The 53623-nt window shown below is 68.0% G+C and carries 59 protein-coding genes, 2 tRNA genes and 1 other RNA gene (1 of these 62 cut by a window edge); 26 read left to right on the top strand and 36 right to left on the bottom strand.

The annotated features are described in order from the left end of the window. The 7 genes from ACSVC7_RS04430 to ACSVC7_RS04400 form a co-directional block, all read right to left on the bottom strand. Positions 1-124 carry the start of an OmpA/MotB family protein gene (locus tag ACSVC7_RS04430; protein WP_448203213.1) on the bottom strand. Its footprint begins 620 nt before the window's first position, so the window shows 124 of its 744 coding nt (coding positions 1-124); the start codon lies at positions 122-124; the stop codon falls past the left edge of the window. After that, a complete protein-coding gene (locus ACSVC7_RS04425) occupies positions 121-831 on the bottom strand; it encodes a hypothetical protein (RefSeq protein WP_448203212.1) in 711 nt (236 codons plus the stop codon). The genes ACSVC7_RS04430 and ACSVC7_RS04425 overlap by 4 nt, the downstream gene beginning before the upstream one ends. A gap of 3 nt (positions 832-834) precedes the next feature. Then, on the bottom strand, positions 835-1545 hold the full coding sequence (locus tag ACSVC7_RS04420) for a protein phosphatase CheZ (RefSeq protein WP_448203211.1): 711 nt from the start codon (positions 1543-1545) through the stop codon (positions 835-837). 277 nt (positions 1546-1822) lie between these two features. Continuing rightward, a complete protein-coding gene (locus ACSVC7_RS04415) occupies positions 1823-2803 on the bottom strand; it encodes a MotE family protein (protein WP_483508012.1) in 981 nt (326 codons plus the stop codon). Then, on the bottom strand, positions 2800-3438 hold the full coding sequence (locus tag ACSVC7_RS04410) for a DUF6468 domain-containing protein (RefSeq protein ID WP_448203209.1): 639 nt from the start codon (positions 3436-3438) through the stop codon (positions 2800-2802). Before ACSVC7_RS04410 ends, ACSVC7_RS04415 begins: the two co-directional genes overlap by 4 nt. After that, positions 3435-4517 carry a flagellar motor switch protein FliM gene (gene fliM, locus ACSVC7_RS04405; protein ID WP_448203208.1) on the bottom strand — a complete coding sequence of 361 codons (1083 nt, stop codon included), beginning with the start codon at positions 4515-4517 and terminating at the stop codon, positions 3435-3437. Before fliM ends, ACSVC7_RS04410 begins: the two co-directional genes overlap by 4 nt. 21 nt (positions 4518-4538) lie before the next feature. Next, positions 4539-5072, bottom strand: coding sequence for a flagellar basal body-associated FliL family protein (locus tag ACSVC7_RS04400; protein ID WP_448203207.1), 534 nt, complete (start codon positions 5070-5072; stop codon positions 4539-4541). 565 nt (positions 5073-5637) lie between these two features. Between ACSVC7_RS04400 and flgF the strand changes: the two genes are divergently transcribed. The 6 genes from flgF to ACSVC7_RS04370 all read left to right on the top strand — a co-directional run bounded on the left by flgF (position 5638) and on the right by ACSVC7_RS04370 (position 9478). After that, entirely contained in the window at positions 5638-6360 is a 723-nt protein-coding gene (flgF, locus tag ACSVC7_RS04395) for a flagellar basal-body rod protein FlgF (RefSeq protein ID WP_448203206.1), read from the top strand. Positions 6361-6385: 25 nt separating this feature from the next. Next, a complete protein-coding gene (gene flgG / locus ACSVC7_RS04390) occupies positions 6386-7171 on the top strand; it encodes a flagellar basal-body rod protein FlgG (RefSeq protein ID WP_448203205.1) in 786 nt (261 codons plus the stop codon). 43 nt (positions 7172-7214) lie between these two features. Further along, complete coding sequence (gene flgA / locus ACSVC7_RS04385; RefSeq protein ID WP_448203204.1) at positions 7215-7994, top strand: flagellar basal body P-ring formation chaperone FlgA; 780 nt, start codon at positions 7215-7217, stop codon at positions 7992-7994. A 13-nt stretch (positions 7995-8007) separates the two neighbouring features. Next, a complete protein-coding gene (flgH, locus tag ACSVC7_RS04380; RefSeq protein WP_448203203.1) occupies positions 8008-8778 on the top strand; it encodes a flagellar basal body L-ring protein FlgH in 771 nt (256 codons plus the stop codon). 118 nt (positions 8779-8896) lie between these two features. Then, entirely contained in the window at positions 8897-9175 is a 279-nt protein-coding gene (locus tag ACSVC7_RS04375) for a type II toxin-antitoxin system RelE/ParE family toxin (RefSeq protein WP_448203202.1), read from the top strand. A gap of 15 nt (positions 9176-9190) precedes the next feature. Further along, entirely contained in the window at positions 9191-9478 is a 288-nt protein-coding gene (locus ACSVC7_RS04370) for a HigA family addiction module antitoxin (protein ID WP_448203201.1), read from the top strand. Positions 9479-9599: 121 nt separating this feature from the next. Here the strand turns inward: ACSVC7_RS04370 and dksA are convergent, their stop codons facing one another. Continuing rightward, entirely contained in the window at positions 9600-10019 is a 420-nt protein-coding gene (dksA, locus tag ACSVC7_RS04365; RefSeq protein ID WP_448203200.1) for an RNA polymerase-binding protein DksA, read from the bottom strand. A 204-nt stretch (positions 10020-10223) separates the two neighbouring features. Next, positions 10224-10640, bottom strand: coding sequence for a flagellar assembly protein FliX (locus ACSVC7_RS04360; RefSeq protein WP_448203199.1), 417 nt, complete (start codon positions 10638-10640; stop codon positions 10224-10226). 251 nt (positions 10641-10891) lie between these two features. Between ACSVC7_RS04360 and ACSVC7_RS04355 the strand changes: the two genes are divergently transcribed. The 6 genes from ACSVC7_RS04355 (at position 10892) to sciP (ending at position 16583) form a co-directional block, all read left to right on the top strand. Continuing rightward, positions 10892-12025, top strand: coding sequence for a flagellar basal body P-ring protein FlgI (locus ACSVC7_RS04355; protein ID WP_448203198.1), 1134 nt, complete (start codon positions 10892-10894; stop codon positions 12023-12025). Continuing rightward, positions 12025-12423: a rod-binding protein gene (locus tag ACSVC7_RS04350; RefSeq protein WP_448203197.1), complete on the top strand. Its 399-nt coding sequence runs from the start codon at positions 12025-12027 to the stop codon at positions 12421-12423. The genes ACSVC7_RS04355 and ACSVC7_RS04350 overlap by 1 nt, the downstream gene beginning before the upstream one ends. Beyond that, positions 12416-12916: a flagellar basal-body protein gene (locus tag ACSVC7_RS04345; RefSeq protein ID WP_448203196.1), complete on the top strand. Its 501-nt coding sequence runs from the start codon at positions 12416-12418 to the stop codon at positions 12914-12916. The genes ACSVC7_RS04350 and ACSVC7_RS04345 overlap by 8 nt, the downstream gene beginning before the upstream one ends. Positions 12917-13149: 233 nt before the next feature. Further along, positions 13150-15237 (top strand): flagellar hook-length control protein FliK, encoded by a 2088-nt coding sequence (locus ACSVC7_RS04340; RefSeq protein ID WP_448203195.1) that lies wholly within the window; start codon positions 13150-13152, stop codon positions 15235-15237. Between the two features lie 31 nt (positions 15238-15268). After that, positions 15269-16048, top strand: coding sequence for a flagellar hook assembly protein FlgD (locus ACSVC7_RS04335; protein WP_448203194.1), 780 nt, complete (start codon positions 15269-15271; stop codon positions 16046-16048). Positions 16049-16241: 193 nt separating this feature from the next. After that, a complete protein-coding gene (sciP, locus tag ACSVC7_RS04330) occupies positions 16242-16583 on the top strand; it encodes a CtrA inhibitor SciP (RefSeq protein WP_448203511.1) in 342 nt (113 codons plus the stop codon). A 108-nt stretch (positions 16584-16691) separates the two neighbouring features. Here the strand turns inward: sciP and ACSVC7_RS04325 are convergent, their stop codons facing one another. After that, complete coding sequence (locus tag ACSVC7_RS04325) at positions 16692-17291, bottom strand: TetR/AcrR family transcriptional regulator (protein ID WP_448203193.1); 600 nt, start codon at positions 17289-17291, stop codon at positions 16692-16694. 174 nt (positions 17292-17465) lie between these two features. Here ACSVC7_RS04325 and ACSVC7_RS04320 point away from each other — a divergent pair, with 174 nt between their 5' ends. Then, positions 17466-17927 carry a MaoC family dehydratase gene (locus ACSVC7_RS04320; RefSeq protein ID WP_448203192.1) on the top strand — a complete coding sequence of 154 codons (462 nt, stop codon included), beginning with the start codon at positions 17466-17468 and terminating at the stop codon, positions 17925-17927. 75 nt (positions 17928-18002) lie between these two features. On the opposite strand, the gene ACSVC7_RS04315 is transcribed toward ACSVC7_RS04320, so the two are convergent. After that, positions 18003-18078, bottom strand: a tRNA-Lys gene (locus ACSVC7_RS04315). A 40-nt stretch (positions 18079-18118) separates the two neighbouring features. Continuing rightward, positions 18119-18194 (bottom strand) — tRNA-Lys (locus ACSVC7_RS04310). Between the two features lie 215 nt (positions 18195-18409). On the opposite strand from ACSVC7_RS04310, the gene ACSVC7_RS04305 reads away from it, so the two are divergent. Then, positions 18410-19936: a class I SAM-dependent methyltransferase gene (locus ACSVC7_RS04305; protein ID WP_448203191.1), complete on the top strand. Its 1527-nt coding sequence runs from the start codon at positions 18410-18412 to the stop codon at positions 19934-19936. 7 nt (positions 19937-19943) lie between these two features. Here ACSVC7_RS04305 and mrdA read toward each other — a convergent pair whose 3' ends face one another. The 5 genes from mrdA to ACSVC7_RS04280 form a co-directional block, all read right to left on the bottom strand. Further along, entirely contained in the window at positions 19944-21824 is a 1881-nt protein-coding gene (mrdA, locus tag ACSVC7_RS04300; protein ID WP_448203190.1) for a penicillin-binding protein 2, read from the bottom strand. A gap of 16 nt (positions 21825-21840) precedes the next feature. After that, positions 21841-22353 (bottom strand): rod shape-determining protein MreD, encoded by a 513-nt coding sequence (gene mreD / locus ACSVC7_RS04295; RefSeq protein WP_448203189.1) that lies wholly within the window; start codon positions 22351-22353, stop codon positions 21841-21843. Continuing rightward, positions 22350-23219 carry a rod shape-determining protein MreC gene (mreC, locus tag ACSVC7_RS04290; RefSeq protein WP_448203188.1) on the bottom strand — a complete coding sequence of 290 codons (870 nt, stop codon included), beginning with the start codon at positions 23217-23219 and terminating at the stop codon, positions 22350-22352. Before mreC ends, mreD begins: the two co-directional genes overlap by 4 nt. 91 nt (positions 23220-23310) lie before the next feature. Continuing rightward, entirely contained in the window at positions 23311-24351 is a 1041-nt protein-coding gene (locus ACSVC7_RS04285) for a rod shape-determining protein (RefSeq protein WP_014240000.1), read from the bottom strand. A gap of 451 nt (positions 24352-24802) precedes the next feature. Further along, positions 24803-25369, bottom strand: coding sequence for a TIGR00645 family protein (locus ACSVC7_RS04280; RefSeq protein WP_448203187.1), 567 nt, complete (start codon positions 25367-25369; stop codon positions 24803-24805). A gap of 229 nt (positions 25370-25598) precedes the next feature. Between ACSVC7_RS04280 and phoU the strand changes: the two genes are divergently transcribed. Both phoU and hisE read left to right on the top strand, forming a co-directional pair. After that, positions 25599-26303, top strand: coding sequence for a phosphate signaling complex protein PhoU (gene phoU / locus ACSVC7_RS04275; protein WP_448203186.1), 705 nt, complete (start codon positions 25599-25601; stop codon positions 26301-26303). A gap of 139 nt (positions 26304-26442) precedes the next feature. Next, positions 26443-26775, top strand: a complete 333-nt coding sequence (gene hisE, locus ACSVC7_RS04270; RefSeq protein ID WP_448203185.1) for a phosphoribosyl-ATP diphosphatase — start codon at positions 26443-26445, stop codon at positions 26773-26775. Between the two features lie 157 nt (positions 26776-26932). Here hisE and ilvC read toward each other — a convergent pair whose 3' ends face one another. The 6 genes from ilvC to ACSVC7_RS04240 all read right to left on the bottom strand — a co-directional run bounded on the left by ilvC (position 26933) and on the right by ACSVC7_RS04240 (position 33487). Further along, the gene (ilvC, locus tag ACSVC7_RS04265; protein WP_448203184.1) at positions 26933-27952 is read right to left on the bottom strand and encodes a ketol-acid reductoisomerase; all 1020 of its coding nucleotides are present in this window, start codon (positions 27950-27952) and stop codon (positions 26933-26935) included. Positions 27953-28105: 153 nt separating this feature from the next. Beyond that, positions 28106-28612 (bottom strand): acetolactate synthase small subunit, encoded by a 507-nt coding sequence (gene ilvN / locus ACSVC7_RS04260; protein ID WP_448203183.1) that lies wholly within the window; start codon positions 28610-28612, stop codon positions 28106-28108. 86 nt (positions 28613-28698) lie between these two features. Beyond that, positions 28699-30462, bottom strand: a complete 1764-nt coding sequence (locus tag ACSVC7_RS04255; protein ID WP_448203182.1) for an acetolactate synthase 3 large subunit — start codon at positions 30460-30462, stop codon at positions 28699-28701. Between the two features lie 286 nt (positions 30463-30748). Then, the gene (locus ACSVC7_RS04250) at positions 30749-31972 is read right to left on the bottom strand and encodes an aminotransferase-like domain-containing protein (protein ID WP_448203181.1); all 1224 of its coding nucleotides are present in this window, start codon (positions 31970-31972) and stop codon (positions 30749-30751) included. Between the two features lie 12 nt (positions 31973-31984). Beyond that, positions 31985-32950 (bottom strand): tRNA (adenosine(37)-N6)-dimethylallyltransferase MiaA, encoded by a 966-nt coding sequence (gene miaA, locus ACSVC7_RS04245; RefSeq protein WP_448203180.1) that lies wholly within the window; start codon positions 32948-32950, stop codon positions 31985-31987. Between the two features lie 66 nt (positions 32951-33016). Then, positions 33017-33487: a cupredoxin domain-containing protein gene (locus tag ACSVC7_RS04240; RefSeq protein WP_448203179.1), complete on the bottom strand. Its 471-nt coding sequence runs from the start codon at positions 33485-33487 to the stop codon at positions 33017-33019. Positions 33488-33666: 179 nt separating this feature from the next. Here ACSVC7_RS04240 and serB point away from each other — a divergent pair, with 179 nt between their 5' ends. Next, positions 33667-34563 (top strand): phosphoserine phosphatase SerB, encoded by an 897-nt coding sequence (gene serB / locus ACSVC7_RS04235; protein WP_448203178.1) that lies wholly within the window; start codon positions 33667-33669, stop codon positions 34561-34563. 173 nt (positions 34564-34736) lie between these two features. Here serB and ACSVC7_RS04230 read toward each other — a convergent pair whose 3' ends face one another. The 4 genes from ACSVC7_RS04230 to hflK form a co-directional block, all read right to left on the bottom strand. Then, positions 34737-36281 (bottom strand): DegQ family serine endoprotease, encoded by a 1545-nt coding sequence (locus tag ACSVC7_RS04230; protein ID WP_448208739.1) that lies wholly within the window; start codon positions 36279-36281, stop codon positions 34737-34739. Positions 36282-36544: 263 nt separating this feature from the next. Beyond that, complete coding sequence (locus ACSVC7_RS04225; RefSeq protein ID WP_483508006.1) at positions 36545-36760, bottom strand: DUF2065 domain-containing protein; 216 nt, start codon at positions 36758-36760, stop codon at positions 36545-36547. 200 nt (positions 36761-36960) lie between these two features. Further along, positions 36961-37911 carry a protease modulator HflC gene (gene hflC, locus ACSVC7_RS04220; RefSeq protein ID WP_448208493.1) on the bottom strand — a complete coding sequence of 317 codons (951 nt, stop codon included), beginning with the start codon at positions 37909-37911 and terminating at the stop codon, positions 36961-36963. A gap of 13 nt (positions 37912-37924) precedes the next feature. Then, positions 37925-39091, bottom strand: a complete 1167-nt coding sequence (gene hflK, locus ACSVC7_RS04215) for an FtsH protease activity modulator HflK (protein WP_448208494.1) — start codon at positions 39089-39091, stop codon at positions 37925-37927. A gap of 198 nt (positions 39092-39289) precedes the next feature. Between hflK and apbC the strand changes: the two genes are divergently transcribed. Both apbC and ACSVC7_RS04205 read left to right on the top strand, forming a co-directional pair. After that, the gene (gene apbC, locus ACSVC7_RS04210; RefSeq protein ID WP_448208495.1) at positions 39290-40444 is read left to right on the top strand and encodes an iron-sulfur cluster carrier protein ApbC; all 1155 of its coding nucleotides are present in this window, start codon (positions 39290-39292) and stop codon (positions 40442-40444) included. A gap of 158 nt (positions 40445-40602) precedes the next feature. Further along, on the top strand, positions 40603-42423 hold the full coding sequence (locus ACSVC7_RS04205) for a monovalent cation:proton antiporter-2 (CPA2) family protein (RefSeq protein WP_448208496.1): 1821 nt from the start codon (positions 40603-40605) through the stop codon (positions 42421-42423). Positions 42424-42506: 83 nt separating this feature from the next. On the opposite strand, the gene ACSVC7_RS04200 is transcribed toward ACSVC7_RS04205, so the two are convergent. The 3 genes from ACSVC7_RS04200 to ACSVC7_RS04190 all read right to left on the bottom strand — a co-directional run bounded on the left by ACSVC7_RS04200 (position 42507) and on the right by ACSVC7_RS04190 (position 45351). After that, positions 42507-43304, bottom strand: a complete 798-nt coding sequence (locus ACSVC7_RS04200; protein ID WP_448208497.1) for an ABC transporter ATP-binding protein — start codon at positions 43302-43304, stop codon at positions 42507-42509. Next, positions 43301-44197: an ABC transporter permease gene (locus ACSVC7_RS04195; protein ID WP_448208498.1), complete on the bottom strand. Its 897-nt coding sequence runs from the start codon at positions 44195-44197 to the stop codon at positions 43301-43303. Before ACSVC7_RS04195 ends, ACSVC7_RS04200 begins: the two co-directional genes overlap by 4 nt. A 188-nt stretch (positions 44198-44385) precedes the next feature. After that, a complete protein-coding gene (locus ACSVC7_RS04190; RefSeq protein ID WP_448208499.1) occupies positions 44386-45351 on the bottom strand; it encodes an ABC transporter substrate-binding protein in 966 nt (321 codons plus the stop codon). A gap of 80 nt (positions 45352-45431) precedes the next feature. Between ACSVC7_RS04190 and ACSVC7_RS04185 the strand changes: the two genes are divergently transcribed. Together ACSVC7_RS04185 and ACSVC7_RS04180 are read left to right on the top strand one after the other, a co-directional pair. After that, positions 45432-45608 carry a hypothetical protein gene (locus ACSVC7_RS04185; protein WP_448208500.1) on the top strand — a complete coding sequence of 59 codons (177 nt, stop codon included), beginning with the start codon at positions 45432-45434 and terminating at the stop codon, positions 45606-45608. Positions 45609-45653: 45 nt separating this feature from the next. Next, on the top strand, positions 45654-46043 hold the full coding sequence (locus ACSVC7_RS04180; RefSeq protein ID WP_448208501.1) for a DUF983 domain-containing protein: 390 nt from the start codon (positions 45654-45656) through the stop codon (positions 46041-46043). A 9-nt stretch (positions 46044-46052) separates the two neighbouring features. On the opposite strand, the gene ACSVC7_RS04175 is transcribed toward ACSVC7_RS04180, so the two are convergent. Both ACSVC7_RS04175 and thyX read right to left on the bottom strand, forming a co-directional pair. Then, positions 46053-47948 carry an O-linked N-acetylglucosamine transferase, SPINDLY family protein gene (locus ACSVC7_RS04175; protein WP_483508002.1) on the bottom strand — a complete coding sequence of 632 codons (1896 nt, stop codon included), beginning with the start codon at positions 47946-47948 and terminating at the stop codon, positions 46053-46055. Positions 47949-47987: 39 nt separating this feature from the next. Continuing rightward, positions 47988-48926, bottom strand: coding sequence for an FAD-dependent thymidylate synthase (gene thyX, locus ACSVC7_RS04170; protein ID WP_448208503.1), 939 nt, complete (start codon positions 48924-48926; stop codon positions 47988-47990). An 81-nt stretch (positions 48927-49007) separates the two neighbouring features. On the opposite strand from thyX, the gene ssrA reads away from it, so the two are divergent. The 3 genes from ssrA to ACSVC7_RS04155 all read left to right on the top strand — a co-directional run bounded on the left by ssrA (position 49008) and on the right by ACSVC7_RS04155 (position 50336). Beyond that, positions 49008-49384: a transfer-messenger RNA gene (gene ssrA, locus ACSVC7_RS04165) on the top strand. Positions 49385-49431: 47 nt separating this feature from the next. Then, positions 49432-49959 carry an SspB family protein gene (locus ACSVC7_RS04160; protein ID WP_448208504.1) on the top strand — a complete coding sequence of 176 codons (528 nt, stop codon included), beginning with the start codon at positions 49432-49434 and terminating at the stop codon, positions 49957-49959. A gap of 8 nt (positions 49960-49967) precedes the next feature. After that, complete coding sequence (locus ACSVC7_RS04155) at positions 49968-50336, top strand: TfoX/Sxy family protein (protein WP_448208505.1); 369 nt, start codon at positions 49968-49970, stop codon at positions 50334-50336. Positions 50337-50349: 13 nt separating this feature from the next. On the opposite strand, the gene ACSVC7_RS04150 is transcribed toward ACSVC7_RS04155, so the two are convergent. Then, a complete protein-coding gene (locus ACSVC7_RS04150) occupies positions 50350-51057 on the bottom strand; it encodes a COQ9 family protein (protein WP_448208506.1) in 708 nt (235 codons plus the stop codon). 2 nt (positions 51058-51059) lie between these two features. Next, on the bottom strand, positions 51060-51641 hold the full coding sequence (gene def, locus ACSVC7_RS04145; RefSeq protein WP_448208507.1) for a peptide deformylase: 582 nt from the start codon (positions 51639-51641) through the stop codon (positions 51060-51062). A 204-nt stretch (positions 51642-51845) separates the two neighbouring features. Between def and rpsU the strand changes: the two genes are divergently transcribed. Together rpsU and panB are read left to right on the top strand one after the other, a co-directional pair. After that, a complete protein-coding gene (gene rpsU / locus ACSVC7_RS04140) occupies positions 51846-52049 on the top strand; it encodes a 30S ribosomal protein S21 (protein ID WP_012974546.1) in 204 nt (67 codons plus the stop codon). Between the two features lie 170 nt (positions 52050-52219). After that, positions 52220-53044, top strand: a complete 825-nt coding sequence (gene panB / locus ACSVC7_RS04135) for a 3-methyl-2-oxobutanoate hydroxymethyltransferase (protein ID WP_448208508.1) — start codon at positions 52220-52222, stop codon at positions 53042-53044. 72 nt (positions 53045-53116) lie between these two features. Here the strand turns inward: panB and ACSVC7_RS04130 are convergent, their stop codons facing one another. Together ACSVC7_RS04130 and ACSVC7_RS04125 are read right to left on the bottom strand one after the other, a co-directional pair. Continuing rightward, positions 53117-53404 (bottom strand): DUF1330 domain-containing protein, encoded by a 288-nt coding sequence (locus ACSVC7_RS04130; protein WP_448208509.1) that lies wholly within the window; start codon positions 53402-53404, stop codon positions 53117-53119. Positions 53405-53508: 104 nt separating this feature from the next. After that, the coding region (locus ACSVC7_RS04125) for an NAD(P)(+) transhydrogenase (Re/Si-specific) subunit beta (protein ID WP_483508074.1) at positions 53509-53623 on the bottom strand (115 nt) is incomplete at its 5' end.

The raw sequence follows: 53623 nt of genomic DNA, 5'->3' as shown, positions 1-53623 counted from the left end.
AATACATCAGCACGAAGAAGGCGAGCAGCAGCGACATCAGGTCCGTGACGCTGATCAGCCAGATGGTGCGGCCGTGCCCGCCGCTGAGGTCCTCGGCCTTGGGGAGCTTCGGCATCCGGATCATCGGCGCCCTCCCCCAACCGGTCCACCCCCGGCCGGACCGGTGTAGTCGTCCGACGCGCGCAGGCTGAACAGGAATCGGACGGAGCCGGGGTCGCCGCGCTCGATGCCCACCGTCACCGCGTTGGCCGGGGCGCCGTCGGCGACCAGCAGGCGGGCCAGCGCGCCGGCGCGCGCCACCGGGCCGGGCGCCTGGCTGGACGTGCTGGTGATGCCGATCGCCAGCAGGGCGTCCAGTTCGATCCGCTCGCCGGGGCGCGTGTCCAACAGGCTCGCCGCGATGCGGTCGATCAGCCCCTGACGGTCGGGACGAAGCTCGGCGGTGCCGGGGATGAACAGCTCGTCGGCGGGAAGCCGCACCTCAAGCTGGCGGCCAGGCGTGACGCTTTCCACCTTCGCCACGGCGACGGCGGTCGCGAACAGCTTGCCCACGCCCTCCACCCACTGCACGGAAAAGACGGTGCCAGCGCGCGAGGCCACGGGGTCGGTGCGCTCGCGCAGGCGCGGGTCGATGAAGAAGGCGGGAAAGCTGCGCTCCAGCGAGCCCATCACCGCGCGCACGCGGTGAGTGGCCTGAACGGACTGAGCGTTCAGGACGATGAAGAACACAAGAAGCAGCAAGAACAGCGACAGCAGAAGGACGATGCTGCCGTTGTTCGGGTCCGTCCGGCCGCCCGTCGGGGCGAATCTTCCGTGGCCGGGCGCCGCCATGACCTAGTCGAAGCTCGCCAGCAGGCGATCGATCTCGTCCTGGTCCATGGCGCTGCTGGTCATCTGCGGGCCGTGCAGCAGCGCCGCCTCCGGGTCGTCGGCGGGGCGGCTGGTGGCGAAGTTGACCGTCTCGTGCTCGCCGGGCGCATGAGCGGCGGCGGCCGGGCGCGTGTGGTTCTGCCGCACCTCGTCGCCGAAGGCCGCGACGATCATGTCCACCTTCGATTCGATGTGCTTCAGCGTGCGCACCACCTTGGAAATGCGCTGGCCGGTGATGTCCTGGAAGTTGCAGGCCTCGAAGATTTTGGTGACCTGATCGGTCAGCTTCGCGGCGTTCTCCGGATCGACCTGCCCGGCAATGCCGGTGATGGCGTCACAGGCGTCGAAGATGGCGAAGGTCGCCTGCTCCGTCGCGCCCACCACGGCGTCCAGTTCGTCCGTCGCGTTGGGGATGTGCTGGTCGCGGATCTCCTCCGGCTGGAGCGCGGCCAGTTCGCCCTTCGCGTTCTCGATGAAGCGCGCGAGGTCCACCACCTCCTTGTAGAGGCGCAGGTCGGTGGCGGAAATGTCGCCGTCCATGGTGGCGAGGATCGTGCGGACGATGTCCGTCACCTCCTCGCGCGACAGCGGTTGCGCGGCTTCCGCGTGGGCAGCGTCGAGCTGCTGGCGCAGGAGCTTCTGTTCGGCGAGCGAGGAGGATACGGGCGGGGCCATGTGCGATCCGATGTCTTGTCCGGCTGCGTTCTCGTCCGGCTAGGTTCTTGTCCGGCCTGCGTGCGTTGGGTCCGTCGGCACGGTCCACGCACGGCCGGCCGACGCTGGGGTAGCCCAGGGTCGCGCCCTTGCACGGCAGCCGCCGACTCGGAGCTTTGTTAGCCCCTTTTAACCTAGTTTCGGACGGTTAACACGCGGTTAAGCGGCAGGAAACGGCTTGCTTTCCCCCTCTCCCCTTCCCGCCGGACGCGGGTCAGGAGGCGCATGACGATTGCGCTTACTTCGGCGACGAGGGCAGCCCGCGGCGTTCGACCAGGGCGGAGGTGACCTCCTTCGCCTTCACCGGGTCCATGGCGGCCAGGATGGGCGCGGTCTTGGTTTCCTTCATGCGCTCGATCACGCCGAGGAGGACGGACATGTCCAGTTCCTCGAAGATGCGCGCGGCCTCCTTGGGCTTCATCGTCTCGTAGATCTTCACGAGGCTTTCGAGCTGGGCAGCCTGCTTCTCGTCGCCCTGCCGCATCAGCTTCTGGATGTCGGAGCGGACCTTGTCCAGTTCCTGCACCTTCTGGTCGATGCGCTTCTCGGCGGCGGACAGCAGGGCCTCGCGCTGCTCCACCTCCTTGGTGCGGCGCTCGATCTCGGCGCGGCGGTCGGCAAAGTGCTGGAGCAGTTCCTCGTTCTTCACCGGCCCCAGCGCGGGGTTGTCCGGCGGCGGGGACGCGGCGGGAGCCGGCCCGTTGCTGGAGCCGCCCGGCGACGGGGCCTGCGCGACGGGGGATTGTGGCGGGCTGGTCTTCGGCGTGCTCGCCGCGACCTGAGTGGGCGTCGCGGTCGTGGTCCCCTGCCCTTGGGCCATCGTGGCCGGGAAGTCGGGGAAGCGTGCGTCGCGGGTGGCGACCCGCCACACGTCGCCAACGCGCACGCCGAGCATCAGCACCGCGACGAAGATCGTCACCGGCAGCACGCGGAAGCGCAGCCCCTGCATCCGTTCGCGCAGGCGTTCGGACAGCGGACGGCGCGGCACCGCGGGCTTGCGCGCCTTGCCTTTCGCCTTCGCCTTGGACTTGGCCTTCACGGACGGCTTTGCGGCAGCCTGTTGGGCGGCCACCTGAGCCGCTGCCGCCTGGGCCGGGTTGGCCGCGACGGAGGGGCTGGTGCGGACGCCGGTGGGCATAGCGCCGGCCGGACGGATCACGACCTTGGGTTCCTCTTTCGCAGCGGCGGAGGCGCCCCTCGCGGTGGGTGCGTCGCTCATCCGACCCCCTTGCCAGCGTTCTCGATGGCCTGAAGCAGTTCACGTTCGGCGCGGGACAGGCTTTCGCCCTCACGCAGGATGGAGTCGCGCGCGTCCGACGAGGCCGCCGTACGCCGCGCGGGTGGCTCGGCGCTGCGCAGCGAGTCGGCGCGCAGAGGATCCGCGCGCAACGCATCGGCCCGCAACGCATCGGCCCGCAGGAGGGGCGGCGCGTCGTCCTCGTCCTCGATCAGCGGGCGCGAGGCCACCGGCGGGCGGGCGCCAAGCCCGGACCGCGCGGCGGGGCGCGGCGGCGGGGCCGCCGGCTTCGGCCGGTCGCCACCGACCGTACCCAGGCGGTTGGCCATCGCGTCCGCAGCCTCGATCATGAATTCTAGCTCGTCGCGCAGGGTCTGCGCCTTGTTGACGGTGCGCTGGAGATCCTCGCCGGTGTCGTTGGCGGTCTTCTTCAGGCTGCGCACGCCAGTTTCGGCGCGCGCCATCGCCTCGTTGAGACCCTTGATGAGGTCCGCCATCTCACCGCGGCTCTCGCGCAGCTTGATGATCTCGCGGTTGAGGATGATTGCGTAGGCGATGGTCGTCGCCAGCAGGCCGACCAGAACCAGATCGAGGACGAGCGAGAGGGTCGCGCTCATAGCCGCATGACCTCCTGCTTGGGCAGTTCCCGCTCGATCCGCACGGCGATGTGGCCGCCCTTGCGGCCCATGCGGCCCTGGAACATGGAGACGTCGCCGCAGCGCAGCTCGATGGAGCCGTCGGGTGTGGCGTTCAGCAGGATGCGCGTGCCGACGCGCCAGTTGAGCACGTCGTGCAATGTCATCGTAACCTCGTCCAGCACCGCCGAGATGTCCACGTCGGTGACCAGCAGTTCCGACGCGAGGTGGGTTTCCCAGATCGAGTCGCGGCCGAACTTTTCACCCATGAACATCTGGAGCAGCAGCTCGCGGACGGGTTCCAGGGTGGCGTAGGGGATCATCAGCTCCAGCCGGCCGCCGCGATCCTCCATGTCGATGCGCAGCTTGACCAGCACCGCCGCGTTCGCTGGGCGCGCGATGGTCGCGAAGCGCGGGTTCGTCTCCAGCCGGTCGAAGCGGAAGGTGACCGGCGACAGCGGGTCGAAGGCGGCGGACAGGTCCGACAGCACCACATGGACCATGCGCTCAACGAGGTTGCGCTCGATGGTCGTGTAGGGTCGACCCTCGATGCGCATCGCCGCCGTGCCGCGCCGCCCGCCGAGCAGCACGTCCACGATGGAGTAGATCAGCGCGGAGTCCACCACCATCAGGCCGTAGTTGTCCCACTCCTCCGCCTTGAAGACGGAGAGCATGGCCGGCAGCGGGATGGAGTTCAGGTAGTCGCCGAAGCGCACCGACGAGATCTGGTCGAGGCTGACCTCCACGTTGTCGGACGTGAAGTTGCGAAGCGACGTGGACATCATGCGGACGAGGCGGTCGAAGACCACCTCCAGCATGGGGAGGCGTTCGTAGTTGACCAGCGCCGAATTGACCAGCGCCATGATGCCGGAGTTGTCGCCGTCCCCGGCCCCGCCCTGGTCGAAACCGAGCAGGCTGTCGATCTCGTCCTGGTTCAGGACGCGGGTGGAGCCGCCCCCGCCCATGTCGCCCATGTCGCCGACGTCGCCGCTGTCCTCCGCGAGCGCGGCCCATTCGGCGGCGAGCCGTTCCTCTTCGCTGAGTTCGTCGGTGTTGCTCATGCGTCGCCCTCGCCGCCCCGCCTACTGGACCAGCATTTCCTTGAACAGCACGTCCTTCACCTTCGTGGGTTGGGCGGCCGCGGTGATGCGCATCAGCAGTTCCTGACGCAGGCGGTACATGCCGGCCGACCCCTTCAGGTCCTCCAGCCGCAGTTCGCGCAGGTAGACCTGGAAGTTGTCGATGATGCGCGGCAGCACATGCTCGATGGCCGGCACATCCTCCCCCTTCGCGAGCTGGATGGAGATCTTGATCTTCAGGAAGGCCGGGCGCTTGCCGCTGCTGTTCAGGTTCACCAGCATGTCGGGCAGGTCGTAGAACACCGGGGCCGCGTGCGGGTCGGGCTGCGCCGGTTCCGCCGGGTGTTCGGTGTGCTCTTCCGCCTTCTTGCCGAGCAGCGAGTCCAGAAGGCCGCTGAAATACACGCCCGCCCCCGCGCCGACCAGCAGCACGAGCGGGAGAATGACGAACAGGACCAGTTTCTTGCCGCTGAACTTCTTGCGCGGCAGGCCGTCGGTCGAAAGTTCGCCGGCGTCGTCTTCAGCGTGCGCGGTCATGGAATCCTAAGCGCGAGCGGTCGCGGGCATGTTCGCGGGCATGGCTTTGCCTACACTCGACACCCTATCTTTCGGATAGTTAACAAAGCCTTTCGACGCCCCGGCGGGGCCTGTGACCGAACGGCAACCTACGCGCTCCAGCCGCGTCCGGCACGGAAATTGAGTGGGGCTCCGGTGGAGAACTCTGTCCCGAGGGAGGCCCCGCACCCGCAAGCCTGTTCCGACGCCCGTTCCGATTCCCCAAAGCCCGCATCACGCCCGGAATCCGCCCCTGCCCGCGGACGCCGCGCGCCTGCGCCCGCCCTTCGGCGGAGTGCGTTGCCCCGCACCCAGTCGGCGTGCCGGGAACGGGACCGCTTTGCCCGGTTGGACCGGCAGAGCTTTCCGACCCGGCGGCAGTTCTTGCCCGGCAGGCGATTCCGCAACGGCGCCCCATCCATGGTCCACGCCCGGAATCCGTCCGGAGTCCGGCGGGAGTCCGCCTTCCCGGAATTTGGCACAGGCCGTGCAATGCTGTCGGTGCCGGTCGGGAAGGCCCGCCGGCCCGAGATGGAAGAGGTCGCCGATGGAAACCCCGACTTACGTTTCGCTGTCGCGTCAGATGACCCTGCGTCGCCAGTTGGACGTCATTTCGAACAACATCGCGAACATGAACACCACGGGCTTCAAACAGCAGCGCATGCTGTTCACGGAGTTCCTGGAGCGTCCTGGCATGCACGAGCAGGTCAGCTTCGTGCAGGACCGCGCGGTGGTGCGCGACCTCTCGGTCGGCGGCATGACGCAGACCGGCAACCCGCTGGATCTGGCGCTGACCGGCCACGGCTACTTCATGGTCGATACGGCGAACGGCCCCCGCTACACGCGGGCCGGAAACTTCCAGCTGAACGACCAGCGTCAGTTGGTGGACGCCGGCGGCCTGCCGGTCCTGTCCGACGCCCGCCAGCCCATCACCATCCCGGACGGGGCTCGCGACATCAAGGTGACCGGCGACGGCACCATCGCCACCGAGCTTGGCCCGGTCGCCAAGCTGAACATCGTGACCTTCAAGAACGAGCAGCTGATGATCGAGGTCGGCGCCGGCCTCTACGTCACCGACGAGGAGGCGCAGCCGGCCCCCGCCGACACGAAAGTGGCACAGGGAATGCTTGAGGGATCGAACGTGAAGCCGGTGGTGGAGATGACGGCGATGATCGACATCCAGCGCCAGTATCAGAACAACCAGAAGATGATCGACAACGAGCACGAGCGCATCCGCAACGCCATCCAGAAGCTGGGCCGCACGGCCTGACCACTTGACCTAAGGAGTACGGACCATGCGCAGCCTCGCCATCGGCGCCACCGGGATGATCGCCCAGCAGCTCAACGTCGAAACGATCTCGAACAACATCGCCAACTCGACGACCACGGGCTTCAAGAAGCAGCGCGCCGAGTTCCAGGACCTGCTGTACCAGAACTTCCGCCGCATCGGCTCCACCTCGTCGGACGCCGGCACCATCGTGCCGACCGGCGTGCAGGTGGGTGCGGGCGTGCGCGTCGCCGCGGTCGCCCGCGTGCTGGAGCAGGGCAACCTGACCGTCACCGACAACAAGCTCGACCTCGCGGTCAACGGCTCCGGCTACTTCCAGGTGACGCTGCCGAGCGGCGACACCGCCTACACCCGCGCCGGCAACTTCAAGCTGTCGCCGGAGGGCATCATCGTCACCGCCGACGGCTACCCGCTGCAGCCGAACATCACCGTGCCGGCCGAGGCCGTGGATGTCGCCATCAACCCGTCGGGCGAGGTTCTGGTGAAGCTCGACGGGCAGGTGCAGCCGCAGAACGCCGGCCAGATTCAGCTCGCCACCTTCGCCAACGCCGCCGGCCTGGAAGCCATCGGCGACAACCTGTTCCTGCAAACCCCGTCGTCGGGCCAGTCGGTGACCGGCAACCCCGGCGCCCCCGGCTTCGGCCGCGTGACGCAAGGCGCGCTGGAGACGTCCAACGTCAACATCGTGCAGGAGATCACCACCCTGATCTCCGCCCAGCGCGCCTACGAGATGAACTCCAAGATCATCAAGACCACCGACGAGATGATGCAGCAGGCCACCCAGATGCGCTGATGGCGCGTTCTAGCCCGCCTGCCTGACCGAAGGACCCGCCGCCATGTCCCGCCTCGCATCCCTCTTCCTCGGCACCGCGCTCGCCGTCTTCATCGGCGCCCCGGGTGCGCTGGCCCAGCCGTCGGTGGCCCAGCCATCGGAAGGCCCGGCCGCCTCGGTCGCACCGGCCGCCGTCGTCACCTATGGCGCGACGCATGTCGAGGCGGCGCTGTCGGAGGCGCTGGCCCGCCACATCTCCGTGGGCCGCCTGCAGATGGAGCTGGACAACCGGCAGGTCGAGCTGCGCGCGCCGCAGGGCGCCGGCAGCCTGACGGTGGAAAACCTCTACTACAATCCGGTCCAGGGCCGCTTCGCCGCCGAACTCGTGGTGGCCGACACCCGCCCGACCGTGCGCCTGCCGGTGGCCGGCCGCGCCTACGGCGTCGTGCAGGTCCCCGTAGTGACCCGCCGCATCGCCCCCGGCGACGTGATCTCCGCCGCCGACGTTGACTGGCAGGACGTGCGCGCCGACCAGACCGGCAGCGACATCGCCGCCACCGACGCTCAGCTGATCGGCATGACGCCCAAGCGCGGCGTCCCGGTGAACCAGCCGGTCCGGCTGCGCGACCTCCAGTCGCCGCGCCTGATCGACAAGGGCGCCCTGGTCACCATCACGCTGTCCACGGAGAACCTGTCGCTGTCGGTCCAGGGCAAGGCCCTTCAGGACGGCGGCCGGGGCGACGTGATCCGCGTCGTCAACACCCAATCCAACCGCATCGTCGAAGCGACGGTCGCCGGCCCCAACATGGTCGCCGTGGCAAAGCCCGGCGTGATCGCGAAGTAAGGAGAAAGCTCCCATGTCCGCCAGCCAGCCCATCGCCCGCACGGCTTTCCGCTTCGCCCTGCTCGCCGCCGTCGCCGCCGGCCTGCCCGCCTGCAACGCCATGTCCCGCGTGGCCGACATCGGCTCCGCGCCCGAGCTGACCAAGATCCAGGACCCGCACGCGCAGCCCGGCTACCAGCCGGTCAGCCTGCCGATGCCGACCCCGCTGCCGACCGAGCGCAACCCCAACTCGCTGTGGCGCAACGGATCCAAGGCCTTCTTCAAGGACCAGCGCGCCGCCAAGGTGGGCGACCTGCTGACCGTGGACATCCAGATCAACGACCAGGCTCAGATGAACAACGAGAGCAAGCGGTCGCGCGACAATTCCGACAAGGCGGGCATGCCGAGCCTCCTCGGCTTCCAGACCAAGGCGCTGAAGCGGGTCCTGCCCGACGACGTCAGCGCCGACAGCCTGGTCGACCTGTCCAGCACCACCTCGAACGACGGCAAGGGCGCGATCAACCGCAAGGAACAGATCACCCTGAAGGTCGCCGCCCTGGTCACCCAGACCCTGCCCAACGGCAACATGGTCATCCAGGGCCGCCAGGAGGTCCGCGTGAACTACGAGGTGCGCGATCTCGTCATCACCGGCGTGATCCGGCCCGAAGACATCACCGCCCAGAACACCATCAGCTACGAAAAGGTCGCCGAGGCCCGCATCTCCTACGGTGGCCGCGGCCAGATCACCGACGTGCAGCAGCCCCGCTACGGCCAGCAACTGTTCGACATCATCATGCCCTTCTGATCGCCCACCCCACCTCTGTAGGCAAAAAGGGCCGGCAGCTTCTGCCGGCCCTTCGGCATGCCTTGCCGGGAGAAGCCTAGCGCTTGCCATTTAACGCGCAGCGTTATATCTTCAACCCGTGATCAAGAGCTTCCGCGACAAAGACACCGAACAGCTTTTCAGCCATGGATCGGTGAAGCGATTTGCCGGTATGGCAAAAGTGGCGACGCGCAAGCTCGACATGCTCGATGCGGCCACGGCGCTCGACGACTTGCGTTCTCCGCCAGGGAATCGGCTGGAAGCGCTCAAGGGCAACCGCGCCGGACAACACAGCATTCGGATCAACGACCAGTGGCGCATCTGTTTCGTTTGGCAAGACGGCGCCGCCTGCGATGTTGAGATCGTCGACTACCATTGAACCATAGGAGGCGACATGCGGATCAAGACTCATCCCGGCGAAGTGCTGCGCGAGGAATTCATGGAACCGCTCGACCTGTCCGCCAACGCGTTGGCCCTGGCTTTGCGGGTGCCGGTGACCCGCATCACTGAAATCCTTCACGAGCGGCGCTCGATCACGGCCGACACGGCCTTGCGCCTGGCCCGCTATTTTGGGACGACTCCTGAGTTCTGGCTGAACCTTCAGTCGGCGCATGACCTGTCGACCGTCGCGGTTCAGCGTGGCGCGGAAATCGAACGGGATGTCCACCCTCGGGCCGCCTGAGCCACCCTCCAACACCTCCAACGCCAAAAGCCCCCCGCCGTTGCCGGTGGAGGGCCTTATGGAAAGCGTTGTTCTTCGACTCGCGCGTCCTCGCGGATGCGTGCGTCAGCCGTCCGGGCGGTCAGTCGTCGCGCTGGGTGCGCTCCATGCGCTCGTGGCGCTCCTGGGCTTCCAGGCTCAGCGTCGCGATGGGGCGGGCGTCCAGGCGGCGGACGGAGATGGGTTCGCCCGTCTCTTCGCAATAGCCGTAGGAGCCGTCCTGGAGCCGTTCCAGCGCCGCGTCGATCTTTGAGATCAGCTTGCGCTCACGGTCACGGGTACGGAGTTCCAACGCCCGGTCGGTCTCCGCCGACGCGCGGTCGGCGATGTCCGGTTCCTGAATGCCGCCTTCCTGGAGGCTGTTCAGCGTTTCGTTGGATTCCGCCAACAGCTCTGCGCGCCAGCGCAGCAGCTTCTGGCGGAAATACTCCCGCATCACGGGGTTCATGAACTCCTCGTCGTCCGACGGAGAGTAGTTCTTAGGCAGGAGCGGCGACGTCATCCGAGAGCATCCAACGCAAAAGGGTGATCCGGGCGGCGCGGAGTATAGGTAGCGAAATCGCCATCCGCAACCCTGCGGTTCGCCCATCGGAGCGCGAACAAGCCCTTGGAGAAGCGGAATTTTGCTGCGCCGGCCGGAGGGCCATGGCCGTCCCTGACGAACGGCCGATGCCGAAGGGCAGAGCCCTGGGTCGGACGCGGCCGGTCAGGGGGTGTATTTCGCGAGTTCGACCTGGGCGCGCAGATCGATCTGGTCGAGAATTTCGGCCAGATGGGGGTCGTCCACATGGACTCGGCGGGACTGCACGACCTTGGCGAGATCCATCAGCTTCTGGACCGGCATGGTGCCGGCCAGCAGGCCGTGCTGGATCTCCTCCAGCTTGTCGAGCATGTCCTGCGCGCGCATCTTGCCGCGCGAGGCGCGGGCCGTCGCGTCGTCGACCTCCTGCAACGCCAGCACGCTGGCGATGCCGGCCAGCGGCGCGGCCGCGTGCACGCCCGCCGCAGGATTCGTCTCGCTGACGAGCTGCTTGGCGAACGATGCGCCGGACGAGCCCTCGGCCTTTCCGGTACGCCGGACCGAGGAGCTGCCGCGAAGTTTTCCGGGGCCTTCGACTTTCATGTTCCGTGCAACCGGTTTCGGTAATGCTCGTACTCTAGATGGATGTACCTTAACATCTGGTCAAGGCTTGCCGCAATCGGGCAAAAATTGCCCTGTTTGCGTGACATAAAGTGGCTGAAAGCGGTGCGTTTTTCCGGCCTTTTCCATACCGGCCGCACGAATCTCGCCGCCTCCCCTTGCCGAGTCCCGGCAGCCACGCACTGGCACGGCATTTGTATGAGCAGGAACGTCCGTTGAGGAGTGTTCCCGCCATGCCGACCAAAGCCGCCGCCCTGCTGCTCCGTGCCGCCGTCGTCCTGCTGTCCGCCCTGATCCTGGCGCTGCCGCTACCGGCCGCCGCCTCGTCGGCGCGCATCAAGGACGTGGTGGACGTTGAAGGCGTGCGCGACAACATGCTGATCGGCTACGGCCTCGTGGTCGGCCTGAACGGCACCGGCGACAGCCTCAACAACTCCCCCTTCACCGAGCAGAGCCTCGTCGGCATGCTGGAGCGGATGGGCGTCAACACCCGCGGCACCAACCTGCGCACCAAGAACGTGGCGGCGGTGATGGTGACGGCGACGCTGCCGCCCTACTCCGCCCAGGGCACGCGAATCGATGTGACGGTCTCGGCCATGGGCGACAGCAAGAGCCTGCTGGGCGGCACGCTGCTGGTCACGCCGCTGCTGGGCGCGGACGGCGAGGTCTACGCCGTGGCGCAGGGGCCGATCGCCGTGTCGGGCTTCTCCGCCCAGGGCCAGGGCGCCAGCGTGACGCGCGGCGTCCCGACCTCCGGCCGCATCTCGTCCGGCGCCATCGTGGAGCGCGAGATCCAGTTCTCGCTGGCCGAACTGCCGGTGCTGCGCCTGAGCCTCCGCAACCCCGACTTCACCACGGCCCAGCGCGTGGCGACGGCCATTAACATCCAGCTTCGGGGCAACCGGGCGCAGGCCACCGACCCGTCGTCGGTCCTGCTGAACGTGCCGGAATCGCGGCGCGGCGACATCGTCGGCCTGATCACCGAGATCGAGCAGCTGCGCATCACCCCCGATCAGGTCGCCCGCGTGGTGGTGGACGAGAAGTCCGGCGTGATCGTGATGGGCGAGAACGTGCGCATCTCCACCGTCGCCATCGCCCAGGGCAACCTGACCATCCGCGTCACCGAGACGCCGCAGGTCAGCCAGCCCGGCCCCTTCAGCCAGGGCCAGACCGCCGTCGTACCGCGCACCGACATCCAGGTGGACGAACAGTCCAACAACCGCCTTGCCGTCATGAATTCCGGCGTGACGCTGCAGGAGTTGGTACAGTCCTTGAATGCGCTGGGGGTGGGCCCGCGCGACATGATCTCGATCCTGCAATCGATCAAGGCCGCCGGTGCCCTGCAAGCGGAAATCGAGGTGATCTGATGGACACGGCCCTCCCCCTTTCCAACCTCGCCAGCCCGCGCATCCCGCCGCTGGCAGAGCGCGCCCAGCAGAAGCAGGGGCTGGGCCTCGACCAGGGCTGGTCCGCCCGGACCGCCGTCCGCTCCGACATCGACGACAGCAAGGTCGATCCCGCCAAGCGCGCCCAGATCCGCAAGGCCGCCGACGACTTCGAGAACGTGTTCGTGTCCCAGATGCTGGGCCACATGTTCTCGGGCATCGAGGTGGACGAGACCTTCGGCGGCGGCCACGGCGAGGAGATGTTCCGCTCGATGCTCACCGATCAATACGCCCATCAGGTCAACCGCCGTGGCGGCTTCGGGATCGCCGATCAGGTGTACCGCGAGCTTCTGCGCGCTCAGGAGGGCAGCCATGGATAAGGTCGACGTCCGTTTCCCGCAGCCGGGCAAAAAGGCCCAGCCTGCCCTGCCGAAGAACGCCGAGGAGCGCGCCACCGCCCTCGTCGAGCTGATGGGCCGCCTCGCCGCCCATTTGCAGCGGGAAACCGCAGCCGTGCGGCGCCGCTGCTCCACGGCGGAACTGGCGCGGCTGGCCAAGGAGAAGCAGCCCATGACGCTGGTCTACGAGGAGGTGTCGCGCCTCCTGCGGGTGGACCGCGAGGGCATGGCCAACCTCCCCGACGAGACGAAGGCCAGGCTGCGCGAGGCAACCCGCGCGCTGTACGAGGCCTCGGCCGACAACGCCGACACCCTGCGCCGCAACGGCGAGGCCCAGAAGATCCTGGTGGACACGGTGGTCGACGCGATCAACCACGCGCGGCAGACCACACCGGTGGCCTATCCGGCCAGCCGCACCTACGTCGCGCCGAAGCGCGGGCCGGCGACCGCGGCCACGCTGAACAAGCAGCTTTGACCGTCCCAACCCGCTGACCGGAAGGGCCGCCGTTCGGGCGGCCCTTTTTCTTTTGCGCGCGGCAAGAAGCACCCCGCCACCCGGCGGATTTTGCCGCCCCCCGGCGGGAACTGCCGGGCTGGACGCTTTCCAGCGGATTTTCCCTGCCGGGTCAGGGCCTTTGGCGCGGGCCGGAGTTGGCCCGGCAGTTGCTTGGAACGGACAGCGCACCGCTGGCTTGGGGAAACCGTTCCATGGACATCCAATCGAACATCGCGTCGTCCTCCGCGTTCGACGGCCTGGGCCAGAACAAGGCGACCGGCCAGAGCGGCGCCCCCCGCACCGACATGTTCTCGTCCCTGATGGACCGGCTCCTCAGCGAGAGCGCTGCCCGCCGGCGCGAGCAGGAGCAGGAAGCCGCCGGGGCGGCGGAGCGCAAAGCCCCAGTGCGCGCCGAACCGCCGAAGCCGCGCCACGCGCCCCAGGCCGCCGCGCCGAAGCCCCAGGCGCCCCGCAAGGATGAGCCCCCGCGCGCCGAGAACCAGACCGCCGCCAAGGCCGACGCCACGGACAGCCAAGCCTCGCGCACCGCTGAAACGGCCGAGCGGAAGGACGCCGAAAAGGCCGAACACGCCGACCGCAAGGACCAGAACGCCGAGACCAAGGACGCCGGAGCCAAGGAAGCTGGGGCGGCCAGGGATGCCAAGGCGGCCCAGACCAAAGGGGCGTCGAGAAAGGAATCCGAGGCCAAAGGCGCCAAGGACGCCAAGGCCAAGGAAACCAAGGCAACGGACGACGCGGCGGCGGCGGACACCGACGATGCGTCGGCCGACGGCCAGGATGGCGCCATCGACGCGGCGGCCACAGACGGCCAGACGGACGCCACGGCCAGCGCCACCACGGACGAGGAGCCGGCGGAGGACTCCGACGATGGCGACATCGTGGAAATCGACGTCGATGTCACCATCACCGAAACCGTGATCGAGGTGGTCGGCCCCGATGCCACCCGCAAGCTGACCGATGTGCAAGCCACGCTGTCGCTGGGCGTCTCCGCGGGCTCCGACACCACGGACCAGACCGACACCACGACCGGTGACCCTACGGCCGAAGACGGCGTGGCCCCTGTGGATGCCGCCCAACCCGGCAAGGCCACCGATCCGGCCGCGCAACTTGCCGTTCAGCTCGCGGCAGCCCAGAACGGCGCCCAGACTGCCGCTACCCAGGCGGCGGGCAAGGACGGCGTGCAAGCCATGCCGGGACAGCCGCCAACCGCTGACTCCGCCGATCCGGCCGCGCGCAAGGGCGCTGAACACGCCGGGAAGCCGGGCGGCCTCAAGGCTGGCGACGCGAAGCCGGGCGAACGGGTCGCCGACGGCCTTCCCTCCGGCGAGGGCATCAAGCCCGAAGACCTCAAGGCCGCCATGAACAAGGCCGCCGAAGCCAAGACCGCGGAAGCCAAGCCGGCTGAGGGCGGTGATGGCTCCGCCAAGGGCGCCGATCTTCCCACGGACGACGACGTTGCCCTGCCCCAGAACCTCGCCGACCTCGCCGCCGCGAAGGCGAAGGGCGTGGAGAAGGCCGGGCATAAGGGCGATGCCGACGCCGGGACCAAGGGCGACGGCCAAAATCCCGCCAACACCCCGATGCCGACGCCGCAGCCCCAGGCGCCGCAGACTCAGGCAGCCGACTCGGTGAAGAGTGCGGCCGAGAACGCTTTCCTGGCCGCCACGTCCGGTGCCGCCAAGACCGCCGCCACCGAGGCGACCGACGCCGCGAAACCGGCCGAGTCCGTCAGCGCCAGCAACCCGATCTCCACCCACCCGGCGCTGGCCGCGATGGAAGCCCCGCACGCCGCCAACGGGGTGGACGCCCCGCCGGCCCTGGCGCATCTGCGCCCGTCGCGCGGCTCGGCCGGCCTGCCGATGGGCGTTCAGGAACAGGTGGCTGTCCACGTCCAAAAGAACGTCTCGGACGGCAACGACCAGTTCACCATCAACCTGCGCCCGGTCGAGATGGGCCAGATCGACATTCGGCTGGAGATCGGCCCGGATGGTCAGGTCAACGCCCATGTCGCCGTGGAAAAGGCCCAGACGTTGGAACTTCTCCAGCGCGACAGCCGCAATCTGGAACGCGCCTTGCAAGACGCTGGACTGAAGGCGGACAGCAACAGCCTCAACTTCAGCCTGCGCGGCGAGGGCGGCAACCCGTTCCAGGACGAGGGACGGCAGGGCGGCTCCGGGCGGCGCGGCCGCGGCCTGGCCGGCGGCGGTGGCGAGGTCGAGGACGCGCAGGCCGCCTACACCATGACGCTGGCCCCCGGCCGCGTCGACATCCAAGCCTGATCAGCCCAGCTCCAGCCGAAGGACGACCACCATGACCACCACCTCCACCGACTACGGCAGCAGCTGGAACCTGACCAACAACAGCGCGTCCAAAAACAGCGCGTCCAAGAGCGGCACGTCGAACACGACCAAGTCGTCCGACAGCTCCGGCACGTCCGGCACGAAAAAGACGGCTGACGAGCAGAAGCTCGACACCGCGGCCAAGGGGCTTGGCGACAATTTCCAAAGCTTCCTGAAGCTGCTGACGACACAGATGCAGAACCAGGACCCGACCAAGCCGATGGACACGAACGACATGACCCGGCAGCTGGTCGACTTCGCGAACGTCGAGCAGAACATCGGCACCAACAGCCGCCTGGACAAGCTGCTGAAGCTCCAGGGTGCGTCCACGGCCTCGACCAACCTCGCCTACCTTGGCCGCACGGTCGCCTTCAAGGGCGACAGCTTCGACTACGCCCAGGGCATGACCGAGGCCCCGCTGGGTTACGAGCTGGAGAAGTCGGCGAAGTCGGTGCGCGTGGACATCCTGGACAGCAAGGGCCGGACGGTCCGCTCCATGAAGGGCGAGACGGAGGCCGGCACCCGGCACGTCGTCAATTGGGACTTCAAGGACGACAACGGAAACGCCGTGCAGCCCGGCACCTACAAGCTCAACATCGCGCCGGTGTCCGACAAGAAGGACGACACCATCAAGGCGACGACCTACACTTTCGGCACGGTCCACGGCGTCGGTTCCGACAAGTCCGGCGAGACGGTCGTCAGCGTCGGCACCCAGGATGTCCTGCTGTCCGACATCGACAAGGTCTACTGATTTCCCCGCTCCCCTCCTGCCCATGTCTGGGATGGATCGGGCGGGAGGGAAATTGCCGTGACATCGCGCGAATCCCCCTCCCGGAAGCTTTAGACCTGAAACATTAACCCTATCGTTTAGGCTTTTGTTAAGTCGGGAGAGGTACGGTACCACCAAATCGTGGAATACACTGCTGATGGTGGAGCGTCCGCGCATGTCATCTCGCGAGCTTGAATTAAGCGACGATGGCTCCAGTGGAGCGTCGGTCATCGGTCCAGCAGGGCGACCGATGACGGAAAACGATCTGCCCCCGCCCGACACCAAGCGCTGGGTCATGCGGCGCAAGGCGGAGGTTGTTGCCGGTGTGCGCTCGGGGCTGATCAGCCTTGAGGAGGCATGCCGTCGCTACACCCTGTCGGTGGAGGAGTTCCTGTCCTGGCAACGGCTGATCGACAGCCACGGCATGCGCGGCCTGCGGGCCACGCGGCTGCAGGACTATCGCGGCAACCAGCCGGCGCCCGTGCGCTCGCGTATGGCCAGCACCGCCGCGGAATAGCCGCTTTTCCAATCCCCGCCTCGCCGCCCCGCCGATGAGACCGTCCGCCGCAGGCCCGCCCTGCGGCGTCGATGTTTTATGGCCTAACATGGTGTTTCGGCTGCGTTTCTAATCGCTCCTCGACGAATCGGACGGCGTACAGGCGGCCTCGATCAGCGTGTCCGCTGTCGTGGCAACGGTAGCTCCCCGGTCGTCGGACTCCAGCGTCTGGCCGCCGACATAGGCCCCTTCCATCAAAAGCTGAAGCTGCCCGGCCAGCCGATCGGGATCGACCGCACCGGCCGCCGCCGCGAGGTCGCGCAGCCGCTCGCGCACCTTGCGCTTGTGCGCGAGGGACAGGGCGCGGCCGGGGTGGTCGGGCTCCCGGAACTCCACGGCGGCGTTGATGAAGGGGCAGCCGCGGAACTTCGGATGCACGATCCAGTGTCCGAGCGAAACGAACAGGCCCTTCAGCTGCGCCTTGGGATCATCGGGCGTGCGCGCGGTCACGCGATCCCACCAGGACCAGAACGTCCGCTCGATCTCCTCCAGATACGCGCATACCAGATCATCCTTGGACGCAAAGTTCCGGTACAGACTCATCTTCGCCACGCCGGAGCGGGCGATGATCGTGTCCACCCCGACCGCGCGTATGCCCTCGCGATAGAACAAATCAGCCGCCGTTTCCAGAATCCGGTCCCGCGCCGGCTTGTGCCCCTCACCCGCCATATCCGCGCCCACCCCCGCAACAACCGCCCATTTTGGCTGGTTGACAATGAGACAGACCTGTCTCTACCATCTTCACAGATGAGACAGACCTGTCTCTAACATAGTCGCATTCAAACATAGTCGCACTCGGGCCGCCTTGGAAGCGGCCCGCAACACCATGGAGGACCCTGACCGATGCGCTATCTGGACGACCTGACCCCCGGCGACCGGTTCCCCGGCGGCCCCGTGACGGTGGCGGAGGAGGACATCATCGCCTTCGCGCGGCAATTCGACCCGCAAGTCTTCCACCTGGACGCGGAGGCGGCGAAGGACACGGTGTTCGGCGGGCTGGCGGCCAGCGGCTGGCACACGGCCGGCCTGACCATGCGCATGATCGTGACGGGTGAGGGACGGCTGGCCGGCGGATTCGTCGGCATGGGAGTCGAGGAGGTGCGCTGGCCCAAGGCGACGCGCCCCGGCGATACGCTGCGCATCGAGAGCGAAGTCCTGGAGGTCCGCCCCTCCGACAAGCGCCCGGACCGGGGCATCGCCCGCGTCCGCACCACGACCTTCAACCAGAAGGACGAGGTGGTCCAGGTGATGACCGCCAACCTGCTGGTGCCGCGCCGCGCCAACGCCGAAGCGGCAGCCGACTGACACGGAGCCCAAAATGCACAAAGGGCCGCCCGAGGGCAGCCCTTTTGTGTGCAGCGTCACTGATTTGTTTGGGAATGGTGGGCGCACAAGGACTCGAACCTTGGACCCGCTGATTAAGAGTCAGCTGCTCTACCAACTGAGCTATGCGCCCATTCCCATGCAGGCTTTCAAACCTGCCGGCGAGGACGTGATGGTGGGCGCACAAGGACTCGAACCTTGGACCCGCTGATTAAGAGTCAGCTGCTCTACCAACTGAGCTATGCGCCCATCACGTACTCAACACCGAGGGCGGTTTATCGTCTCTGCCTTGCGGTTTCGACTACCTTCCCGCCCGGCCAAGCCGTTGTCCCGGCCGGTGTGGCGCGGTTTATAACGAAGGCTCCGGGGCTTGTCGACACCAAAATGGATAGGCCCGTCATTTTTTGTGTACGCTCCCCGAAGCGGGCATTATCACCCCGCGACGGGTGAGGAAGGGACACAAGATGCAGGGCTGGACCGAGGGTTATGTGGGCGGAATCGACTATATCCGGGCCTTCTACCGGGAGCTGTCGCCCGCCCTGCTGTCCTTCGCGCTGGTGCTGCGCGGCTGGCGTCCCCCGGCGGCGCTGGACGGTCCTTTCGCCTACGCGGAACTGGGCTGCGGCCACGGCCTGACCAGCGCGGTGCTGGCGGCCTCCCACCCCGCCGCGCGGTTCGAGGCCATGGACTTCAACCCCGCCCACATCGCCGGCGCCCAGCGCCTCGCCGCCGAGGCCGGGCTCGGCAACGCCGCCTTCCTGGAGGAAAGCTTCGCGGACTATGCCGTCGGCGGGGCAAAGGATATGGACATGGTGGCGCTGCACGGCGTCTGGTCCTGGGTCAGCGCCGAGAACCGCGCCATCCTCGTGGACCTGCTGCGCCGCCGGCTGAAGCCAGGCGGGCTGGTCTTCGTCAGCTACAACGCCCTGCCCGGCACGCTGGCCTACATGCCGCTGCGCCGCATCCTGGTGGAGCACGCCGCCGACCGGCCCGGCGAGCTGCCGGAACGGATCGAGCAGGCGGTGGGTTTCGCCGGGAAGCTCGCCGCGCTGAACGCCGGCTGGTTCGCCGGGGCCGACGAGGTGCCGGCGCGGCTGGAGTCGCTGAAGCGCAAGTCGCCCAACTACATCGCGCACGAATATCTGAACAGCGACTGGACCGCCTTCTATCACGCCGACGTGGCGCGAGAGCTGGCCGCCGCCAAGCTGGACTTCGCCGGTCCCTCCGTCCCCATGGAGCAGATCGACGAGTTGTCGCTATCCCCGGACGCTCTGGCCCTGATCCGGGAGGCCCGCGACCCGGCCTACCGCGAGACGCTGCGCGACGTGCTGACCAACCGGGGCTTTCGCCGCGACCTGTTCGTGAAGGGGGCGGAGCGGCTGTCCCCGGCCGACCGGGCCGAGCGGCTGCGCGCCACCCGCTTCGCCCTGTTGGTTCCGCCGGACGACCTGCCGGAGGTCGCCATCACGCCGGCCGGCCGCGTCCCCTTCCCGCCCGACCTGCATCAGCCCCTGGCGGAGGCGCTGGCCGGCGGCGCGCCGCGCTTGGACGAGTTGCTGGCGGTCCCGGCGCTGGCCCGTCAGGGCGAGGACGCGGTGCTGCGCGCGCTGATGATGCTGACCAGCTTGGCCCTGGTCTCCCCCGCCCTGCCCGATGAGGGACTGGAGGAGCGGAAAGCAGCGTGCGACCGCTTCAACGCGGCCGTGCTGGAGCGCAACCGCACCAGCGACGAGCTGGGCACCCTCGCCTCGCCCGTGATCGGGTCCGGCGTCGCGGTGTCGCGAATCGAGGCGCTGTTCCTGCTGGCGCAGCGGCGCGGCGCCGATCCTGCGGCCTTCACGTGGGAGCGGCTGTCCGCCGAGGGGCTGGCCCTGTCGCGCGACGGCGCCCGCCTGTCCACGGAGGAAGAGAATGTGGCGGAACTGCGCGGTCGCCTCGACAGCTTCACCCGGCGGCGGATGCCGGTGCTACAGGCGTTGGGGGTGCTGTAGCCCCGCCTTACCCCCGCGACCGCTCGCCCGGCGGAACGGGCGGCTGGGCGCCATCGGCGACGGCGGCACGGCCGGGGTCGCGCTTCTGGCACTCCAGAAGGATGTCGCGCGCAATGGGACCTGCCGCGGTGGATCCGCCGCCGCCATGCTCCACGAAGACCGAGCAGGCGTAACGCGGCGCGCTGACCGGGGCGTAGGAGATGAACAGAGCGTGGTCGCGCTCCCGCCAGGGCAGGTCCTCGTTCTTTTTCACGCCGCTGTTGCGTTCCGCCATGGTGATGCGGCGGACCTGGGCGGAGCCGGTCTTGCCGGCCATCTCGAAGCCGGGTTCGGTGATGCGCGCCCTGTAAGCGGTGCCGTTCGGGGCGTTGGTCACCTCGAACATGCCGCGCATGATGAGGTCCAGGTTTTCCTTCTTCACCCCCATGGGCGGCCAGGAGGCTTGCTCCGTCGCGAGCCCCTTGATCTGGCGCGTCAGGTGCGGCTTCACGGCATAGCCGCCGTTCGCCAGCCGCGCGGTCATGGCGGCGAGCTGGAGCGGCGTGGACAGCACGTAGCCCTGGCCGATGGCGGCGATCAGCGATTCGCCCGGCGACCAGGACTTGCCAAGCGCGCCCTTCTTCCATTCCACGGACGGGATCAGGCCCGCCCGCTCGTGCGGCAGGTCCAGGCCGGTCAGTTCGCCCATGCCGAAGCGGTGCGCCATCTCCGCGATGCGGTCGATGCCGATGCGCCGGGCCACGTCGTAGAAGAACACGTCGCAGGAATGGCGCAGCGCGCCGACCACGTCGACCGTGCCGTGCCCACCCTTCTTCCAGCAGTGGAAGCGGTGGTCGCCAAGATCCATGTGGCCGGGGCAGAAGACCGAGTGGGTGCGGCTGATGAGCCCCGATTCCAGCGCCGCCAGCGCCACCACCGGCTTGAAGGTGGAGCCCGGTGGGTACTGCCCGGCCACCGCCTTGTTGTTCAGCGGGGTTGCGGGGTTGGACAGCAGCTCTTCCCACAGCTCGGCGTTGATGCCCATGGTGAACTGGTTGGGGTCGTAGCTGGGGTGCGAGCAGAGCGCGTAGATGCCCCCGGTGTGCACGTCCATCACCACGGCCGCCGCACTCGTCTCCTGCGACAGGCGCTGCTGCACGTAGCGCTGGAGGCCGATGTCGATGGTCAGCTGCACTTCGCGACCCGGCTGCCCCTCGTCGCGCGACAGTTCGCGGATCACGCGGCCGACGGCGTTGACTTCGAGCTGGCTGGTGCCGGCGGTGCCGCGCAGCGCCTTTTCATGGAACTTCTCCATGCCGGCCTTGCCGATGCGGAAGCCCGGCAGCGACAGGACCGGGTCGCCGTTCAGCTCCGACTCCGACACGGCACCGACGTATCCCAGGATGTGCGCGGTGGCGTCGGAGTGCGGGTAATGGCGGATCTCGCCGACTTCGATGGCGACGCCCGGCAGGTCCGGCGTGTTCATCTCGATGGTCGCGACCTGCTCCCAGGTCAGGTTCTCGCGCACGGTGACCGGGACGAAGCGGCGCTTGCGGTGCAGCTCGCGCATCACCCGGCGGCGGTCCGTGTCGGTCAGCGGCACGATCTTGGACACCTTGTCCAACGTGTCCTGGATGTTGCGCGTGCGCTCCGACACCACTACGACGCGGTAGTTCTGCTGGTTCATGGCCAGCGGCGTGCCGAAGCGGTCGACGATGGTGCCGCGCGACGGGGCGACCAGCCGCAGGCTGATGCGGTTTTCCTCCGCCAGCATCGTGTAGCGCGCCGACTCGACCACCTGCAGGTAATAGAGCCGCCCGACCAGCGCGGACAGCCCGGCAAGCTTGATCCCGCCCAGCACGGCGGCGCGGCGGGTCAGCAAGCGGTAGCGGTCGGTATCGCGGTCCATGGAACTCAACGGTCCATCACCCCTGCAGGAAAGCGCGGTGCACGCGGATCAGAATCCAGGCCACGGCCGGGAAGAACGCCATCGTCAGCAGCGCCTGGAACAGCGCCGGGTTGAACGGAAGCACCGTCGCGTTCAGCGCCGAAAAGGCCAGCCATTGCACACAGGCCACCCCCAGCATCACCATGGCGAAGCCGAGCCACATCATGGCGAAAGTGCTGGCCTGGAGCACCCGGCGCTGGTTCATCACCGCCCAATGCACGATCACCAGCACCAGCGCGTTCACCCCCAGCGGCCCGCCGGTCAGAAGATCCTGAAGCAGACCGATCAGGAAGCTGGTGCCCGGACGCATCAGGTCCGGCCGGTGGATCGCCCAGTAATAGACCGCGATGGCCGTCAGGAACGGCGCCACCGGGGCATAGGCGGGGATCGGCACCGGGACGAGGCCGATCAGCACCAGCATCACCGTCACGGCGAACGGCGCAAGGTTGCGGCCCGTCTTGTCCAGCCGCTGCCAGAGCGTCAGGGTCATTTCACTTCGTTCGACGGGTCCGCTTCGGTCCCCGGCAGGCTGAAATCAACCAGTTGCAGGTGTTCAACCCGCGACAGGTCGACGTTCGGCTGCACCCGGACGCCGCGTTCACCCACCGAGGCGACGACGCCCACGGGGAGGCCCGGCGGGAACTGCCCGCCATGGCCGGAGGTCACCACCCGCTCGCCCACCTGGATGGCGGCGTCGGGCGGCAGATACAGAAGACGGGTCTGGTCGGAGTTGTCGCCGGCCATCACCGCGCGCTGGCGCGAGCTTTCCAGCACGACCGGGATGCGGGCGTTGATGTCGGTCAGCAGCAGGATGCGCGCCGACCACTCGCCCACCTCCACCACGCGGCCCACCAGTCCGGGGCCAGCCAGCGCCGCCTGCCCCTTGCGCACACCATCCCGACGGCCGGCGGTGACCACCAGCGTGCGCAGGAAGGAACTGCCGGGGGCGGCGATGACGCGCGCCGTGATGAAGCGGGACGACGGCTCCGGCGTCGCGCGCAGCAGCGAACGAAGGCTGTTGTTTTCCGCCTCCAGCCGCAGCGCCGCCTGCTTCCATTGCAGCAGCCGCGCGTTCTCCGCCTTCAGCCGCTTGTTCTCGTCGAAGGCGTTCTCCAACTCGACCACCGACTCCACCACATGGGCGGCGGTGGCGGCGGGGCGGGAGATCGCGTCGAGGATCGGGGCGAAGGCATCGGTCACGCGGGCACGCGCGTTGTCCACGGACAGCGCGTCGATCTTGCCCACCATCATCAGCGCGATGGAGGCCAGGACCAGCAGCAGGAAGGAGAATCGCTGAGCAAGGGCCCGCAGTGGGGCGGCAAGGCGTACGACGGATCCGGAGGTGCGAGGCTTCACAGGATCATCCCGTCCAGATACGCGGTACACGCCCGGCGGTCTATCGCATCCGCTCTAGCCGCCGGGGATGTCCAACCGAGGAATACACCAATCAGTATGCACTGACCAAGACGTTTCGCAGCGTCTTCATCTCTTCCAGCGCGCGGCCCGTGCCGAGCGCCACGCAGGAGAGCGGGTCGTCGGCGATCGACACCGGCAGGCCGGTGGCGTGCCGCAGCACGAAGTCCAGGTTGCCCAGCAGCGCGCCGCCGCCGGTGAGCACGATGCCCTTGTCGACGATGTCGGCGGCCAGTTCGGGGGCCGTGTGCTCCAGCGCCACCTTCACCGCCTCGACGATGGCCGAGACCGGCTCCGCCAGCGACTCGGCGATCTGCCGTTCGGAGATGATCAGCTCCTTGGGCACGCCGTTCATCAGGTCGCGGCCCTTGATCTCCAGGATGCGGCCCTCGCCGTCTTCCGGCGGGCAGGCCGACCCGATTTCCTTCTTGATCCGCTCGGCCGAGCCTTCGCCGACCAGCAGGTTATGGGTGCGGCGGATGTAGCCGATGATGGCCTCGTCCATCTTGTCGCCGCCCACGCGCACGGAGCGCGAATAGACGATGCCGCCCAGCGACAGGACCGCCACCTCGGTGGTGCCGCCGCCGATGTCGACGACCATGGAGCCCGTGGGCTCCGTCACCGGAAGCCCGGCGCCGATGGCGGCGGCCATGGGCTCCTCAATCAGGAACACCCGGCGCGCGCCGGCGGCCTCGGCCGACTCCTGGATCGCGCGGCGCTCGACGGCGGTGGAGCCCGACGGCACGCAGATGATGACCTGCGGGCTGGCGAAGCTGCGCCGGTTGTGCACCTTCCGGATGAAGTGCTTGATCATTTCCTCGGCGACTTCGAAGTCGGCGATGACGCCGTCGCGCAGAGGACGGATGGCCTGGATGTTGCCCGGCGTGCGGCCCAGCATCATCTTGGCCTCGTCGCCGACGGCGAGGACCTGCTTCTTGCCGCGCACGTTCGCGATGGCCACAACGGACGGTTCGTTCAGAACGATGCCGCGCCCCTTGACGTACACCAGGGTGTTGGCCGTCCCCAAATCGATCGCCATGTCGGCGGAAAGCACGCCGAGGAGTTTGGAAAGCATGGACCCGACTAACTCTTCAATGCGGTTGAGACGGCCTTGCCGACGGTGTGGATGCTCCGGTACGGAGGCTCACGGTCCGCCAACGGTTCCTTAGACGAATGCCCCTTCGCGCTCAAGCGGAGAGTGCAACCGGCAAGCCTGCCCGGACCCTGCATCCGCCACCCGACAAGCGGGCGCCGCGACCGATCCGGTTGAATTCCCATCGGGATTCGGCCTCAATGAGGACCGTGCCCTTCGGAGAAAATCAGACCCCGAAACAGCGGCGTTCGCCGTGCTCCGGTGCCTGTGACACTGGCGGATCAGGGTTAATTTTCCGTCAACAGCAGAAGCCGAAACCTCCGCCGCCGGCCAATGGCCCCGCCTGCGCCGGGGGGTATCTCTAGGCCGATTCACACCCTGCCGCAACGGCTTTGTGGCCGAATCCGGGCCGGAAATCCCCCCTTTTCGCGCATCAGTGATGATGGTTTTTGGAGGACTCCGCCGTGGCGGCGGCCGCGGCCACCCCAGTGGCGACCTTCGCGCCGTGGTGATCCCCTTCCAGCCGGTCCATCAGCGCCAGAAGAACGCCGGACACCACGAAGGTCATGTGGATGATGACCATCCACATCAGCTCGTCCCTCGCAGTGTGGTCGATGTTCATGAAGCCCTTCAGCAGATGAATGCCCGAGATCGCCACGATGGAGGCGATGAGCTTCAGCTTCAGCCCGCCGAAATCGACCTTGCCCATCCAGTCCGGGCGGTCCTCGTGATTGGCGACGTCGATCTTGGACACGAAATTCTCGTACCCCGAAAAGATCACCATCAGCAGGAGATTGCCCGCAAGCGACAGGTCGATCAGGGTCAGCACGGCCAGCAGCACGTCCTTTTCCTGCATCTCCAGCACATGCGGGAAAATGTGCAGGATCTCCTGCGTGAACTTGATCAGCAGCATCAGCAGCGACACGACCAGCCCCAGATAGAAGGGGGCGAGCAGCCAGCGGCTGGCGAAGATGATCTGTTCGAAGCGGCGTTCGATCATGACGGCCGGAATCCGTGATGGTTCAAGGATGGGAGTGTTGGAGCCCGCGAGCGGACCGGAGGCTTTGCTGCACCTGCGTTCTGCCATCACGCGCCCGGCAAATCAACCGGTTGCCGGGGACGCCAAGTGGACGACTCTGGTCTTCGCCGCCACAAAACTGTAACGTCAACACCCCCGCTCCGCGCCGGGGATTGCAGCGCTGCGGCCCGTCTCGAAAGGCTCGTGAACCATGAAGAACCCCGCCCCGCACATCGTCACCGCCTTCGAAGACGCGATGAAGCGGCTGAAGTCGAGCATCGTGCAGATGGCCGGCGCGGCGGAGACCCAGATCGATCAGGCGCTGGAATGCCTGACCCGGCGCGACCCAGAACTGGCGCGCAGCATCGTGGCGTCCGACGCGCGGCTCGACGGCTACGAGCATGAGATCGAGGCCAACTGCATGCGCATGCTGGTGCTGCGCCAGCCCGTCGCCGACGACCTGCGCGAGGTGATCGCCGCCCTCAAGATCGCCGGCAACCTGGAGCGCGTCGGCGACCACGCCGCCAACACGGCCCGGCGCGCTGCGGCCATCGCCGAATTCCCGGACAGCTCCGCGACCCACAGCCTGCCGAACCTCGGCCGGCTGGTGCGTCAGCGCCTGACCACGGCCGTCGACGCCTATGTGGACGGCGACGTCGAGATGGCGCTGAGCGTCTGGCGCTCTGACGACGAGGTGGACGAGCTGTACACCAGCCTGTGCGAGGGCATCACGAGTTCCGCGACGCGGGCGCCGGACCTGTTCACGCCGAACATGCACCTGATGTTCATCGCCAAGAGCCTGGAGCGCATCGGCGACCACGCCACAAACATCGCCGAGATCGTGCATTTCGTGTCCACCGGCCGCCCCCTGCTGGAGGAGCGCCCCAAGGCCGACCGCTCGCGCGGGTCGATTTGAGCTTTCGGCTGGGCTTAGCGTCTCATCCGGCATAGACGCGACTCCGCGCCGCAGGCTTGCCGACTAACCGTGCGGGGGATGGAAATCGCGTCGCGGAACGGTCACGTTAGACGCTCAACGATTGCCGAGCCGCCCCGCGATGTCCGACGAACTCCACCGCCTCTACGCCGCGATTCTGGAGCGCCAGGGGATGGATCCGTCCTCCTCCCGCACGGCGCGGCTGTTCGCGGCGGGGGCGAAGAAGATCGCCAAGAAGGTGGGCGAGGAGGCGGTCGAGGTGGCGCTGGACGCCATGAACGACGACCGTACGGGCGTGGTCAACGAGAGCGCCGACCTCCTCTACAACCTCTCCGTCCTGTGGGCCGCCATGGGCATCACGCCCGAGGACGTCTTCGCCGAAATCCGCCGGCGGGAGTCCCTGTACGGAATCGCCGAGAAGCTGCCGAAGCTGACCGTGGTCGGGGACAAGTAAATTCCGGAAGTCCGTAGGTTGGGTTGAGCGAAGCGAAACCCAACGCGCCGGGCATGTTGGGTTTCGCTTCGCTCAACCCAACCTACATTTTTCCACCTTCCAACGAAAAAGCGCGCCGCGAGCGGCGCGCTTTTCCATGTCGGGAGCGAAGAACCGCTTAGTTCTTGCTCTTGTCGACCAGACGGCGCTCGGCGATCCAGGGCATCATGGCGCGCAGCTTCTCGCCGACCTGCTCGATCGAGTGCTCGGCGTTGCGGCGGCGGATGGCCTTGAAGGACGGCTGGCCGGCCTTGCACTCCAGCATCCAGTCGCGGACGAAGCGGCCGGTCTGGATGTCTTCCAGGACGCGCTTCATCTCGGCCTTGGTCTCCGGGGTGATGATGCGCGGGCCGGTCTTGTAGTCGCCGTATTCGGCGGTGTTGGAGATCGAGTAGCGCATGTTGGCCATGCCGCCCTCGTACATGAGGTCGACGATCAGCTTCACCTCGTGCAGGCACTCGAAGTAGGCCATCTCCGGCGCGTAGCCGGCCTCGGTCAGCGTCTCGTAGCCAGCCTTGATCAGCTCGGTCAGGCCACCGCAGAGCACGGCCTGCTCACCGAACAGGTCGGTCTCGCACTCTTCCTTGAAGGTGGTCTCGATGATGCCGGCGCGGCCGCCGCCGATGGCCGAGGCGTAGGACAGGGCGATGTCCAGCGCGTTGCCGGAGGCGTTCTGGTGAACGGCCACGAGGCAGGGCACGCCGCCGCCGCGCTGGTATTCGCCGCGCACGGTGTGGCCGGGACCCTTCGGCGCGATCATGAACACGTCGAGGTCGGCGCGCGGCTCGATCAGGTTGAAGTGGACGTTCAGGCCATGCGCGAAGGCGAGCGCGGCGCCCTGCTTCATGTTCTTGGCGAGGTCGTCGCGGTACAGGTCGGCCTGCAGCTCGTCCGGGGTGAGGATCATCACCACGTCGGCCCAGGCGGCAGCCTCGGCCGGGGACATGACCGTGAAGCCGGCGCCTTCGGCCTTCTTGATGGTGGCCGAGCCCGGACGCAGCGCGATGCGCACGTCCTTCGCGCCGCTGTCACGCAGGTTGTTGGCGTGGGCGTGGCCCTGGCTGCCGTAGCCGACGATGACGACCTTCTTCCCCTTGATCAGGTTCACGTCGGCATCACGATCATAATAGACGCGCATGGTGGTGCTTCCTTGGATTCTTCGAACTGGTGGTGCGAGTTTTGCGCAGCGGAATTACTCCACCGGCAGAAAGGCCGCGTCAAGCAGAACGCCGAGGGCAGGCGGCTAAAATGACGGCGGGCTGCCCTTCCCCGCCGTCATGGAGTGCTGCGGTCAGAACCCGGCGGCGCCCTTGGAGATGGCGACGACGCCGGTGCGGGTGGCCTCGACGAGGCCGAGCTGGGCCATCAGGCCGATGAAGTCGTCCAGCTCCGCCGTGGTGCCCGTCAGCTCGAACACGAAGGAGGTGAGCGTGGCGTCCACCACCTCCGCCTTGAAGATGTCGGCAAGGCGCAGCGCCTCGATGCGCTTGTCGCCGGTGCCGGCCACCTTCACCAGCGCCAGTTCGCGCTCCACCGACGGCCCCTCGTCGGTCAGGTCGTGGACCTTGTGCACGGGCACGAGGCGGTCGAGCTGGGCCTTGATCTGCTCCACCACCATGCGGGTGCCGGAGGTGACCAGGGTGATGCGCGACAGATGGTCGGCCGTGTTGACCTCCGCCACCGTCAGGCTTTCGATGTTGTAGCCGCGGCCGGAGAACAGGCCGATCACGCGGGCCAGCACGCCGGGCTCGTTGTCCACCAGCACGGCGATGGTGTGCTTTTCGATCTTGTCGTCCATGATCCGTACTCTCTCCCGAAGGATCTCAGTTGCCCGCCCTGGAATTCCGCCCTGGAATTAACCGGGGCAATTTACAGGGGCCGCGATCAGACCAGAACCATGCCGTCTTCCGGCGTGGCGTCCGACGGGCTGTCCTCCGGGCCGAGCAGGATTTCGTTGTGCGCCTTGCCGCCGGGGATCATGGGGAAGCAGTTTTCCTTCGGGTCCACGGCGATGTCGACGATGACCGGACGGTCGGTGATCTCCAGCATCTTCTGGATCACCTCGTCCACCTCGGCCACCGTGGAGGCGCGCAGGCCGGCGCAGCCCCAGGCCTCCGCCAGCTTCACGAAGTCGGGCAGCGCCTCCGAATAGCTGTTGGAATAGCGGGAACCGTGCAGCAGCTCCTGCCACTGGCGCACCATGCCCATGTACTTGTTGTTCAGGATGAAGATCTTGACCGGGGCGCGGTACTGAACGGCGGTGCCGATCTCCTGCATGTTCATCAGGAAGGAGGCCTCGCCCGACACGTCCACCACGATGGCGTCCGGGTGGGCGAGCTGCGCGCCGATGGCCGCCGGCAGGCCGTAGCCCATGGTGCCCAGGCCGCCCGAGGTCATCCAGCGGTTCGGCTGGTCGAAGGGCAGGAACTGGGCGGCCCACATCTGGTGCTGGCCGACTTCCGTGGTGATGTAGTGGTCCTTGCCCTTCAGCGCCTCGCGCAGGCGTTCCAGCGCGTACTGCGGCTTGATGACCGATTCGGTGCGGTGATAGTTCAGGCAGTTGCGGCCGCGCCAGCCGTCGATCTGGCCCCACCACTCCTTCAGCGCGGCCTGATCGGCGCGCTTCTGGCGGGCCTTCCAGATGCGGATCATGTCTTCCAGCACCGCGCCGGCGTCACCGACGATGGGGATGTCCACCTCGACGTTCTTGTTGATCGAGCTGGGGTCGATGTCGACGTGGATCTTCTTCGAACCCGGCGCGAATTCCGACAGCTTGCCGGTCACGCGGTCGTCGAAGCGGGCGCCGATGTTGATCATGACGTCGCAGTTGTACATGGCGAGGTTCGCCTCGTACGTGCCGTGCATGCCCAGCATGCCAAGCCACTGCGGGTCCGACGCCGGGAAGGCGCCCAGGCCCATCAGGGTCGAGGTGATCGGGAAGCCGGTCAGCTTCACGAACTGGGTCAGCAGCTTCGCCGCGAAGGGGCCGGCGTTCACCACGCCGCCGCCGGTGTAGAAGACCGGGCGCTTGGCGTTGGCGATCAGCTCGATGGCCTCTTCCACGCGGGCGATCTCGGGCTTCACCTGCGGGCGGTAGGTCTTGTGCTTCACCTCGGTCGGCGGGACGTAGGTGCCGTCGGCGAACTGCACGTCCTTCGGGATGTCGACCAGCACCGGACCCGGACGGCCGTTGCGGGCCACGTAGAAGGCCTCGTGCAGAGTGCGCGCCAGATTGTTGACGTCCTTCACCAGATAGTTGTGCTTGGTGCAGGGACGGGTGATGCCGGTGGTGTCGGCCTCCTGGAAGGCGTCGTTGCCGATCAGGTGCGTCGGCACCTGGCCGGACAGGCAGACCAGCGGAATGCTGTCGCACAGGGCGTCCAGCAGGCCCGTCACGGCGTTGGTGGCGCCGGGGCCGGAGGTCACCAGCACGCAGCCCACCTTGCCGGTGGAGCGGGCGTAGCCTTCCGCGGCGTGCACGGCCGCCTGCTCATGCCGGACGAGGATGTGCTTGATGTCGTTCTGCTGGAACAGGGCGTCGTAGATGGGAAGTACCGCGCCGCCCGGATAGCCGAAGATGATGTCTACGCCCTGGTCCTTCAGGGCCTTGATGACGATCTGCGCGCCGGTCAGCTTCTGTTCGGGCATAGCTCTCGACCTTCCTAATGGGGCCCCTCATTCCACGGGCGGCCCTGTTCCTTCGCGTACCCCGGCCCCACCTCTATGGAAAACAAGGGGTTATCCCCAAAGGCCAGAACCGGGACGGGCAACCTAGACAATTCGCCGGTCATCGGTCAACCCATTTTGCGAATGATCGAAAAGCTTTTTTGCCGCAGTTTTTCCAAATATTTCCCGATGTGGTGGGGCAAAATGCGAAAGCCCGCCGGCGCGGAGGCGACGGCGGGCTTCGCAAAGCTCGGGCGGTTGGAAAGGCTTACGCCGCCACCGTCTCCAGCAGGCCGCACAGGCGGCGGATGCCTTCGCGGATGCGCTCCGGCTTGTTGTTGGAGAAGCTGAGACGCAGCGTGTTCCGCCCCGTCCGGTCGGCGTGGAAGGCCGAACCGGGCACGAAGGCGACGTTGGCCTCCTTGATGGCGCGGACCAGCAGATCGGCCCCGTCGATGGCCTCCGGCACCTCGATCCAGACGAACATGCCGCCTTCCGGCTTCGTCCAGGTCACGCCCTCCGGCGCGAAGTCGTCCAGCGCGGTCAGCAGCGCGTCGCGGCGCTCCTTGTAGTTCCCGCGCAGGCGGCGGATGTGGGAGTCGAAAATCTCCGACACCACGTCGTGCAGGACGATCTGGTTGATGGTGCTGGTGTGCAGGTCGCCGGCCTGCTTCATCAGCACCAGCCGGTTGATGACCTCCGCCGGGCCGTTGATCCAGCCCACGCGGAAGGCCGGCACCATCGTCTTGGAGAAGGAGCCGCAGTAGATCACGTTGGTGATCTTCCCGCCGTTCTTCGCCGCGTCGAGGGCGGCGATGGGCGGCAGCGGCTCCCCGTCGTAGCGCAGCTCGGTGTAGGCGGCGTCCTCGACCACGGGCACGCCGTGCTTGGTGCACAGCTCCAGCAGGGCCTCGCGCCGGGCCAGCGACACGGTGGTGCCGTTGGGGTTCTGGAAGTCGGGGACGAGGTAGAAGAACTTCGGCTTCTTCGCCAGCGCCTCTTCCAGAGCGACGAGGTCCGGACCCTCGGCGTCGCCGGGGATCGAGACGTAGGTCGGCTCGTAGGGGGAGAAGGCCTGGAGCGCGCCGAGGTAGGTCGGGCGCGTCACCGCCACCAGATCGCCCGGCCCGATCAGCAGCTTGCCGACGAACTCCAGCGCCTGCTGCGAACCGCTGGTGACCAGCACCTCGTCCACCCCGGCCTGGATGCCGTGGCGGCCCATGTAGTTGCAAATCCACTCGCGCAGCGGCGTGTAGCCTTCGCTGATGGTGTATTGCAGCGCGCCGCCGGCCGCCCCGTTGTTGGACTGGAAGATCTTCTCATAGGCGCGGGCGATGGCCGCGGTCGGGAAGAAATCGGAGTCGGGGATGCCCCCGGCGAAGGAGATGATCTCCGGCCGGTCGATCAGCTTCAGCAGCTCCCGGATTTCCGAAGCGGTCATGCCGCCCACGCGGCCGGCAAACACATGTCCCCAATCGACGGTCACTTTCATTCCTCCTGAAGATCAGCGGCGCAACGTCGTTTCAATATAGGTCAGCATTGCATGCCTAAGCGATGCGGAATAGAGCGAACTGAGAGTATGGCAGCCATGCGCGGCGGAGAGCGGCGGGCGGGCGACGAGCTGGTGGCGGAACCAGGTGACCTGCCGCTTGGCGTAGCGCCGCGTGGATTGTTGAGCCAGCGCAATGGCTTCGTCGAGGGATAGCTCCCCATGCAGATGCGCGCGCAGTTCCGGCACGCCCAGCGCCTTCATGGCCGGCAGGTCGGGGTCGAGGGCCTGCGCGTCCAAGCGTCGCACCTCCTCCAGCGCCCCCTGCCCCATCATCAGCTCGAACCGGCGGTCGCAGTTGGCGTAGAGCGCCTCGCGCGGCGGGTCGAGCACCAGAACGGTGAAGGACAGCCCGGCCGGCGCGCCCTCGGCGGTCTGCGTCTGCCAATGGGACAGCGGGTGACCCGTCGCCTCCAGCACCTCCCACGCGCGGGTCAGGCGGGTGGTGTCGCCGGGGTTCAGCTTGGCGGAGGCGGGGTCGCGGCGCACCAGCTCCTCCCGGAAGGCCTCGCCGCCCAGCTCCCGCAGGCGGTCGTGGGCGGCCTTGCGGATCTCCTCCGGGATGGCGGGAACGGCGCTCAAGCCTTCCATCAGGCTGCGCAGATAGAGGCCGGTGCCGCCGACGACGACCGGCAGACGCCCCTCCGCATGGGCCAGCGCGATCTCCACCAGCGCCATGTCGCGCCAGCGCGCGGCCGAACCGCGCTTCGACGCGGGCAGCACGCCGTAGAGCCGATGCGGCACGCGCTCCAGATCCTCCGCCCCCGGACGGGCGGTCAGCACGTCGAGGTCGGCGTAGAGCTGCATGCTGTCGGCGTTGATGACGGTGCCGCCGAACGCCTCGGCGATGTCGAGCGCCATGCCCGACTTGCCGGAGGCCGTCGGCCCGCCGATCACCACCACGTTCTTATCCTGAGCCATGTCGCCTTGCCGGGATATGCTTCGGCAACAGCGTATGGCAGGGGACGGTGCCGAAACGCAAGGCACCTAGCGGACGATGATGGTTCCGTGCATGCCGAAGCTGCTGTGCAGAGGTTTCTGACAGATCACATCGAACTGCCCGGTTTCGACGGGAACGAACTCGACCACATAGGTCTCGCCGGGCGGGATCTCCAGATTCACCAGCGCCGGGGTGTCCACGACGGACTGCGGGGTGGTCACACGGCGCACCGCGATGGCCCTGAAAAAGCCCTCGGAGGTGAAGGTATGCGGGCCCACCCCGTCGTTCTGCAAGGCGAGCCGGTAGGGCCTGCCACGGTCGAAGCTCAATTGGTCGGGCCGGAAGGAGAACTCGACGAGGCGCACCGTTACCGGCATCTCCTGCGTCCAGTCCACGGCCGCGACGCGGGACGGAACGTCGCCGACATAGCCGGGCGGGGGAATGGGCGCGAGATTGGTTCCGCTGGTGCAGGCGGCGACGGCGAACACGGCGAGAAGGACACAAATCCGCAGGGGCATGGCCGGACCCTCCCTGGATTCCTGCTGAAACGCCGCAGCCCCGCCCGCTGCTCCCCGGCGCGGAATGTCTACGACGGTTGGCGGAGTGCCCCGGCTGTGGTAGGGAGCGCGCGCGCCTTCGCGCTGGACTTCTTCCAGGATCGCCCCCTTCCAGGATCGCCCCCCTTCCAGGATCACACATGAGCGCCGTTGTTACGCTGATCGCCGCCGCCTCCGCCGTCCTCGACGAGCAGACCGTGCAGGCCGCCCGCTCCTCCCTGACCGCGCTCGGCGCCGACACGGCAAAGCCGGACTGGCTGGCCCCCGGCCGCGCCTGCGACATCGCCACGGCCGGGCTTGCGCCGGAGCAGGCCGAGGCCGCGGTGCGGCAGGCGCTGGCCGGACAGCCGGTGGACGTGATCGCGCAAGGCCCCGCCAACCGGAAGAAGCGGCTGCTGGTCGCCGACATGGAATCCACCATCATCCAGCAGGAGATGCTGGACGAGCTGGGCGACTATGTCGGGCTGAAGGATCACATCGCCGACATCACCGCCCGCGCCATGAACGGCGAGATCGACTTCAAGGGCGCGGTGCGTGAGCGCGTGGCCCTGCTGAAGGGGCTGAAGGAAAGCGTCATCGACGAGGTGTGGCAGCGCGCCACCCTGATGCCGGGGGCCAAGGCGCTGGTCGCCACCATGCGCGCCAACGGCGCCACCTGCGTTCTGGTGTCCGGCGGCTTCCGCTGCTTCACGGAGCGCGTGCGCGGCTGGGTCGGCTTCGACGACGACCGCGGCAACGTGCTGGAGGTCGTGGACGGCATCATGACCGGCGCGGTGGTCGAGCCGATCCTCGACAAGGACAGCAAGCTGGAAGCCCTGCTCGCCTACGCCGGGGAGCGCCATGTCCCGACCGTGGAGACCATGGCCGTCGGCGACGGCGCCAACGATCTGCCGATGCTGCTCGCCGCCGGCCTGGGCGTGGCCTACCACGCCAAGCCGACCGTCGCCGCCCAGGCCCGCGCCCGCGTGGACCACGGCGACCTGACCGCGCTGCTCTACGCCCAGGGCTACCAGGCGGAGGAGATCGTGGAGGGGTAAAAGTAAGCCTGACAGCCTCGTAGGTTGGGTTGAGCGCCAGCGAAACCCAACACAGGTTGTGATGGCGAGCCTGTTGGGTTTCGCTGATGCTCAACCCAACCTACGAAACTTGAAAAAACAAAACGGCACCGGAGGTTTCCCCCGGTGCCGTTTTCGTTTTCAGGCCTGACCGGTCAGCCCTGGCCGAGCGGGATGGCGACGAAGCGCAGGTCGCCCTTGCGGTCGACCAGAAGCAGGATGGACTTCTTGCCCTGCTCCTTCGCCTTCTGGATCTTGCTCGTCACGTCTTCCGGCTTGCGGACCTCTTCCTGGCCGACCTCGATGATGACGTCGCCGGCGCGCATGCCCTTTTCCGAAGCCGTCGAGTTGTTCGACACCTCGGTCACCACCACGCCCTTCAGCTCGGGCTTGATCTCGAACTGCTGGCGCAGTTCCGGGGTGATGTTGGTCAGCTTCAGGCCCAGCGTCTCGGTCGGCTTCTGGGCCGGGGCCTGCTGGGGCTGGCGGCGGTCGTCGGGAACGGCGGCCAGAAGGCCCGATTCCTCGGCGGCCTCAAGCTCGCCCACCTTGACCTGAAGGGTCTGGGCCTTGCCCTTGCGGAACACCTCGACCGGGACGGCCTTGTCGATCGGCGTTTCGGCGACGACGCGCGGCAGGCGGCGCATCTCGCCGATCTCCTTGCCGTCGAACTTGGTCACCACGTCGCCGGCCACGATGCCCGCCTTGGCGGCCGGGCCGTTCGGCGTGACGGAGGCGACCAGCGCGCCCTTGTGGGCCTGGAGGCCGAGGCTCTCCGCGATCTCCGGCGTCACCGCCTGGATGCGCACGCCGAGCCAGCCGCGGCGGGTCTTGCCGAACTCGCGGAGCTGGGCGACGACCTGCTTGGCGAGGTTGGACGGGATGGCGAAGCCGATGCCCACCGAACCGCCCGACGGCGAGAAAATCGCGGTGTTGATGCCGATGACCTCGCCGTTCAGGTTGAACATCGGGCCGCCGGAGTTGCCGCGGTTGATCGAGGCGTCGGTCTGCAGGAAGTCGTCATACGGGCCGGCGCTGATGTCGCGCTGGCGGGCCGAGATGATGCCGGCGGTCACCGAGCCGCCGAGGCCGAACGGGTTGCCGATGGCCAGCACCCAGTCGCCCACCCGCATGGCGTCCGAATCGCCGAAGGGCACGGCGGTCAGCGGGTGGTTGGTCTTGATCTTCAGCAGGGCCACGTCGGTCTTGGTGTCCTTGCCGACCAGCTCCGCCTTGATGTTGGTGTCGTCCTGGAGGATGACGGTGATCTCGTCGGCGTCCTGGATGACGTGGTTGTTGGTGACGACCAGACCGTTCTTGGCGTCGATGATGAAGCCGGAGCCTAGCGATGTCGCCTTGCGCGACTGCTGCTGCTGCGGCTGTTCCTGCTGCTGCCGGTCAAAGAAGTCGCGGAAGAACTCTTCAAAGGGCGAGCCCGGCGGGAACTGCGGCAGCTCGGGGCGCGAGCCCTGCTGGCGCTGCGGAACGGCTTGGCTGGTGGAGATGTTGACCACGGCGGGCAGCAGCTTCTCGGCCAGATCGGCGAAGCTGCCGGGAGCCTGCCGCGCCTGCGCGGCGGCGGGGTTGCCGACGGCGGCGGTCAGCACCCACAGGAGAGCGGCGATCAGGGGAACGACACCCGTCCGCGGGGTCAGACGGTTGCGCCGTTGGCCGGTGTCGGCGACCGCGACGGCGCGCATGGTGTTTTGGTTAGGGTTCAACTCAGCTCTCCCTGCCGGATGTCCGGCCCCTTCTTGTTCCAATTGGAGTGCGTGCCGAGGGCGCTCACCCGGTCCGTGTGGCGCCGGTCCGTGTAGCCGGATGTAAGCCGTGCGCGACATCGCTTCAAGCGAACACGCCGGCCACCCGCGCCCACGCCGGGCCAGCGAGTATACCGGGCCGAGTATGGCCGGAAAATGGCGCAACGGTCCATAGACCGCGCGCGGAATCGGGATTTCGCGCGTCACGCCGCGCGCAGCAGCCAGACGAATCCGACGCCGGCCACCGCCGCGAGCAGCCCGGCCGCCCGCAACTGATTCTCCGGCAGAGCCAGAGCTTCGACGATGACCCGCCGCATGGCGTTGGGAAACAGCGCGTAAAGGGCGCCCTCGATGACGAGCATGAGGGCGAGCGCGGTGAGGAAGTCGGTCATGGAGGCGAATTCGGGTGGGCCATTCATCCCCTCTCCCAGCCCCGCTGGGAGAGGGAGAGACCCGCCGCGTCAGCGGTGGGAGGGTGAGGGCAAGGTCCGCCCGAGAATCCCGCGTTCGCACTATCAGGACTCCTGGGCAAACCTTGCCCTCACCCTCCCGCCGGAGGCGGGTCCCTCCCTCTCCCGCCGGAGGCGGGAGAGGGCTTTAGGGCGCTTGAAGGGGAGCGTTACTGTTGCGCGGCGGTCGCGGGGGCGGCGTTGCCCGGACGTTGCGGCGCGGGGGCGGCGCTGGCCGGGGCCGGGGCCTTCTGGTCGCCGCCGGACAGGTCGCCGAAGTAGCGGAAGAACTCGCCGGTCGGGGACAGCACCATGGTGGTGTCGTCCTTGTTCAGCGACTTCCGGTAGGCCTCCAGCGTCCGGTAGAAGCTGTAGAACTGCGGGTCCTGCGAGGTCGCCTGGGCGATCAGCTTCAGCGCCTGGTTGTCGCCTTCGCCGCGCAGGATCTGCGCGTCGCGCTGGGCCTCGGCCAGGAGGACCGTGCGTTCGCGTTCGGCGCGGGCGCGGATCTGCTGCGACTGCTCCTGGCCCTGGGCGCGGGCCTCCGCCGCCTCGCGTTCACGCTCCGACCGCATGCGGGCGAAGATCGACTGGCTGGTCTCCTCCGGCAGGTCGGCGCGGCGGATGCGGACGTCGACGATCTCGATGCCGAATCGTTTGGCCTCGTCGTTCACCTGCCCGCGGATGTCGTTCATCACGCGCGGACGCTCGTCCGACAGGATGGCGAGCAGCGTGACGCTGCCGAGGACGCGGCGCAGGGCCGAGTTCACGATGGCGTTCAGCCGGGTCTCGGCCACCGCCTCGTTGCCGGCGGTCTGGTAGAACTTCAGCGGGTCCAGGATGCGGTAGCGGGCGAAGGCGTCCACGTCCAGGCGCTTCTGGTCGGCCAGGATGACCTGCTCCACCGGCGGGTCGAGGTCGAGCACGCGCCGGTCGAGGATGCGCACCTCCTGGATGAAGGGGATCTTGGCCTTCAGGCCCGGCTCGCGGATCACGCGCATCGGCTCGCCGAACTGGAGGACCAGCGCCTGCTGCGCCTCGTTCACGGTGAAGAGCGAGGCGGAGGCGATGATGCCGGCCAGAAGGATGGCGATACCGGCGATGAGAAGACTGCGGTTCATGGTCGTCGCCTCCTCAACGGTTCGGCTGCTGGCCGGGCTTGCCGGGAGCCGCCGAAGGCGCCGCCGGGGCCGGCTGGAGCTGGCCGAGCGGCAGGTAGGGCACCACGCCCTGGCCGCCCTGCGCGTTGCCGTCGATGATGACCTTGTGGGCGCCGCGCAGGATCTCCTCCATCGTCTCCAGATACATGCGCTTGGCGGTCACTTCCTTGGCCTGGGAGAAGGCGTCGTAGACCTTGCGGAAGCGCTCCGCGTCGCCCTGGGCCAGATTCACCACCTGCTCGCGGTAGGCCGAGGCCTCCTGGATCAGGCGTTCCGCCTCGCCGCGGGCGCGCGGGATGATGTCGTTGCGGTAGGCTTCCGCCTCGTTGCGGGCGCGCTCGCGGTCGGCGCGGGCGCGCTGCACGTCGTTGAAGGCGTCGATGACGGGTGCGGGCGGGTCGGCCTTCTGCAACTGCACCTGCGTCACCTCGATGCCCGCCTCATAGTCGTTCAGCATGGCCTGGAGGAGCTGGCGCGTGGAGGTCTCGATCTGCTGGCGCGCCTCGGTCAGGGCGGGTTGCAGCTCGGTCCGGCCGATCACCTCGCGCATGGCGCTTTCGGCCGCCTTCTTCACGGTGATCTCGGGCTCGCGGATCTTGAAGAGGTACTGGCCCGCGTCCTTGATGACCCAGAAGACCGTGTAGTCGATGTCGATGATGTTCTCGTCGCCGGTCAGCATCAGCGACTCGTCGGGAACGTCGCGGTCGCCGCGCCGCCCGTCGCCGCCGGAGCGGAAGCCGACCTCGATGCGGTTGACGCGCGTCACCTTGGGCAGCAGCACCGTCTCGATGGGCGCCGGCAGGTGGTAACGCAGGCCCGGCTGCTCGGTGCGGACCCACTGGCCGAAGCGCATGACGACGCCCTGCTCGTCCGCCTCGACCCGGTAGATGCCGCTGGCGAGCCAGATGATGGCGAGCAGGCCGATGACCAGGGCGATGCCCCGGCCACTGCCCACGCCGCCCGGCATGACCTTCTTCAGGCGGTCCTGGCCGCGGCGCAGCAGATCCTCAAGGTCGGGCGGCTGCGGTCCGCCACCGCCTCCACCACCACCCGGCGGACGGCCCCACGGATTCTGGCCGCCACCCGGCGGAGGCCCCCAGGGGCCGCCACCGCCACCCCCTCCCTGATTGGTCCAAGGCATACCGTTCGTTCCCCTTCGCGCTCTCTCGTTATTGGCCGGGCTCGTTCTCGGCTGGGTTCTTTTCCGGTCGGAGGATTGCCGACCAGTTCGGTCCCCTTTACCATTATTGCCCGACGGCCCTATAGTGCCTCTCCCTTCGGAGAGGAAATCCACCGACGGATATCCGCCAATATCGGGAAGGCAGCGGAGTTTTCAACCATGGCGCAGGTCAGCGAAGCTCAAGTCCTTGACGTTCTGAGGACGGTCGTCGATCCGGAACGGGGCAAGGACATCGTCAGCCTCGGAATGCTGTCCGGCCTCGTCGTCCGCGACGGCAACGTCGCCTTTTCGATCGAAGTCGACCCCAAGCGCGGCGCCCAGGCCGAACCGGTGCGCCACGCTGCCGAAAAGGCCGTGGAGGCCCTGCCCGGCGTGCTGTCGGTCACCGCCGTCCTGACGGCGCACCGCGCCGCCGGGCAAGCCCAGCCGCAGCAGGCCCACGGGCATGACCACGGCCATGGGCATGGCGGGCACGGCCACGCCCACGGCCAGCCGGCGGAGCAGAAGCCGCTGGTCCCCGGTGTGAAGGCCATCATCGCCGTCGCCTCCGGCAAGGGCGGCGTGGGCAAGTCCACCACGGCCAGCAACCTGGCGCTCGCCATGGCGGCGAACGGGCTGAAGGTCGGCCTGCTGGACGCCGACATCTACGGCCCCTCCATGCCGCGCATGCTCGGCATCTCCGGCCGCCCGGTCAGCCACGACGGGCGCGTGCTGGAGCCGATGGAGAACTACGGCATCAAGGTGATGTCCATGGGTTTCCTGGTGGCCGAGGACACGCCGATGATCTGGCGCGGCCCAATGGTGATGAGCGCCCTGCAGCAGATGCTGCGCGACGTGAACTGGGGCACGCTGGACGTTCTGGTGGTCGACATGCCGCCGGGCACCGGCGACGCGCAGCTGACCATGGCGCAGCAGGTGCCGCTGGCGGGTGCGGTCATCGTCTCCACCCCGCAGGACATCGCCCTGCTGGACGCCCGCAAGGGGCTGAACATGTTCCGCCGCGTGGACGTGCCCGTCCTCGGCATCATCGAGAACATGAGCTATTTCTGCTGCCCCAACTGCGGCCACCGCACGGACATCTTCAGCCACGGCGGCGCCCGCAAGGAGGCCGAGACCCTGGGCATGGAATTCCTGGGCGAGATCCCGCTGCACATCGAGATCCGCGAGACCTCCGACCAGGGCCAGCCGATCGTGGTGTCGCAGCCCGAATCGGAGCACGCCAAGTCCTACCGCCGCATCGCCCAGCGCGTGTGGGAGAAGATCGCCGGCGACCAGGGTCCTGCCCGCGCCGCGCCGCGGATCGTCGTGTCGTAAGGTTCCGTTGCCCCCTCCCCAACCCTCCCCCGCTTTGCGGTGGAGGGAGCTTCCTTGCCCTCTCCCGCGAAGCGGGGGAGGGAGGGACCCACGAAGTGGGAGGGAGGGGGCACGCGCCCCATATTCCCCTCACGAATGGGAAAGCTGAGGCGGGGCGGATGTCGGATCTTGTGACACTGGTGGTGCTGCTGGCGGCGGTGGTTCTGGCCGTGCCGGTGGCGAAGCGGATGGGGTTCGGCGGGCCGCTCGGCTATCTGGCGGCGGGGCTGGTCATCGGTCCGGGCGGGCTGGGGCTCGTCACCGACGTGGGCGCCATCAGCCACGTCTCCGAGTTCGGCGTCATCATGCTGCTGTTCCTGATCGGGCTGGAGCTTCGCCCCGCCCGCCTCTGGGTCATGCGCAAGGCGGTCCTGGGACTCGGCGGCGCGCAGGTCGCGGCGACGGGCGTGGTGATCGCCGGGGCGGCCTGGATGCTGGGGCTGCCGCCCGCCGCGTCGGTGGTGGTGGGGTTCGGGCTGGCCCTGTCCTCAACCGCCATGGTGCTGCCGATGCTGGCGGAGCGGGAACTGCTGACCACCAACGCCGGTCGCGCCGCTTTTTCCATCCTTCTGTTCCAGGACCTTGCGATCATTCCGGGAGTGGCGCTGCTGCCGTTGCTGGGAAGTGGCGGGGGCGTGCCCGACGCGGGCAGCGCATGGCTGGCGGTGCTGAAGGCCGTCGGCGCCATCGCCATCATCCTGGCCGGCGGGCGCTACCTGCTGCGGCCCGTGTTCCGCGCGGTGGACGCCGCCAAAACGCCGGAGATCTTCACCGCCACCGCCCTGCTGATCGTGCTGGGCACCGCCTCGCTGGCCGCCTGGGCGGGGCTGTCCATGTCACTGGGCGCCTTCATGGCCGGGGTGCTGCTGTCCGACTCCGAATACCGGCACGAGGTGCAGGCCGACATCGCGCCCTTCGAAGGCTTGTTGCTGGGCTTCTTCTTCGTGTCGGTCGGCATGGGGGCTGACATCAAGGCGCTGATGGCGGAGCCGGTGCGCTTCCTGTCGCTGGCGCTGGGGGTGATGGCGCTGAAGGCGGCGGTGCTGTTCGGGCTGGCGCGCCTGTCCGGGATGCGCCCCGGTGGGTCGGGCCGGCTGGCGACGGTGCTGAGCCAGGGCAGCGAGTTCGGCTTCGTGCTGTTCGGGCTGGCCGTCGCGGTCGGGGCCATGACGGCAGAGCAGTCGACCGCCGCGATGCTGGTGGTCACCCTGTCGATGATCGCCACGCCCTTCGTCTTCGCGGCGGAGGAGCGCTGGGTGGCCCCGCGCCTGATCAAGAAGCCGGCGCGGCCCTTCGACACCATCGAGCCGGACGGGGAGCCGCCGGTCATCATCTGCGGCTTCGGGCGGGTCGGGCAGATCGTCGGGCGTGTGCTGCGCCTGCGGGGCATCCCCTTCACGGCGCTGGAGCAGAGCGCTGCCCAGGTCGATTTCGTGCGCCGCTTCGGCAACAAGGTCTATTACGGCGACCCGACGCGCGAAGACCTGCTGCGCGCCGCCGGGGCCGAGCGCGCCAAGGTGCTGGTGGTCGCGCTGGAGGACATGGAGCAGTCCCTGCGGGTGGTGGAGATCGCCGCACGCCACTTCCCCCACCTGGTCATCCACGCCCGTGCCCGCAACCGCCGCCACGCCCACCACCTGATGGACCGCGGCGTCCGCCACTTCGTGCGCGAAACCTTCGATTCGAGCCTGCGCCTGACCGGCGACGTGCTGGAGTCGCTGGGCCTGCCGCCGGACGAGGCCCGCCGCACCGTCGAAACCTTCCGCGAACACGACGAGCGCACGCTGGTCCGCCAGCACGCCGTCCACCACGACGAAAGCCGCCTGATCCAGACCTCCCGCCAGGCCGCCGCCGAGCTGCAATCCCTGTTCGAGGCGGACCGGGGAGAGGAAGCGGAAAACCATGAGGGCCGTAGCCACGAAGGCCGTAGGTTGGGCTGAGGCGCCAGCCGAAACCCAACATCGTCGTGATGCCGGCGATGTTGGGTTGCGCTTCGCTTAACCCAACCTACGGCGTGGCCGTTTCAGCCGATCAGCAGGCTGTCGTCGGTGATGTCCTCGCCGCCGCGCTGCTTGGCGAACAGGGCCAGCAGGTGCGGCACGTCGAGGCCGGCGCGCTGCTCGCCCGACACGTCGAGCACGATCCGGCCCTCGTGCAGCATCACCGTGCGGTCGCCATAATCCAGCGCTTGCCGCATGGAATGGGTGACCATCAGCGTGGTCAGCCGGTTCTCCTCGACGATGCGGCGGGTCAGGCCCAGCACGAACTCCGCCGTGCCGGGGTCGAGCGCCGCCGTGTGCTCGTCCAGCAGCAGGATCTTGGAGCCGGCCAGCGTCGCCATCAGCAGGCTGACCGCCTGCCGCTGGCCGCCGGACAGCAGGCCCATGCGGTCGTGCAGCCGGTTTTCCAGCCCCAGGCCCAACTCCGCGATGCGGTCGCGGAAATGCCGACGGCGGTCGCCGTTCAGGGCGAGGCCGAGGCCGCGCTGGCGCCCGCGCGCGGCGGCCAGCGCCATGTTCTCCTCGATGGTCAGGGCGGTGCAGCTTCCGACCATGGGGTCCTGGAAGACGCGCGCCACCAGGGACGCGCGCTTCGGCGTCGCCCATCGGGTGACGTCGGTGCTGTCGATGGCGATGCGGCCGCGCTCCGCGATCACATCGCCGGCCAGCGCGCCCAGGAAGGTGGACTTGCCCGCCCCGTTGGAGCCGATGACCGTGACGAACTGCCCCTCGGGAATCGTCAGGTCGACGCCGCGCAGCGCGTGCTTCTCCAGCGGCGTGCCGCGGCCGAAGGTGACGTGGATGTCGTTGACGGTGATCATCGCGCCGCTCCCGCCTTCAGCCCCGCCTTGACGCGCAGGCGCGGCAGGATCAGCGCCACCGCGACCAGGACGGCGGTGACGAGGTTGAGGTCCGACGCCTGGAGCCCGATCACGTCCGCCGACAGCGCCAGTTGCACCGCGAGGCGGTAGAGGATGGAGCCGACCACGCAGCCGACCAGCGCCCACAGCATCGCGCGCGCCGGCAGCACCGTCTCGCCCACGATCACGGCGGCGAGGCCGACCACGATGGTGCCGATGCCGGTGGTCACGTCGGCAAAGCCGTTGGTCTGCGCGAACAGCGCTCCCGCCAGCCCACAGAGGCCGTTCGACAGAGCCATGCCGGTGTAGATGTGCCGGTCGGTCTCCACACCCTGCGCGCGGGCCATGCGCGCGTTCACGCCGGTCGCCCGCATGGCGAGGCCGAACTCGCTGCCCAGGAAGCGGGCCAGCAGCAGCACGACGGCCACGACCACCAGCAGCACGACCAGCGGCCGCACCATATGGTCCGGCAGGCCCAGGCCGTAGAAGGGCGTCAGCACCGTGTCCTGCGTCAGCAGCGCCACGTTCGGCCGCCCCATGACGCGCAGGTTCACGGAGAACAGCGCGATCATGGTCAGGATGCTCGCCAGCAGGTGCAGGATCTTGAAGCGCACGTTCAGGGTCGCGGTGACCAGCCCGGCCACCGCTCCCGCCAGCGCGGCGGCGAGGCTGGCCAGCCATGGGTTCACCCCGGCGACGAGCAGCGTGGCGCAGACGGCGGCCCCCAGCGGGAAGCTGCCGTCCACCGTCAGGTCGGGGAAATCGAGCACACGGAACGACAGGTACACGCCGACGGCGACCAGCGCATACACCAGCCCGATCTCGACCGCCCCGAAGAAGGCTATTTCACTCATGGGTGTTTCCGGCACATGGCGGGGTTTTGCCCCCTCCCTACCCCTCCCCCGCTTTGCGGTGGAGGGAACTGCCGCCGCATCGCGAGTCCTACCCTCTCCCGCGAAGCGGGGGAGGGAGGGACCCACGCTGCCAAGCGTGGGAGGGAGGGGGCAACACCCCCGACCGCGCCCTTGTCCTTCCTAAAAAATCACTGCCCGACCACCTTGGTCGCGCGCTTGGTCACCGCCTCGGGGATGGTGACGCCCATCGCGGCGGCGGATTTGGGGTTCACGAACAGGTCGGTGCCCTTCGCGTGGATCGTCGGGATGTCACCGGGCTTCTCGCCCTTCAGGACGCGGGCGACGACCTCGCCGGTCTGGCGGCCCACCTGACGGTAGTCGAAGCCGATGGAGGCCACCGTGCCGCGCGCAACGCTGTCGGTGTCGGCGGAGAAGATCGGCAGCTTCGCCTGCTGGCCAACAGCGATCACGCTTTCCAGCGCGGAGACCACGGTGTTGTCCAGCGGGATATAGACCGCATCCACCTTGCCGACGAGGCTGCGGGCGGCCTGCTGGGCGTCGGCGGACTTGGTGGCAGTCGCCTCGGTCACGGTCAGGCCGGCCTTGCCCGCCTCCTCCTTCAGGGCCTTCACCAGCGCGACGGAGTTGGGCTCACCGGGGTTGTAGAGGACGCCGAGACGCTTGACCGACGGCACGATCTCGCGGATCAGGGCCACATGCTCGCCCACCGGGGCCATGTCCGACACGCCGGTGATGTTGGCGCCGGGCTTGTCCATGTTCTTGACGAGCTGGGCGCCGACCGGGTCGGTCACGGCGGTGAAGACCACGGGGATGTCGCGGGTGGAGGCCGCGACCGCCTGGGCGGAGGGGGTGGAGATCGGCACGATCACGTCCGGCTTCGATCCCGCGAACTGGCGCGCGATCTGCGCGGCGGTTGCGGGGTTGCCCTGGGCGCTCTGATACTCGACCTTAAGGTTCTGGCCCGGCGTGAAGCCGGCCGCCTTCAGCGCGTCCACCACGCCGTCGCGGGTGGCGTCCAGCGCCGGATGCTCGACGATGGCGGTGATGGCGACGGTCTTGGTTTGGGCGTGGGCGACGGACGTCGCGAGGGCAACGGCCGCCGTGGCGGCGAGAAACAGGCGGGTGATCTTCATGACTCCAACCTCCCCGGGAGTGATTGTGCATCCCGTAGACGCCTACAGGCCGGTCCGTCAACTGCCGCAGGAGGAATCCGATGAGCGATGACCCGCGCGAGGCCCGAATCCGCGATCTGGAGGCCGCCATCGCCGACATCGAGGCCGAGGCGCGCGCCGCCGCCCACGCGCTCTGCGCCCACGAGTTGCAGATGCGGCTGGAAAACATCGCCCGCCGCGTCGAGGCCGTGCGCAGGGCGCAATCCTCCCCAGCGTGAACTTGCCTCCGTCCGACCCCATATGACGCGGGACGCACAGTTTGGATGGGGAACGACATGGCGGTGGATTACGGGTCGCGGTCCAAGATCTCGGCGGCCCTGCGCGGGCTGATGGGCGCCTGCCCGGCCTGCGGGCGCGGGCGGCTGCTGAAGAGCTACCTGAAGCCGGTCGACCACTGCGCCCACTGCGGCGAGGAATTCGGCCACTTCCGCGCCGACGACGCCCCACCCTGGATGACCATCCTGATCGTCGGCCACCTCATCATCCCGGCGGTGCTGTCCGTCGAGCAAAAGTACCAACCCGACGCCTGGGTGCATTTCGCCATCTGGCCGGCGCTGACCCTGCTGCTGACGCTTATGCTCCTGCCGCGTTGCAAGGGCGTGGTGCTGGGCCTGCTGTGGAGCACCGGCGCGCCAGGGTCCGAGCGCGCGTGACGCCCTCTCCTACTCGAAGTTCAGCGAGAAGCTCGCCCGCCCCTGCCCGGCCTGGAAACGCTGCCACATCACCCCGTAGGCCGCTTCCAGCGCGCGGGTGAAGCGCGCGCCGTCCAGCGCGGGCGAGGTCGCCAGACGGTTCCGCAAGCCACCGCGCAGGCGCGCCAGTTCCGCCGGGTCGGCGACCAGGGCCGCCGCCTTGGCGACGTAGGCATCCGGCCCGTCCGCCACGAGTTCCGACAGCCCCGCCGAGGCGAGGTGCGTCACGGAGTGGCGCGAGCAGAACCGGTCGCCGCCCAGAGTCACCACCGGCACTCCCATCCACAGCGCCTCCAGCGTGGTCAGCCCGCCCGAATAGGGGAACGGGTCCAGCGCCACGTCCACGCCCGCGTAGCCGGCCAGGAAGGCGCGGTGCGGCGCCCCGCGCAGCAGGTCCACCCGCGCCGGATCGACGCCCGCCCGCTCAAACTGGGCGAGCGCGCGGGCCTGGGTGCCGGCGTCCTCGAAACCCGGCGTGCGCAGCAGAAGGCGCGAGTCGGGAACGGCGGCCAGCACGCGCGCCCACAGCGTTGCGACCTCCGCGTTCAGCTTTGGTAGCGCGTTGAAGGAGCCGAAGGTGGCGTAGCCGCGCGCCGCGAGCGGCAGCGGCGACACCGGCGGCGCGTCCTCGGGCGGCGCCCAGGGGACGTAGGCGTCGGGCATCCGCAAGATGCCCTCGATGCACCAGCCGTCGGCCCCCTCTGGACTCTGGCGGGAATCGGAAATCAGATAATCCATGGCCGGCAAACCGGTGGTGCCGACATAGCCGGCCCAGGTCACCTGCACCGGCGCGGGCCGCCGGGCGAAGACTGACAGCCGGTTGCCGAAGGTGTGCCCGGCCAGATCGACCAGGATGTGAATGCCGTCCGCCCGGATGCGGGCCTCCAGAGCATCGTCGTCCATCCCCGTCGTCCAGACCCATCCGTCGGCGTGCTGCATCAGCCGCTCGGTCTTCCAATCCGGGTTGGCGGTGTTGGCGTAGCAGACGACCTCATGGCCGGTGCGGTCGTGGTTCGCCAGAACCGGGTCCAGGAAAAATCCCACGGGATGCGCGCGGAAGTCCGGGGAGACGTAGCCGATGCGCAGCTTCGGACTTGGAGCCGCCACGGCCGGCGCCGGCCGATCCGGGTGGCGCGCGCCCCACTCGGCGTGCGCCTTGGCAATCGCCGGCATGGTCAGCGACGGCACGAACTGCATCAGATAGAGCCGCGAGGCGTGCAGCGAATCGACGTTGGGCACCTGCGTCAGCACGCCCTCGATCTCCGCCAGCGCCTCCTCCGCCCGCCCCTGCATGGTCAGGACGCGGGACGCCCGGTTGGCGCGGATCTCCGGGCGGCCGGGGGCGAGGGCCAGCGCCGCCTGATAGGCCTCGTCCGCCTCGGTCAGGCGGTTCATCTCCGACAGGGCGTTGCCGAGGTTGTAGGGGTGCACCCAGTTGGCCGGGTCCAGCCGCCCGGCCCGCTGGTACAGCACCACCGCTTCCTCCCGCCGCCCCTGCGCGCGCAGCAGCACACCGAGGTTCGCGACGGCGGCCAGCGTCTTCGGGTTCAGCGCGACAGCGCGGCGGAAGAAGGCCTCCGCGCGGGCCGAATCGCCGGCCCCGCGCACCGCCTCCGTCATGGCGAGCAGCCCGTCCATGGCGTGCTCCAGCGACGGGTCAAGGTTCAGCGCCCCGGCGTAGGCATTCGCCGCCCCGGCCACATCGCCCAGGCTTTCCAGCACGAGCCCGTAGTTGGCCCACCAGACCGGCACGTTGGGATAGGCGGCGATGGCCTGCCCGATCAGCTCCAGCGCCTCTTCGAACCGGCTGGCCTGCGCCGCGAGGAGGCCTTGGCGGTGATGTCCATCGGCCTCGTGCGGCGTCATGGCAATGCTCCGGCTGTGGGTGTCGTTGCTCGGCTGTCGTTATTCGGGGCGGCCCAGCTGGTCCATCAGCTCGCGCCATTCGCGCTTGGACAGGCCGCTGGTCTCCTGCGTGACGGGCTCGCCGGACAGCAGGCGCTTGACCACCTCCAACCCGGTCTTGGAGACGTGCGTTCCGCCCAGCCGGTATTCGCTGAAGGCCTCGAACACCGCCGGGACCCAGCGCTTCACGATGTCCAGCATGGCCTCCGCATAGACGCGGATCTCGTACTGGGCGTGGGTGTCGGCGCGCAGGGACAGGAAATGCAGGAGGTTGTGGAGATCGACCTTCCAGTACCACTGCGTGTAGTAGTTCAGCGTCAGGTTCATGCGCGCCAGCTCGCGCGCCAGCCCCTGGCGCTGCTCGTCGATGGTCGTGCCGTCCTCGCGCTGGTTCAGCATCTCCTCGTAATGGGCGTAGACCGTCTCAGAGTCGTCGCGCAGCAGCTTCATGACCTGCACGGCCTCGTCGCCCTGAAGCACGTCACCGCGCCCCTGGCGGTTGACGACGGCCTGAGCGCCCAGGTTCTCGGGCGCCGGGATGTAGAACTCGCGGTCGAGGATGGAGTAGCGCGCAGAATACTCGTTCACGTTCGCCGTACGGTGGCGGATCCACTGGCGCGCCACGAAGATCGGCAGCTTGACGTGGAACTTGATCTCGCACATCTCGAACGGGGTCGAGTGGCGGTGGCGCATCAGATACTTGATGAGCCCGGCGTCCTCGCTGACCTTCTTGGTGCCCTTGCCGTAGGACACGCGCGCCGCCTGCACGACGGCCGCGTCGTCGCCCATATAGTCGACGACGCGCACGAAGCCGTGGTCCAGGACCTCGATCGGCTCATAGAGGATCTCCTCCAGGGCCGGGACGGTAGCGCGGCGGGTGGTGGCGGTTACGGCGCGCAGGCGGTCGATCTCGGCGCGCTGTTCGGGCGTGATCGGCATGGGTACTCCGGGACGAAAATTCGGGGCGCACTCTACGTCCGGCGGGGGGCTCCGTCACCCACTTTCAGATTCCCGTTCCAACCCCTTTCAATGCCAGGACGAACAGCCTATATTAACGCCGTCGGTCGCACCGACTATGGCGATAAACGCCTTGCGGAATAAGCGTTGTGGACCCGGGGGCGGTACCCGGCGCCTCCACCAAACAAACCACCGGTCTTCTGGGTCGTGGCCCTGGGGAACGGGTTCGTTGGGGGCGAAATAGGATCGACACGCGTGGTAAAGGCATGGTCTTCGCTCGGCATGGTTCCGCCGTTATCGGGCCATTGCAATAGTTGCCAACGACAACGTTGCTCCGGTCGCCGTTGCCGCCTAACAGCGGTAACTGACCGAAACAAATCCCCGATGGTTAGCACCTGAGGGTGGGGCCGTGGGCCGCCTAGCAACAGAAGGCCCACACCTACCTGTTTTGGCGCCAAGGACCAGCCCAAGAATGCCGAGAGAGCAGTTGCGTTATGACCGTATGGTCGAGGCCGCCTTGCGTGGTGTCGTCCGTGACGCGCTCCGCCAAGTGTCCGACCGCGGGCTCCCCGGCAATCACCATTTCTACCTGACCTTCCGCACGGCCTTTCCGGGCGTCGACATCCCGGAATATCTGTCGGCGCAGTATCCCAACGAAATGACCATCGTGATCCAGTACCAGTATTTCGGGCTGGAGGCGCTGGATGATCATTTCGAGGTGACGCTGAGCTTCAACAACGTGCATGAGCGGCTGGTCATTCCCTACGCCGCCATCACCACCTTCGCCGACCCCTCGGTGAACTTCGCGCTGCAGTTCCAGCCCGTGGCGCCGGCCGAATCGGCCGAAGTCGCCACCATGCCGACCCGCGAGGCGCCGGAACGCAAGCCGCTGGACAGCGCCAAGGACCCGGCGAAGCCCGCCATCGCCAAGCTCGCCAAGTCCGAGCCGAACGGCTCTGGCGAGGAGCCCAAGCGCGGCGAAGTCGTGGCGCTCGACGCCTTCCGCAAGAAGTAATCGCCCCCATGGCCGCGGCCCCGCCCAGCGACTTCGTGCAGTTCGTCTGCGAGTCGCTGGTGCGGTTGGGCGACCTGACGGTGCGCCGCATGTTCGGCGGCTATGGCCTGTACTGCGACGGGCTGTTCTTCGCCATCGTCGCGGACGACGTTCTCTATTTCAAAGTCGATGACGGCAACCGCGCCGACTATGAGGCGCTGGGCCTGCGCCCCTTCAAGCCGTCCGACGACAAGCCCGTGACCCTGTCCTATTACCCGCCGCCCGAATCGACCATGGACGATCCGGACGAGTTGCTGTCCTGGGCCCGCCCGGCCATCGCAGCCGCCGCACGGGCAGCCGCCGCGAAGAAGCCGGCGCGCAAGCGGGAAAAAGCCTGAGCTTTCCCCAGCGTCAGATGTTCTCCGCCATATGCGTGGTGGCGTTGGACGCCTGCATGACGTCGCTGCGCTGGCGAATCTGGCGCGCGAAGCGGACCGGGCTCGGCAGGTGGCTCAGCAGGCGGCTGGCGCGGCCCATGGCGGACATGGCGCGCCCCATGTTCATCACGTCGTGCAGGCGCCGGTCAATGAAGGCCCATGTCTCCACATGCCCTTCCGACCGGTCGTCGAGCCAGTAGAAGGTCGCGGAACTGAGCACAGCGGCCAGCGTGGCGCGCTTGGTGTAGTGGTTGAAGTCGGTGGCCGTGTCGCCCGCCGCGAACCACATGGCGTCCACCGTGTGGTACAGCATGCGCAGGCCCAGCCCGAAATTCTGCGGCATGGCGAGATAGGCGATCAGGCGGCGCTTGGCCTCCAGATGCGGCTCCAGCACTTCGAAATGGGTGCGGACGGCCAGCGCGATCTTGTCGCGCACCTTCATGTCGTCCAGCGGATGCTGGTCCATCTCCGCCAGCATGCGGCGGTCGGTCCAGACGCCGAAATGCTCGACCAGCTCCGGGATCCCGCCGGGAAAGGCGCGGTGCATGGTGGCCGTGTCGTAGCCGGCCATCTGCGCGCCGTCGCGCAGGGCCTGGCTGCTCCAGCCGTCGAAGACGACGTTGGGCAGCGTGGCCAGCAGGATGTCGTCCCGCACCGTGTCCATGTTCAGGGCAGCATCCATGGTCAGTCCCTCCCCTTCTCACCCGTGTCGCCGTCAAGCTCGTCGTCAGGCTCGTCGTCGCCGGCCAGAGCCTCCGCGACGTGGTGCGCCTCCTCGTTGAACGCGAGATAGCGCAGATCGGTCATGCGGTCGATGTAAAGTATGCCGTCGAGGTGATCGTTTTCGTGCTGGATGACCCGGGCGTGGAAACCGGCGGCTTCCCGCTCGATGGGCTCACCGTCCATACCGACTCCGCGGTACCGGATGCGGGCGTGGCGCGGCACGATGCCCCGCATGCCGGGAACCGACAGGCACCCTTCCCAGCCCAGCGCCATCTCCTCGCCGACGGGTTCGATCACCGGGTTGATCAGCACCGTCGGCTCCACCGATTCGCCGCCGGAGCGATCGGCCGGGACGCGGAACACGATGATTCGGCGCGACTCGTGCACCTGCGGGGCTGCCAGCCCGACGCCGGGCGCGTCGAACATGGTGTCGATCATGTCAGCGGCGAGCCGCCGGATCTCCGGGTCGGTCGGGTCGGACACCGGGGCCGCGACCTTGCGCAGGACCGGATGCCCCATGCGGGCGATCTTCAACAGGGCCATGCCCCATTATCTGGGAGGTTCGGCCCCTCCGGCAACCGTTTCGCCCCACCGTCGCGCCTCTTTGACTCATCACACCTCAAGACTCCGCTTCACAGGAGGCCCGGACCGTGGTACACCATAGCTCACACAAGGGGTGCGCCCGGAAGCGCATGCCTGTTTGTTGCTTGAATGCAACATGGCTCACTTGAAAGGGTGACGGTTAACGTGCAAGTTTTGGTCCGAGACAACAACGTCGATCAGGCCCTCCGCGCGCTGAAGAAGAAGATGCAGCGCGAGGGCATTTTCCGCGAAATGAAGCTGCGCCGGAACTACGAGAAGCCCTCGGAGAAGCGCGCCCGCGAGAAGGCTGAGGCGGTGCGCCGCACCCGCAAGCTCCTCCGTAAGCGCATGGAGCGCGAGGGCTACTAGTCGCCGGGCGCGTTTCGCGCCGGACGATCAGGCGCGCTTCGGCGCGCCGGGCACACGAGCACGCATCGCGTGCTTGTCCCTCTTGTGTCTTGTACCTGCCGCCCCGCGCCCGCGCGTGGGCGGTTTTGGTATATCGGCTTCCGCTTCCTCCTTTTCCGTGGGGTTGACCGATGAGCGCTTCCAAAGACATCGCGCGCACGTCGGTGCCTGCGCTGCGCACCCGCAAGGGCGGCGATCCGATCGTTTGCCTGACCGCCTACACCGCGCCGATGGCCCGGCTGCTGGACCCGCATGTGGACTTGCTGCTGGTCGGCGATTCGCTGGGCATGGTGGTCTACGGCTTCGACAGCACCCTGCCGGTCACGCTGGACATGATGATCGCCCACGGCGCCGCCGTGGTGCGCGGCTCCAGCCGGGCCTGCGTGGTGGTGGACCTGCCCTTCGGCAGCTATCAGGAAAGCCCGCAGGCGGCCTTCCGCAATGCCGCCCGCGTGATGGCGGAGACCGGCGCCCAAGCGGTGAAGCTCGAAGGCGGTGCGGAGATGGCCGAGACGGTCGCCTTCCTGACCAGCCGCGGCGTGCCCGTCATGGGCCACGTCGGCCTGCTGCCGCAGTCGGTCAACGCGCTCGGCGGCTACAAGGCCGTGGGCCGCGACCCGGCCTCGGCGGAGCGCATCCTCGCCGACGCCAGGGCGATTGCCGAGGCCGGCGCCTTCACCATCGTGATCGAAGGCACGGTCGAGTCGCTCGCCCGCCAGATCACCGGGGAGATCGCCGTTCCCACCATCGGGATCGGCGCCTCCCCCGCCTGCGACGGGCAGGTGCTGGTCTCCGACGACCTGCTCGGCCTGTTCAGCGACTTCCAGCCCAAATTCGTGAAGCGCTACGCCCAGTTGGGTGCCGCCGTGGGCGACGCGGCGGCGGCCTATGCGGCCGAGGTGAAGGCCCGGCAGTTTCCGGGGCCGGAGCATTGCTTCGGGGTGAAGAAGGGCTGACGCCCTCGCGAGAGAGCCCCCTCTCGCGCTCTCCAGCCAGGGCCGAACGGCCCTGGACCCGGTTAGGGGTGATCAGGCCCCGTCCACCACGATCATGTTGAAGTCGGCGGCGTCTTTGCGGACCTCGCGCGCCTTGCGGTATTCGGGGCTGTCGTAGAAGGCCTTCGCCGTGGCGTGGTCCGGGAATTCCAGGATGACCACGCGGTTGGGCTGCCAGTTGCCCTCCAGAACCTCCGTCTGGCCGCCGCGGGCCAGGAAGCGGCCGCCGTGCTTGGCGATCGCGGCGGGGGTCAGCTTCTTGTACTCCTCGTAGGCGGCGGGGTCGGTCACCTTCGCGTCGACGACGATGTAGGCGGGCACGTCATTCTCCCTTCTCATTGGAGCAAAAAAGAACCCCTGGGGCGCAGAATGCCCCAGGGGTTCGCGTCACGCCAGAGCTGTTGGAGCCCGGCTTATTCCCCAGCTTACTCCATGGACTTCACGACTTCCTCGGTGACCTTCTTGGCGTCGCCGAAGAGCATCATGGTGTTGGGGCGGAAGAACAGCTCGTTCTCCACACCGGCATAGCCGGAGGCCATG

The sequence above is a fragment of the Azospirillum mesophilum genome (genome assembly GCF_053470405.2).
The sequence above is the reverse complement of the archived record's forward strand: the minus strand, read 5'-3'. Positions and strand labels throughout refer to the sequence as shown.

Excerpts from the sequence above, each read along its gene's own strand:
- ACSVC7_RS04355 (WP_448203198.1), top strand. The coding sequence starts at position 10,892 with ATGCCGACCAAAGCCGCCGCCCTGCTGCTCCGTGCCGCCGTCGTCCTG.
- hisE (WP_448203185.1), top strand. The coding sequence starts at position 26,443 with ATGTCCGACGAACTCCACCGCCTCTACGCCGCGATTCTGGAGCGCCAG.
- hflK (WP_448208494.1), bottom strand. The coding sequence starts at position 39,091 with ATGCCTTGGACCAATCAGGGAGGGGGTGGCGGTGGCGGCCCCTGGGGG.
- def (WP_448208507.1), bottom strand. The coding sequence starts at position 51,641 with ATGGCCCTGTTGAAGATCGCCCGCATGGGGCATCCGGTCCTGCGCAAG.
- fliM (WP_448203208.1), bottom strand. The coding sequence starts at position 4,517 with ATGAGCAACACCGACGAACTCAGCGAAGAGGAACGGCTCGCCGCCGAA.
- flgA (WP_448203204.1), top strand. The coding sequence starts at position 7,215 with ATGTCCCGCCTCGCATCCCTCTTCCTCGGCACCGCGCTCGCCGTCTTC.
- ACSVC7_RS04225 (WP_483508006.1), bottom strand. The coding sequence starts at position 36,760 with ATGAATGGCCCACCCGAATTCGCCTCCATGACCGACTTCCTCACCGCG.
- apbC (WP_448208495.1), top strand. The coding sequence starts at position 39,290 with ATGGCGCAGGTCAGCGAAGCTCAAGTCCTTGACGTTCTGAGGACGGTC.
- ACSVC7_RS04305 (WP_448203191.1), top strand. The coding sequence starts at position 18,410 with ATGCAGGGCTGGACCGAGGGTTATGTGGGCGGAATCGACTATATCCGG.
- ACSVC7_RS04250 (WP_448203181.1), bottom strand. The coding sequence starts at position 31,972 with ATGAAAGTGACCGTCGATTGGGGACATGTGTTTGCCGGCCGCGTGGGC.
- ACSVC7_RS04280 (WP_448203187.1), bottom strand. The coding sequence starts at position 25,369 with ATGATCGAACGCCGCTTCGAACAGATCATCTTCGCCAGCCGCTGGCTG.
- ACSVC7_RS04285 (WP_014240000.1), bottom strand. The coding sequence starts at position 24,351 with ATGCTTTCCAAACTCCTCGGCGTGCTTTCCGCCGACATGGCGATCGAT.
- flgG (WP_448203205.1), top strand. The coding sequence starts at position 6,386 with ATGCGCAGCCTCGCCATCGGCGCCACCGGGATGATCGCCCAGCAGCTC.
- ACSVC7_RS04425 (WP_448203212.1), bottom strand. The coding sequence starts at position 831 with ATGGCGGCGCCCGGCCACGGAAGATTCGCCCCGACGGGCGGCCGGACG.
- ACSVC7_RS04410 (WP_448203209.1), bottom strand. The coding sequence starts at position 3,438 with ATGAGCGCGACCCTCTCGCTCGTCCTCGATCTGGTTCTGGTCGGCCTG.
- sciP (WP_448203511.1), top strand. The coding sequence starts at position 16,242 with ATGTCATCTCGCGAGCTTGAATTAAGCGACGATGGCTCCAGTGGAGCG.
- ACSVC7_RS04350 (WP_448203197.1), top strand. The coding sequence starts at position 12,025 with ATGGACACGGCCCTCCCCCTTTCCAACCTCGCCAGCCCGCGCATCCCG.
- ACSVC7_RS04420 (WP_448203211.1), bottom strand. The coding sequence starts at position 1,545 with ATGGCCCCGCCCGTATCCTCCTCGCTCGCCGAACAGAAGCTCCTGCGC.
- serB (WP_448203178.1), top strand. The coding sequence starts at position 33,667 with ATGAGCGCCGTTGTTACGCTGATCGCCGCCGCCTCCGCCGTCCTCGAC.
- ACSVC7_RS04325 (WP_448203193.1), bottom strand. The coding sequence starts at position 17,291 with ATGGCGGGTGAGGGGCACAAGCCGGCGCGGGACCGGATTCTGGAAACG.
- ilvC (WP_448203184.1), bottom strand. The coding sequence starts at position 27,952 with ATGCGCGTCTATTATGATCGTGATGCCGACGTGAACCTGATCAAGGGG.
- ACSVC7_RS04205 (WP_448208496.1), top strand. The coding sequence starts at position 40,603 with ATGTCGGATCTTGTGACACTGGTGGTGCTGCTGGCGGCGGTGGTTCTG.
- ACSVC7_RS04255 (WP_448203182.1), bottom strand. The coding sequence starts at position 30,462 with ATGCCCGAACAGAAGCTGACCGGCGCGCAGATCGTCATCAAGGCCCTG.
- ACSVC7_RS04185 (WP_448208500.1), top strand. The coding sequence starts at position 45,432 with ATGAGCGATGACCCGCGCGAGGCCCGAATCCGCGATCTGGAGGCCGCC.
- mrdA (WP_448203190.1), bottom strand. The coding sequence starts at position 21,824 with ATGGACCGCGATACCGACCGCTACCGCTTGCTGACCCGCCGCGCCGCC.
- ACSVC7_RS04200 (WP_448208497.1), bottom strand. The coding sequence starts at position 43,304 with ATGATCACCGTCAACGACATCCACGTCACCTTCGGCCGCGGCACGCCG.
- ACSVC7_RS04230 (WP_448208739.1), bottom strand. The coding sequence starts at position 36,281 with ATGCGCGCCGTCGCGGTCGCCGACACCGGCCAACGGCGCAACCGTCTG.
- ACSVC7_RS04335 (WP_448203194.1), top strand. The coding sequence starts at position 15,269 with ATGACCACCACCTCCACCGACTACGGCAGCAGCTGGAACCTGACCAAC.
- flgF (WP_448203206.1), top strand. The coding sequence starts at position 5,638 with ATGGAAACCCCGACTTACGTTTCGCTGTCGCGTCAGATGACCCTGCGT.
- ACSVC7_RS04415 (WP_483508012.1), bottom strand. The coding sequence starts at position 2,803 with ATGAGCGACGCACCCACCGCGAGGGGCGCCTCCGCCGCTGCGAAAGAG.
- dksA (WP_448203200.1), bottom strand. The coding sequence starts at position 10,019 with ATGACGTCGCCGCTCCTGCCTAAGAACTACTCTCCGTCGGACGACGAG.
- ACSVC7_RS04180 (WP_448208501.1), top strand. The coding sequence starts at position 45,654 with ATGGGGAACGACATGGCGGTGGATTACGGGTCGCGGTCCAAGATCTCG.
- phoU (WP_448203186.1), top strand. The coding sequence starts at position 25,599 with ATGAAGAACCCCGCCCCGCACATCGTCACCGCCTTCGAAGACGCGATG.
- ACSVC7_RS04360 (WP_448203199.1), bottom strand. The coding sequence starts at position 10,640 with ATGAAAGTCGAAGGCCCCGGAAAACTTCGCGGCAGCTCCTCGGTCCGG.
- ACSVC7_RS04400 (WP_448203207.1), bottom strand. The coding sequence starts at position 5,072 with ATGACCGCGCACGCTGAAGACGACGCCGGCGAACTTTCGACCGACGGC.
- ACSVC7_RS04340 (WP_448203195.1), top strand. The coding sequence starts at position 13,150 with ATGGACATCCAATCGAACATCGCGTCGTCCTCCGCGTTCGACGGCCTG.
- ACSVC7_RS04190 (WP_448208499.1), bottom strand. The coding sequence starts at position 45,351 with ATGAAGATCACCCGCCTGTTTCTCGCCGCCACGGCGGCCGTTGCCCTC.
- flgH (WP_448203203.1), top strand. The coding sequence starts at position 8,008 with ATGTCCGCCAGCCAGCCCATCGCCCGCACGGCTTTCCGCTTCGCCCTG.
- ACSVC7_RS04175 (WP_483508002.1), bottom strand. The coding sequence starts at position 47,948 with ATGACGCCGCACGAGGCCGATGGACATCACCGCCAAGGCCTCCTCGCG.
- thyX (WP_448208503.1), bottom strand. The coding sequence starts at position 48,926 with ATGCCGATCACGCCCGAACAGCGCGCCGAGATCGACCGCCTGCGCGCC.
- ACSVC7_RS04150 (WP_448208506.1), bottom strand. The coding sequence starts at position 51,057 with ATGGATGCTGCCCTGAACATGGACACGGTGCGGGACGACATCCTGCTG.
- hflC (WP_448208493.1), bottom strand. The coding sequence starts at position 37,911 with ATGAACCGCAGTCTTCTCATCGCCGGTATCGCCATCCTTCTGGCCGGC.
- panB (WP_448208508.1), top strand. The coding sequence starts at position 52,220 with ATGAGCGCTTCCAAAGACATCGCGCGCACGTCGGTGCCTGCGCTGCGC.
- mreD (WP_448203189.1), bottom strand. The coding sequence starts at position 22,353 with ATGACCCTGACGCTCTGGCAGCGGCTGGACAAGACGGGCCGCAACCTT.
- ACSVC7_RS04240 (WP_448203179.1), bottom strand. The coding sequence starts at position 33,487 with ATGCCCCTGCGGATTTGTGTCCTTCTCGCCGTGTTCGCCGTCGCCGCC.
- miaA (WP_448203180.1), bottom strand. The coding sequence starts at position 32,950 with ATGGCTCAGGATAAGAACGTGGTGGTGATCGGCGGGCCGACGGCCTCC.
- ACSVC7_RS04155 (WP_448208505.1), top strand. The coding sequence starts at position 49,968 with ATGGCCGCGGCCCCGCCCAGCGACTTCGTGCAGTTCGTCTGCGAGTCG.
- ilvN (WP_448203183.1), bottom strand. The coding sequence starts at position 28,612 with ATGGACGACAAGATCGAAAAGCACACCATCGCCGTGCTGGTGGACAAC.
- ACSVC7_RS04370 (WP_448203201.1), top strand. The coding sequence starts at position 9,191 with ATGCGGATCAAGACTCATCCCGGCGAAGTGCTGCGCGAGGAATTCATG.
- ACSVC7_RS04195 (WP_448208498.1), bottom strand. The coding sequence starts at position 44,197 with ATGAGTGAAATAGCCTTCTTCGGGGCGGTCGAGATCGGGCTGGTGTAT.
- ACSVC7_RS04345 (WP_448203196.1), top strand. The coding sequence starts at position 12,416 with ATGGATAAGGTCGACGTCCGTTTCCCGCAGCCGGGCAAAAAGGCCCAG.
- ACSVC7_RS04320 (WP_448203192.1), top strand. The coding sequence starts at position 17,466 with ATGCGCTATCTGGACGACCTGACCCCCGGCGACCGGTTCCCCGGCGGC.